This window comes from Streptomyces sp. NPDC014991 (assembly GCF_043080665.1).
Classification (GTDB): Bacteria; Actinomycetota; Actinomycetes; order Streptomycetales; family Streptomycetaceae; genus Streptomyces.
In genome coordinates this window covers 1-57,069 of the sequence record NZ_JBIBVY010000015.1, presented here as the reverse complement: position 1 = coordinate 57,069, position 57,069 = coordinate 1, and the positions used below count along the sequence as shown (strand labels likewise).

The window sequence follows — 57,069 nt, the reverse complement described above, 5'->3', positions numbered from 1 at the left end:
CGGTGCCGTTCCGCCAGGACACCGCCTACCTGGCCATCGGCGAGCGCACCAACGCCAACGGCTCCAAGAAGTTCCGCGAGGCCATGCTGGAGGCCCGCTGGGACGACTGCGTGGAGATCGCCCGCGAGCAGATCCGCGAGGGCGCGCACATGCTCGACCTGTGCGTGGACTACGTCGGCCGTGACGGCGTCGCCGACATGGAGGAACTGGCCGGCCGCTTCGCCACCGCCTCCACCCTGCCGATCGTCCTGGACTCCACCGAGGTCGAGGTCATCAGGGCGGGCCTGGAGAAGCTCGGCGGGCGCGCGGTGATCAACTCCGTGAACTACGAGGACGGCGACGGCCCCGACTCGCGGTTCGTCAAGGTCACGCGGCTGGCACGGGAGCACGGCGCCGCCCTGATCGCGCTCACGATCGACGAGGAGGGCCAGGCCCGCACCCCCGAGAAGAAGGTCGAGATCGCCGAACGGCTGATCGCGGACCTCACCGGGAACTGGGGCATCCACGAGGAGGACATCCTCATCGACACCCTGACCTTCACCATCTGCACCGGTCAGGAGGAGTCCCGCAAGGACGGCGTCGCCACCATCGAGGCGATCCGCGAGCTGAAGAGGCGCCACCCCGCCGTGCAGACCACGCTGGGCCTGTCGAACATCTCCTTCGGCCTCAACCCGGCCGCCCGCATCCTGCTGAACTCCGTCTTCCTGGACGAGTGCGTCAAGGCCGGACTCGACTCGGCGATCGTGCACGCCAGCAAGATCCTGCCGATCGCCCGCTTCAGCGAGGAAGAGGTCCGCACGGCCCTCGACCTCATCCACGACCGGCGCGCCGAGGGCTACGACCCCCTGCAGAAGCTCATGCAGCTCTTCGAGGGCGCCACCGCGAAGTCCCTGAAGGCCGGCCGCGCCGAGGAACTGGCCGCGCTGCCGCTGGAGGAGCGCCTCAAGCGCCGCATCATCGACGGCGAGCGCAACGGCCTGGAGGCGGACCTCGACGAGGCACTCCAGGACCGGCCCGCGCTCGACATCGTCAACGACACCCTGCTGGACGGCATGAAGGTCGTCGGCGAGCTGTTCGGTTCCGGCCAGATGCAGCTGCCCTTCGTCCTCCAGTCCGCCGAGGTCATGAAGGCGGCCGTCGCCCACCTCGAACCGCACATGGAGAAGGTGGCCGACGGCGAGGAAGAGGTGGGCAAGGGCACCATCGTCCTCGCGACCGTGCGCGGCGACGTGCACGACATCGGCAAGAACCTGGTCGACATCATCCTCTCCAACAACGGCTACAACGTCGTCAACCTGGGCATCAAGCAGCCCGTCTCCGCGATCCTGGAGGCGGCCGAGGAGCACCGGGCGGACGTCATCGGCATGTCGGGGCTGCTGGTCAAGTCCACGGTGATCATGAAAGAGAACCTGGAGGAGCTGAACCAGCGCGGCCTCGCCGCCCGCTTCCCGGTGATCCTCGGCGGCGCCGCCCTGACCCGGGCCTACGTCGAGCAGGACCTGCACGAGGTCTACGAGGGTGAGGTGCGCTACGCCCGCGACGCGTTCGAGGGACTGCGCCTGATGGACGCGCTGATCGGCGTCAAGCGGGGTGTGCCCGGCGCGAAGCTGCCCGAGCTGAGGCAGCGCCGGGTGCGGACCGCGGCCGTCGTCGAGGAGGCCGAGGAGCGCCCGGAGGAGGGCCACGTCCGCTCCGACGTCGCCACCGACAACCCCGTGCCGGCCCCACCGTTCTGGGACACCCGCGTCGTCAAGGGCATCCAGCTCAAGGAGTACGCGAGCTGGCTGGACGAGGGCGCCCTGTTCAAGGGCCAGTGGGGGCTCAAGCAGGCCCGCACCGGGGAGGGTCCGTCGTACGAGGAACTGGTCGAGACCGAGGGCCGCCCGCGCCTGCGCGGCCTGCTCGACCGGCTCCAGACGGAGAACCTGCTGGAGGCGGCCGTGGTCTACGGCTACTTCCCGTGCGTCTCCAAGGACGACGACCTGATCATCCTGGACGAGCAGGGCAACGAACGCACCCGGTTCACCTTCCCGCGCCAGCGCCGCGGCCGGCGCCTGTGCCTGGCCGACTTCTTCCGCCCGGAGGAATCGGGGGAGACGGACGTGGTGGGTCTGCAGGTCGTCACCGTCGGCTCCCGCATCGGCGCGGAGACGGCCCGGCTCTTCGAGGCCAACGCCTACCGCGACTACCTCGAACTGCACGGCCTGTCCGTGCAGTTGGCCGAGGCCCTCGCCGAGTACTGGCACGCCCGCGTCCGCTCCGAACTCGGCTTCGCCGGCGAGGACCCGGCCGCCATCGAGGACATGTTCGCCCTCGGGTACCGCGGCGCCCGTTTCTCCCTCGGCTACGGCGCCTGCCCCAACCTGGAGGACCGGGCCAAGATCGCCGGCCTCCTCCGGCCGGAGCGGATCGGGGTGCAGCTGTCGGAGGAGTTCCAGCTCCACCCCGAGCAGTCCACCGACGCGATCGTGATCCACCACCCGGAGGCGAAGTACTTCAACGCCAGGTGACCCCCCGCCACGGGCACACCAACGGGCCCCTGGGCCGTTCAGGGGGTGTCTGACGGGCTGCCCCCGGGCCCGCGAGTGGTGAACGAGGCGTTTCGCTCCGCGGAGTCGTACACTGGTCGGTCCACCGCAGGCCGGTTCCCCGCACGGGAACCGGCCTGACCGTCCCTCAAGGAGGTGCGCCCGGATGACCAGCACGGTCCCCGCGCCCGGAACCCTTTCTCCCGCCCCCTCCGGCACCGGAGAAGGCAGGACCGCGCCGGCCGAGGGCTCCGCCCTCCAGGCGGTGCTTCTCGACATGGACGGCACCCTGGTGGACACCGAGGGCTTCTGGTGGGACGTCGAGGTGGAGGTCTTCGCCCGTCTCGGCCACACCCTGGACGACTCCTGGCGGCACGTCGTGGTCGGCGGCCCCATGACCCGCAGCGCCGGTTTCCTGATCGAGGCCACCGGCGCCGACATCACCCTCGCCGAGCTGTCGGTGCTGCTCAACGACGGGTTCGAGGAGCGCATCGGCCGTGCCCTGCCGCTGATGCCGGGCGCTGCCCGCCTGCTCGGCGAGCTGCACCGGCACGGCGTGCCCACGGCCCTGGTCTCCGCCTCCCACCGGCGCATCATCGACCGGGTGCTGTCCGTGCTGGGCCCGCACCACTTCGCCCTCTCCGTCGCGGGCGACGAGGTCTCCCGCACCAAGCCCTTCCCGGACCCGTACCTGCTCGCCGCCGCGGGGCTCGGCGCGCACCCGGCCGGATGTGCCGTGGTGGAGGACACCGCGACCGGGGTCGCCGCCGCGGAGGCCGCGGGCTGCCGTGTGATCGCCGTACCCTCCGTGGCGCCCATCGGTCCGGCCGCCGGGCGGACCGTCGTCTCCTCTCTGGAAGAGGTGGACCTGCCATTTCTGCACGGCCTGATGACGGAAATGCGCTAGCCGTTCACCCAGCGTGCGAGGGCCATTGGGTGTGCCGGACAAAATTCCGGGAAAGTACACCCCAGGGGAATTCCGGGTCCACTGTCCGGCCGAATTGTGCTGACCGGTCACACAGTTGGGGGTGTGACGTTTCCCACGCCGACGGGCCTCGACAGCGTCCGCCGGCTGTGCTGAACGGCCTGGACCGGGTGGTGTGGGCGGGGCTTTGTGTCCCGATTGATGGGATGCTGCACTAATCCTGCCGCTGTCGGGTTTTCGGTGTGTCCTCGACCGGTTCCACTGCGTGATGGGCGGTCAACTCACGCGGCCGTGAAGCGTGCTGCGAGCGCGGACTAATCTCGTCGCGAGAACATCACCGCGAACCCCCGTGATCCGTCGCACCACCCATGCATGCCGGATACACGGACCCGAACAGCTCTGGAGAAACTCCCGCATGAACCGCAAGACTTTGGTGCTGCCGGCGGTGGCCGGCCTGCTCACCCCGGTTCTCGCCGCGTGCGGCGGATCCGACAGCGGGAGCAAGAGCGGTGACGCCATCGTCGTCGGTACCACGGACCAGTTCACGGCCACCAAGGCGGCTCCGGCGCCCCTCGACCCCGCCTACGCCTACGACGTCGGCACCTGGAACATCCTGCGCCAGTCCGTGCAGACCCTGATGGCCCAGCCCAAGGGCGAGGGCGACCCCGTGCCCGAGGCCGCCGAGAGCTGCTCCTTCACCGACAGCGGCAGCGAGCGCTACGTCTGCAAACTCCGCAAGGGACTGACGTTCGCGAACGGCGACCCCGTGACCGCCCATGACGTCAAGTACTCCATCGAGCGTGCGCTGCGCATCAAGGCCGACAGCGGTGTCTCCGCCCTGCTGAACACCGTCGACACCATCGAGACGCAGGGCGACCGCGAGGTCGTCTTCCACCTGAAGACGGCCGACGCCACCTTCCCGTACAAGCTGTCCACTCCGGTCGCGGGCGTCATCAACCCGAAGGACTACGACAAGGACAAGCTGCGCGACGGCTTCGAGGTCGACGGCTCCGGCCCCTACACCCTCCAGGCCGACGTCAAGAACAACGCGATCACCAGCATCACCTTCACCAAGAACCCCTCGTACAAGGGCAACGTGACGGTGAACAACGACGCGGTCGAACTGCGCTCCTTCGGCGACGCCGACGCCATGGGCACCGCGCTCGACAAGGGTGACATCGACGTCATGACGCGCACCATGTCGCCCGCGCAGATCCAGAAGCTGGACGCCGGCAGCGACGACAAGGCCGACCTGGTCGACATGCCGGGCCTGGAGATCCGCTACCTGGCCTTCGACACCGACGCCACGAGCGTGAAGTCCAAGGCGGTACGCCAGGCGATGGCGCAGGTCATCGACCGCGGCGAGCTGGTCTCCAAGGTCTACGGCACCCAGGCCGAGCCGCTGTACTCGCTGGTCCCCGCCACCGTCACCGGCCACTCCAACTCGTTCTTCAACAAGTACGGCAACCCCAGCGTCGACAAGGCCAAGAACCTGCTCGCCAAGGCGGGCATCACCACGCCGGTGAAGCTGACCCTGCACTACACGACCGACCACTACGGCTCGGCCACCAAGCAGGAGTTCCAGATCCTCCAGCAGCAGCTCAACGACAGCGGTCTGTTCGACGTCTCCGTCCAGGGCCACCTCTGGCAGACCTTCCGGCCCGCCGAGCAGAAGGGCGCGTACGACGTCTACGGCATGGGCTGGTTCCCCGACTTCCCCGACGCCGACAACTTCCTCGCCCCCTTCCTCGACAAGGACAACTTCCTCGGCTCGCCGTACGCCAACAGCACCATCCAGCGCTCGCTGATCCCGCAGTCGCGCCGTGAGGCCGACCGGCTCGGCGCCGCCAAGAGCCTGACCGAGATCCAGGACATCGTCGCCGACGACGTGCCGGTCCTGCCGCTGTGGCAGGGCAAGCAGTACGTCGCCGCGCGGGACAACGTCACGGGCGTTTCCTACGCCCTCAACTCGTCCTCTACGCTCCAGCTGTGGGAGCTCGGCCGTGGTGTGAGCGGCTGACGGCTCTCCTCATCCGGGGGCCAGGGACGGCTGCCCCGGGTCCCGGGACCAGGACGGTGGCCCCGGAGTGACGAACCGACGACAAGGCACAAGTCAAGTGAACAAGCGCAACCCGTGGCCAGTCCTGCCCCTCGTGGCGGGGCTGGCCTCCGGCCTGTTGACCGGCTGCGGCTCGGAGACCGGCGATTCCGGGGGAACCGGCTCCGCCGTGGTGATGGGGATGTCCGACGACGTCCTCGCCACGGACCCGGCGTCCGGCTACGACCCCGGCTCCTGGCTGTTGTTCAACAACGTCTTCCAGTCGCTGCTCAGCTTTCCCAAGGGCGCGACCGAACCCGAACCCGAACTGGCGAAGCAGTGCGGCTTCACCGACACCCGGGCCATGGTCTACCGGTGCGAACTGAAGGACGGCCTGAAGTTCAGCAACGGTGACCCCCTCACCTCCGCCGACGTGAAGTTCTCCTTCGAGCGCATCCTGAAGATCAACGACCCCGCCGGTCCCGCGATCATGTTCCCGATGCTCGGCACGATCGGGACACCGGACGCGAAGACGGTCGTCTTCCACCTGAAGGTGCCCGACGCCACCTTCCCCAGCAAGGTCGCCTCCGGCGCCGGTTCCGTCGTGGACCACCGCCAGTACGACGCGAACGGCCTGCGCACCGACCACAAGGCAGTCGGCTCCGGCCCCTACAAGCTGGACTCCTTCGACAAGGACCAGGCGGTCTTCTCGGTCAACGGCAACTACAAGGGGACCGGCCAGGTCAAGAACTCCGGCGTCACACTGAAGTTCTTCCACGGCGACCGGACCGCCCTGAAGCAGTCCCTCCTCGACGGCGGCATCGACATCGCCTACCGCGGTCTGGCCGCCTCCGACATCGCCGGCCTCGACCAGCAGAAGGACGACAAGGGCGTCGACGTCATCGAGGGCACCAGCGCCGAGGTCCAGCACCTGGTCTTCAACATGAAGGACCCGGTGGCCGGCAAGCTCGGCGTCCGCAAGGCCCTGGCCTACCTCATCGACCGCGACGCCCTGATCGAGAACGTGTACCAGGGCACCGCCACCCCGCTGTACTCGATCATCCCGGCCGGCATCGGGGGCCACAACACCGCCTTCTTCGACACGTACGGCGCCCGCCCCTCCCGCGCCAAGGCCGCCGCCGCCCTGCGCGCCGACGGCATCACCGGCAAGGTGAAGCTCACCCTGTGGTCCACGCCGTCCCGTTACGGCCCCGCCACCGACGAGGAACTGAAGGCCATCGCCGGCCAGCTCAACGCCAGCGGCCTGTTCGACGCCGACGTGCGGTCCGTCCCCTTCGACCAGTACGAGAAGGAGATAGCCCAGGGCAGGTACGGCGTGTACGTGAAGGGCTGGGTGCCGGACTACCCCGACGCCGACAACTTCACGGCCCCCTTCTTCGGCAAGGGCAACGTGCTGGAGAACAACTACGGCAACCGCACCATCACCGGCTCGCTCCTCCCCGCCACCGCCGCCCAGAGCGACCGGGCCGCGACCGACAAGGAGTTCGGCAGGTTGCAGGACATCGTCGCCGACGAACTGCCCGTCCTGCCGGTCTGGCAGGCCAAGCAGTACGCGGTCGTCCGCGACGGCGTCTACGGCCTGGAGTACTGCCTGGACGCCTCGACGGTGTTCCGGTTCTGGGAACTCAGCAAGAGCTGACGCCGGTCACGGCAGGGGCGCCCCCGCACCACGCGGAAGGGGCGCCCTTCGCCGTACCGGTGGGCAGCCCGCCCGCCGCTACTGCGCGCCGGGGCGCACCAGCCCGCTCTCGTACGCGTACACCGCGGCCTGCACCCGGTCACGCAGGCCCAGCTTGGTCAGCACATGGCCCACATGCGTCTTCACGGTCGTCTCGCTGACGAACAGGTCGGCCGCGATCTCCGCGTTGGACAGCCCGCGCGCCACCAGCTTCAGCACCTCGACCTCACGGTCCGTCAGCGTGTGCAGGGCGTCCGGCACCGGGTCCTCGCCGGAGGGCAGATGCGTGGCGTACTTGTCCAGCAGCCGCCGCGTGATGCTCGGCGCGAGCAGGGCCTCGCCGGCCGCCACCACCCGGATGGCCTGCACCAGTTCGTTGGCGGGCGCGTCCTTGAGCAGGAAGCCGCTCGCCCCCGCGCGCAGCGCCTCCACCACGTACTCGTCCAGGTCGAACGTGGTCAGCACCAGCACCTTGGCCGGGCCGTCCCGCCCGGGGCCGGTGATCTGCCGGGTGGCCTCCACGCCGTCCATCCGCGGCATCCGGATATCCATGAGCACGACATCCGGCTGCAACGCTCGCACCTGGTCGAGTGCCTGGAGACCGTCGCCGGCCTCGCCGACCACGGCGAGGTCCTGCTCGGCCTCCAGGATCATCCGGAAGCCGGTACGCAGCAGTGGCTGGTCGTCGACCAGTAGGACGCGGATGGCCACGTGACACTCCTTCGCTAGTCCGCGCCCATTGTGCCCTGCGCCACCGCCCCGGACCCGGCCGCCCTCACCGGCAGCGGGTAGGGCGGGGGGGTGCCCCCGAACTCCGGGCAGTGCGCCTGGTGGTCGCACCAGCCGCACAGCCGGGTCGGCCGGGGCCGCCAGTCCCCCGTCTCCGTGGCCTGGCTGATGGCCTCCCACAGCGCGTGCAGCTTGCGCTCGACCCGCTCCAGGTCGGCGAGGACGGGGTCGTACGTCAGCACGTCGCCGCTGCCGAGATAGACCAGTTGCAGCCGGCGCGGGATCACCCGCTTCAGCCGCCACACCACGAGGGCGTAGAACTTCATCTGGAACAGCGCGCCCTCCGTGTACTCGGGGCGGGGCGCCTTGCCCGTCTTGTAGTCGACGATCCGCACCTCGCCGGTCGGTGCCACGTCGACGCGGTCGATGATCCCGCGCAGCCGCAGTCCCGAGTCCAGCTCGGCCTCCACGAACAGCTCCCGCTCGGCCGGCTCCAGCCGCGTCGGGTCCTCCAGCGTGAACCAGCGCTCCACGAGCCGCTCCGCCTCGGTGAGCCACCGGTTCAGCCGCTCGCCCTCCGGATCGTCGGTGAACAGCTCGGTCACCTCCGGGCGGCTCTCCCGCAGCCGGTCCCACTGTCCCGGGATCAGCGCCTTGGCCCGCGGCGCGGTCCGCTCACCGGCGGGCGCGTCGAACAGGCGCTCCAGCACGGCGTGGACCAGCGTGCCCCGCGTCGCCGCCTCACTCGGCTTCTCCGGAAGCCGGTCGATCACCCGGAACCGGTACAGCAGCGGGCACTGCATGAAATCACTCGCCCGGGACGGCGACAGCGAGGCGGGCGCCACGGCCACCCGCTCCCCGCCGGTCTCCGTGGGCGCGGGCACCGGGGAACTCTCCGCCGACGCGGCCTCCGCCGGGGGCGCGGGCGGCGGGGCGTCCGGTGGCGTGTGCTCGGCGCCGGCCGGCGGGGCCGCTGCCTCCTCGATGCTGCTGTCCATGTCCACAGACCTTACGGCCCCGCACCGACAGTGACCGGCTCGCCGGCCGCGTCGGCCGTGCGAGCGCGGGGAAACACAAGGGGTGCCGGGGCGGAACGTGCCGCCACGGCCGCATACCATCGAGCAGAGACCCTTCCGCCCGGCAGGCGCGGGAGACGCTTCGAACGAGGGGACACCGTGGACGTGAGCGGCGGGAGCGGGCAGCCGCGGTCCGGCAACGACGGGCCGCCCGACAACTCCCTCGACCCTGCGGCCGAACCCACCGACCACCCCGCGGACCAGGCCCACGACACCCCCCGTCCCACGACACCGGAAGCCGCCGCCCGACGGACCACCCCCCGCGACGCTCCCGCCGAGCCCCACCCGACCGACGAACCCACCCGGGCCCACCCGGCCGACGAGGACGACGCGGCGGCCGGCGGTCGGACCGCGGGCACGGAGGCCGGGCCCGTCCCGGATCAGGACGCCGACGGAGCCGGTGGAGCCGACGGGGCTGCCGGGGACGGCACCGCCGGCGCGGCGGGTGCCGACGGCACGGCCGGCGGGGCCGGCGACCAGGGCGGCGAGGGCACCGCCCGCACACCGCGTAAGCCCGGCACGGCCGACGCCGACCAGCCGGTCCGTCCGGCGGGGGAGGACGGCGGGGACGCGTCCGTGACACACGTCGGTGACTCCTCCGAGCACCGCTCTCTCGCGCACTCCGGTATCGCCAAGGGCGAGCCGCCGCAGCCGCGGCCCAAGGAGCCCGGCGGGGGCATCCTGATGGGGCGGCCCTTCGGCGTGCCCGTGTACGTCGCGCCGAGCTGGTTCCTCGTCGCCGCGCTGATCACCTGGGTCTTCGGCGGCCAGCTCGACCGCGTACTGCCCGAACTGGGCGTCGCCCGCTACCTGGTCTCCCTCTTCTTCGCGGTCGCCTTCTACGCCTCCGTCCTGGTCCACGAGCTGGCCCACACGGTCGCCGCGATCCGCTTCGAGCTGCCGGTCCGCCGCATCCAGCTCCAGTTCTTCGGCGGCGTCTCGGAGATCGAGAAGGAGGCCGAGACCCCCGGCCGGGAATTCGTGCTGGCGTTCGTCGGCCCGCTGCTCTCCCTCGCCCTGGCCGGGCTGTTCTACCTCGCCATGAAGCCCGTCGAGCCCGCCACCGTCCCCGGCGTGCTGCTGGCCGGGCTGATGGTCTCCAACCTCATCGTCGCGATCTTCAACCTCCTGCCCGGCCTGCCCCTCGACGGCGGCCGCATGCTCCGCGCCGTCGTCTGGAAGCTCACCGGCAGGCCGATGAGCGGTACCGTCGCCGCGGCCTGGGTGGGCCGCGCCCTCGCCGTCTCCGTCCTGATCGGCCTGCCGCTGCTCAACCACTCCGGCGCCGTCGGCGGCGGTGAGGAGACGAGCGGCATGGACACCGTCACCGACGCCCTGCTCGCCGCCATCCTCGCCGCGATCATCTGGACCGGCGCCGGCAACAGCCTGCGCATGGCCCGGCTGCGGGAACACCTCCCCGAGCTGCGCGCCCGCGCCCTCACCCGGCGGGCCGTACCGGTCGAGAACGACACCCCGCTCTCCGAGGCGCTGCGCCGGGCCAACGCCGCCGGTGCCCGCGCCCTGGTCGTCGTCGACGCCGACGGCAGCCCCCTCGCGCTCGTCCGCGAGGCCGCCATCGTCGGCGTCCCCGAGCACCGCCGCCCCTGGGTGGCCGTGAGCGGCCTGGCCCAGGAGCTGACCGACGGCATGCGGGTCTCCGCGGAGCTGGCCGGGGAGGACCTGCTGGACGCCCTCCGGGCCGCCCCGGCCACCGAGTACCTCGTGGTCGAGCAGACCGGCGAGATCTACGGCGTCCTGTCCGCCGCCGATGTCGAACGCGCTTTCGTGAAGGCCATGGCCCGGCCCACCCCGTAGCCGTGGTCGGCGGCCTCCGGAAACGCCGGTAGGCTGGTCACATGTCCGAACCGACCGGTGCCGCCCGCAGGCGCGGGCCCTTCAAGGTCGGGGACCAGGTACAGCTGACCGACCCCAAGGGCCGCCACTACACGTTCACGCTCGAAGCCGGGAAGAACTTCCACACCCACAAGGGCTCCTTCCCGCACGACGAACTGATCGGCGCTCCCGAGGGCAGCGTTGTCCGGACCACCGGCAACGTGGCCTACCTCGCGCTGCGCCCCCTGCTCCCCGACTACGTCCTGTCCATGCCCCGTGGGGCAGCCGTCGTCTACCCCAAGGACGCGGGGCAGATCCTCTCCTTCGCCGACATCTTCCCCGGCGCGCGCGTCGTGGAGGCCGGCGTCGGCTCCGGCTCGCTCAGCAGCTTCCTGCTGCGGGCCATCGGCGACCAGGGCATGCTGCACTCCTACGAGCGCCGCGAGGACTTCGCCGAGATCGCGAAGCAGAACGTGGAGCGCTACTTCGGCGGCCCGCACCCCGCCTGGCAGCTGACCGTCGGCGACCTCCAGGACAATCTGTCCGACACCGACGTCGACCGCGTCATCCTGGACATGCTCGCCCCCTGGGAGTGCCTGGAGGCCGTCTCCAAGGCGCTCGTCCCGGGCGGCATCCTGTGCTGCTACGTGGCCACCACCACCCAGCTCGCCCGGACCGTGGAGTCCATCCGGGAGATCGGCTGCTTCAACGAGCCGACCGCCTGGGAGACCATGATCCGCAACTGGCACATCGAGGGCCTGGCCGTCCGCCCCGACCACCGGATGATCGGCCACACCGGTTTCCTGCTCACCGCCCGCCGCCTCGCGGACGGCGTCGAGCCGCCCATGCGCCGCCGCCGCCCCGCGAAGGGCGCGTACGGCGAGGACTACGCCGGACCCAACGCCGACGGCGGCGCCGGCCGCTGACCGGCCCCGCACGCGTACAACGCAAGGGCGCCGTGCCCGAGTTCCCCACCGCATCCGGGAACCCGGGCACGGCGCCCTTGCGTTGACGCGGTACCGGCATCGGCGCCTCCCGCGCGCGGGTCTGCCGCCCGGGGGAATCCCGGTCCCCGCCGTTCCCCCGCACAGCGGCGTGTGGCAGCATGCAGGCCATCCCACCGGCACAGCCCTCACAGGAGACGCTCCTAGTGCAGCAATCCGCCGTTCCGGAGCTCGCCCACACCCAGACCCGGCCCATCCACTGGCTGCTCACCGCCACCGCCGTCGCCGGTGTGGTGGCCCTGTCCACCGTCGCCCGGCCCGGATCGGCCACGGCCGCCCAGTCCGCCGCCGGCACGGAGACGAAGACCGCGCCCGCGGCCGTCGCGCCGGGCACGGCCGGTGTGAAGTTCCCGCTGGACTGCGGGCCGGTGAAGGCCCTGGTCGTCAAGAAGGCCGGCGCGGACCTGGACGGTGACGGCCGGCCGGAGACCGTCGCGGTGGTCCACTGCGACGCCCCCATGGGCACCCCGCCGGACGGCGTCTACGTCCTCACCCGCTCCGCGGACGGCAAGCGGCCACGCGTGGTGGCCACGCTCGTCAGGCCAGAGGACCGGCTCACGGTCACCGACTTCGCCGTACGCGCGCGTACCGTGTCCGCCACGCTGCTCGGCTACTCGTCGGACGCCGTGCCCAGTTGCTGCCCCGACCTGAGGACCCCGGCCGCCTGGCGGTGGAACGGCGGTGCCTTCGTCCGCTCCACGGGGGCCGCGGCCCACAGCGTCTGAACCGGGCTCACTCCGCCTCGGGGCCGTACACCTCGACCCGGTCCTGCACGCGCCGCACGTGAATGCACTCGCCGGGACACTCCTTGGCCGAGTCCACCACGTCCGCCAGCAGCGGCAGCGGTACCGGCGTGGCCGCGCCCGGGGCCTGGAGCAGCTCGTCGTCCGTGCCCTTCACATAGGCCAGCCCGTCGATGTCCAGCTCGAACACCTCCGGGGCGTACTGGGCGCAGATGCCGTCGCCGGTACACAGGTCCTGGTCGATCCAGACCTCCAGCGCCTCGCCGCCCGGGGCCTCCTGCTGCACGGTCATCTCTCCTGCCGTCGGTTCGCCGGGCGGTCCGGGCGCCGCGAGGGCCGGCCGGGTCCGCTCCAGCGGCTGTTGGACTCCCTCGACCCTACCTCCGCCCCGTTCGCGTCCGGGCCGGGCCGGTCCGGGGTTTCCGGACCCGCCCGCTCGGGTACCAGCGCCGGACCGGGACAGGGGTGTCCCGGTGGCCGTATCGATCACTTCAGGCCGTCCCAGTGGTGACAGTCGCCGCCGGTTGCGTCGCTCTGCGTGATGACCGTGCGAGCGGCCTGTGGGCTGCCCGCATCCGGGCCGATCGGCCCGGAACGGACAACTCCGGCCAGCCGCGAAGGGTTTCGACCACGCCATGCACGGAACCGGCTGCTTTCCCCTCACGTTCAGTGGGTATCCCCTCCGTGCGAGGGAGTGCGCGCCGGGTGACCGACGACACACCTTGACAGTCTTTGTGATCTAGGGGTTTCAATCGACACCCACCCAGGTAGGGTCTGGAAGCGTCCAGCTCCCCTTGGAGGAGGTGAGGACCGTGGCAGCCCACGACGACGACATGAACCGCGGCATCCGCCCGGGTCGCGGGTCCGACGACCCGGCCGGGCAGATCGCCTACCTTGAGCAGGAGATCGCCGTCCTGCGACGCAAGCTCGCCGACTCTCCGCGGCACACGAGGATTCTCGAAGAGCGGATCGTCGAGCTACAGACGAACCTGGCCGGCGTGTCCGCCCAGAACGAACGACTGGCCAACACCCTCCGCGAGGCCCGCGACCAGATCGTGGCCCTCAAGGAGGAGGTCGACCGGCTCGCCCAGCCGCCGGCCGGCTTCGGTGTCTTCCTCCAGGCGAACGAGGACGGCACCGCGGACATCTTCACCGGTGGCCGCAAGCTCCGGGTCAACGTCAGCCCGAGCGTCGAACTCGACGACCTGCGCCGCGGCCAGGAGGTCATGCTCAACGAGGCGCTCAACGTGGTCGACGCCATGGAGTACGAGCGCGTCGGCGACATCGTCACCCTCAAGGAGATCCTGGAGGACGGCGAACGCGCCCTCGTGCTGGGGCACACCGACGAGGAACGGGTGGTGCGGCTCGCCGAGCCGCTGCTGGACGTCACCATCCGCCCCGGCGACGCCCTCCTGCTCGAACCCCGCTCCGGATACGTCTACGAGGTCGTGCCCAAGAGCGAGGTCGAGGAGCTGGTCCTCGAAGAGGTCCCCGACATCGGCTACGAGCAGATCGGCGGTCTCGGCAACCAGATCGAGGCCATCCGCGACGCGGTCGAGCTGCCGTACCTCTACCCGGACCTGTTCAAGGAGCACGAGCTGCGCCCGCCCAAGGGCGTCCTGCTCTACGGGCCGCCCGGCTGCGGCAAGACGCTCATCGCCAAGGCCGTCGCGAACTCGCTGGCCAAGAAGGTCGCCGAGGTCACCGGCCAGGCCGCCGGCAAGAGCTTCTTCCTGAACATCAAGGGTCCCGAGCTGCTCAACAAGTACGTCGGCGAGACCGAGCGGCAGATCCGCCTCGTCTTCCAGCGTGCGCGTGAGAAGGCCAGCGAGGGCACCCCCGTGATCGTCTTCTTCGACGAGATGGAGTCCCTCTTCCGCACCCGTGGCTCCGGCGTCAGCTCGGACGTGGAGAACACCATCGTCCCGCAGCTGCTCGCCGAGATCGACGGTGTGGAAGGCCTCCAGAACGTGGTCGTGATCGGTGCCTCCAACCGCGAGGACATGATCGACCCCGCCATCCTGCGCCCCGGCCGGCTCGACGTGAAGATCAAGATCGAGCGTCCGGACGCCGAGGCGGCGAAGGACATCTTCGGCAAGTACCTCACCGAGCGTCTGCCGCTCCACACCGACGACGTCGGCGAGCACGGCGGCGACAAGACCACCACCGTCCAGAGCATGATCCAGACGGCGGTCGAGCACATGTACGCCGAGTCGGAGGAGAACCGCTTCCTGGAGGTCACCTACGCCAACGGTGACAAGGAAGTCCTCTACTTCAAGGACTTCAACTCCGGCGCCATGATCGAGAACATCGTGGGCCGGGCCAAGAAGATGGCGATCAAGGACTTCCTGGAGAAGAGCCAGAAGGGTCTTCGCGTCTCCCACCTGCTCCAGGCCTGCGTGGACGAGTTCAAGGAGAACGAGGACCTGCCCAACACCACGAACCCGGACGACTGGGCCCGGATCTCCGGGAAGAAGGGCGAGCGGATCGTGTACATCCGTACGCTCATCACCGGCAAGCAGGGCGCGGACACCGGACGCTCGATCGACACGGTGGCGAACACCGGTCAGTACCTGTAAGGGCAGGGCGGCTGCGGGTGCCCTCGGCGGGTACCCGCAGCCGACTGTTTTCAGGGCCACGACCGGAGCAGCCAATGACGCAAATGATCTCCCCACCAGTGCAAAGGCGTTCTAGGCTCGTTCCTGCCGCCGAGTCGCGCCGTGCGGGAACGGGCACCGCACACGCACCGGAGCGCCAGCGGTACATGAGCGGCGCCCACGACCGAGGGTGCCGCCGGGCAAGGAGGGCCGCATGACCGTACGGCGAGTAATGGGAATCGAGACGGAGTACGGGATCTCCGTCCCCGGCCACCCGAACGCCAATGCCATGCTCACCTCGTCCCAGATCGTCAACGCCTACGCGGCCGCGATGCACCGGGCCCGCCGGGCCCGCTGGGACTTCGAGGAGGAGAACCCGCTGCGGGACGCGCGAGGCTTCGACCTCGCCCGGGAGACCGCCGACTCCAGCCAGCTCACCGACGAGGACATCGGCCTCGCCAACGTGATCCTCACCAACGGTGCGCGCCTCTACGTCGACCACGCCCACCCCGAGTACAGCGCCCCCGAGGTCACCAACCCCCGCGACGCCGTCCTCTGGGACAAGGCGGGGGAGCGGATCATGGCCGAGGCCGCGGAGCGGGCCGCGCAGCTGCCGGGAGCCCAGCAGATCCACCTCTACAAGAACAACACCGACAACAAGGGCGCCTCCTACGGCACGCACGAGAACTACCTGATGAAGCGGGAGACCCCCTTCTCGGACATCGTGCGCCACCTCACGCCCTTCTTCGTCTCCCGCCAGGTCTTCGCCGGAGCGGGCCGCGTGGGCGTCGGCCAGGACGGCCACGAGCACGGCTTCCAGCTCAGCCAGCGCGCGGACTACTTCGAGGTCGAGGTCGGCCTGGAGACCACGCTCAAGCGCCCGATCATCAACACCCGCGACGAGCCGCACGCGGACGCGGAGAAGTACCGCCGGCTGCACGTGATCATCGGTGACGCCAACCTCTCGGAGATCTCCACCTACCTGAAGCTGGGTACGACCGCCCTGGTCCTGTCCATGATCGAGGACGGCTTCATCGCCGTGGACCTGGCCGTCGACCAGCCCGTGCGCACCCTGCACCAGGTCTCGCACGACCCGTCCCTGAAGCGCCTGGTCACCCTGCGCAGCGGTCGCACGCTCACCGCGGTCCAGCTGCAGATGGAGTACTTCGAACTGGCCCGCAAGTACGTCGAGGAACGCTTCGGCGCCGACGCCGACGACCAGACCAAGGACGTCCTCGGTCGCTGGGAGGACACCCTGACCCGGCTGGAGCGCGACCCGATGAGCCTGGCCGGCGAGCTGGACTGGGTGGCCAAGCGGGAGGTGATGGAGGGCTACCGCCGCCGGGACGACCTGGACTGGGACGCCGCACGGCTGCACCTGGTCGACCTCCAGTACGCCGACGTCCGCGCCGAGAAGGGCATCTACAACCGCCTGGTGGCCCGTGGGCGCATGAAGCGGCTGCTGGACGAGGCCGAGGTCGAGCGGGCCCGTACGAAGCCGCCGGAGGACACGCGCGCGTACTTCCGCGGCCGGTGTCTGGAGCAGTACGCGGACGACGTGGCCGCGGCGAGCTGGGACTCGGTCATCTTCGATCTTCCCGGCCGCGACTCGCTCCAGCGCGTTCCAACCCTGGAACCGCTACGCGGAACGCGAAATCACGTCAAGGAGCTGCTGGACCGCTGCCGGACCGCGGAAGACCTGGTCAGGGTCCTGTCCGGCGGGTGAGGAGTGTCGAGGGGGTACTCGGTGCGCTCCGGGCGGACAGGGTGGAAAGCCCACCGCCCGGGAATCATCGGGATGGCCCCCGTTCGTTGCAGAAACTGCGGGGCCGATGTCGGACCCGGCTTGTAGGGTCTGATCATCACCGATCGGCAGGCGAACTGAGCGGGGTGAGGGTTATGGCGACCAAGGACACGGGCGGCGGCCAGCAGAAGGCCACGCGCTCCACCGAGGAGGTCGAGGAGCAGGCGCAGGACGCGCAGGCTTCGGAGGACCTGAAGGAACGGCACGAGAAGCTGTCCGACGACGTGGACTCCGTCCTGGACGAGATCGACGACGTACTCGAGGAAAACGCTGAGGATTTCGTGCGGTCCTTCGTGCAGAAAGGTGGGGAGTAGGGGCGAGGAAGTCGCTTGACCTTCGACGTGAGGGTCGTGGGGGAGTCGGGCGGGTGAGCAGCCGAACGCGAGGGGATGCGGGAAGCGCGGGCGCGATCTGCCCCCTGCGTCCTTCGCGCGGGACGGCAACCGGCGCGACGGCCTCCCACCGCACTGCCGGGAGTGCGTGGCGGAGTACGGCGCCGCGCACTCCCGGCGCCGCCGGGAGGCCGAGCCGCACGGCGCACCGGAGCCGAACGCGACGAGCTGACGGCCCCTCAGGGCGGCGCCCGCCGTGTGTGTCCGCCGGCTCCGCCGGCACATGTGGATCATTGCCATGAGACGGGTAGGGTCCGTGGCGTACTGTGCTTCAGCTGCAACGCCGCACTGGGGCAGTTCAAGGATCAGCCCGAGGTCACAAGGCGGGCTGCTGCTTACGTGGAAGGAATCGCGTGGAAGCCAACACTCGTAGCACCGGGCGTCTACCAGCTGCCTTCCTGACGCCAGGATCCTCCTCCTTCATGGACTTCCTCTCCGAGCACCAGCCCGCGCTGCTGCCCGGCAACCGGCAGCTGCCGCCCACGCAGGGCGTCATCGAGGCGCCGCACGGCACGACGATCGTCGCCGTCACCTTCCCCGGAGGTGTCGTGCTCGCCGGTGACCGCCGGGCGACCATGGGCAACGTCATCGCGCAGCGGGACATCGAGAAGGTCTTCCCGGCCGACGAGTACTCGGCCGTCGGTATCGCCGGCACCGCCGGTCTGGCCGTCGAGATGGTCAAGCTCTTCCAGCTCGAACTGGAGCACTTCGAGAAGGTCGAGGGCGCTCAGCTGTCCCTGGAGGGCAAGGCCAACCGGCTGTCGACCATGATCCGTTCCAACCTCGGCATGGCCATGCAGGGCCTGGCCGTGGTGCCCCTCTTCGCCGGGTACGACCTGGACCGCGAGCGGGGACGCATCTTCTCCTACGACGTCACGGGCGGCCGTTCCGAGGAGCACAACTTCGCCGCGACGGGCTCGGGCTCGGTCTTCGCCCGCGGTGCGATGAAGAAGCTCTTCCGCAACGACCTGACCGAGGAGCAGGCCACCACGCTCGTGGTCCAGGCCCTCTACGACGCGGCTGACGACGACTCGGCGACCGGTGGTCCCGATGTCGCCCGCCGGATCTATCCGATCATCACCGTGATCACCGAGGACGGCTTCCGCCGGCTCACCGAGGAGGAGTCGTCCGGGCTCGCCCGCGCGGTGCTCCAGAAGCGCCTGGAGGAGCCCGACGGCCCCAAGGCCGCACTGCTCTGAGCGCGGCCCCGTTCTTATCGAGGTGATCCAGTGACCATGACAGAAAGGGACGGATAACCGGTGTCGACGCCGTTCTATGTCTCACCCCAGCAGGCCATGGCCGACCGGGCGGAGTACGCCCGCAAGGGCATCGCCCGCGGCCGCAGCCTGGTCGTGCTCCAGTACGCCGACGGCATCGTGTTCGTCGGTGAGAACCCGTCCCGCGCGCTGCACAAGTTCAGCGAGATCTACGACCGGATCGGCTTCGCCGCGGCCGGCAAGTACAACGAGTACGAGAACCTGCGCATCGGCGGCGTGCGGTACGCCGACCTGCGCGGCTACACCTACGACCGTGACGACGTCACGGCCCGCGGCCTGGCCAACGTCTACGCCCAGACGCTGGGCACGATCTTCTCCTCGGCGGCCGAGAAGCCGTACGAGGTGGAGCTGGTGGTGGCCGAGGTGGGGGAGACCCCCGAGGGCGACCAGATCTACCGGCTGCCGCACGACGGTTCCATCGTGGACGAGCACGGCTCCGTCGCGGTGGGTGGCAACACCGAGCAGATCAGCAGCTTCCTGGACCAGCGTCACCGCGACGGCATGAGCCTCGCGGAGGCCCTGAAGCTGGCCGTGCAGGCCCTGTCCCGGGACACCAACGGCAGCGAGCGGGACATCCCCGCCGAGCGGCTGGAGGTCGCCGTGCTGGACCGCACGCGCCCGCAGAAGCGCAAGTTCAAGCGCATCGTCGGCCGTCAGCTCGGCCGCCTGCTGGAGACGGGCGGCGCGACCACGGAGGCGGAGAGCGCCGACGAGGAGTGACCCCCTCGGCCCAGGTGTGCCCCGGCCGGTCCTCCGGCCGGGGCACCCGCCGTTCCGGCAGCGGTGATCGGTAACCGGCCTACACCTCGCGGGGCGGTGCCGTGGAGCCTCGGACGACCAGTTCGACGGGGATGTCCCCGCTCTGCGGCGCACGGCCCTCCAGCACCGCCAGCAGGGCCCGCATCCCGTGCTCGCCGAACAGCTCGGCGTCCAGCCGTACGGTCGTCAGCTCGGGGTCGAGCGCGGTGGCCAGGGCCAGGTCGTCCAGACCGGTGACCGAGACGTCGTCCGGCACGCGCAGGCCGAGGCGGCGCAGCGCCTTGTACGCGCCCGCGGCGAGCTTGTCGTCGTCGCACACCACGGCCGTGGGCCGGGGGCCGGGCGCGGTGAGCGCGGCCTCGGTGGCGGCCAGCGCGCCCTCGATGGAGATCGGGGCCCGGGCCGTACGCACGTGCGTGCCCGGGACGGCCGCCAGGCGCGCCGCCAGTTCGCGCGCGCGGATCTCGAACGTCCAGGAGGGCACGTCCGCGGCCAGGTGCAGCACCCGTCGGTGGCCGAGGCCCAGCAGGTGCTCGGCGACCTGGCGGACGCCGTCGGTGATGTCCAGGTTCACGGTCGCGGCACCGAGACTGCCGGCGGGGTCGCTGTCCAGCATGACCAGGGGGAGCTGGTCGCCGCGGATCGCGGTGAGGGCGTCGGCGGCCATCGAGGAGGCGATGACGCCGTCCAGGGCGGCCTGCGCGGAGGCGAACGGGTCGCGGGCCGGGCCGATGCCCTCGGGTGAGGGGTAGAGCACGACACCGAAGCCGTGCTCGGCCGCCACGCGCGCGGCGCCGGTGTAGACCCCGGCGAAGAACTCCGTCGTCAGGGCGGGCACCACGAGCAGGACGGTACGGGTGTGGCCGAGGCGGAGGTTGCGGGCGGCGAGGTTGGGCCGGTAGCCCAGCTCCCGCGCGGCCTCCCGGACCCGTTCGGCGGTGGCCTCGGACACCCGGCCGCGCCACTTGTCGCCCAGCACGAGGGATACGGCAGCCTGCGATACGCCGGCCGCCCGGGCGACGTCACGGCTGGTCGGGCGGGTGCTGCTGGGTGCCACCGCGGGCCTGCTCCTCTGCTTGGGTCGGCCGCCCGGGGCGCTCGGCGCGCCCTGCGGGTCACTGCCGGCCGTCTGGACGTGTGAACAGCGCACATGGTACGTATGGACGGGGACGTTATACGTAACACTTCGGGCCGTCGAGGCGTCCCGCGAGCCAGAGGGGCAGGACATGGCCACGGGATACCTGGAGATCCTCCGGGCGAGGCACGCGTGCCGGCTGCTCACCGGCACCCTGGTGGGCCGGCTGCCCAACGCCACCGCCGCCATCGCCCTGGTGCTCTTCGTCCGCGCCGAGGGCGGCACCTACAGCCTCGCCGGCGCCCTCGCCGCGGTCTACGGCATCGCCAATGCCGTCGGCCAGCCGGTCCTCGGCCGGCTCGTGGACCTGTACGGCCAGCCGCGCGTGCAGCTGCCCGCGGCAATCCTCGCGGCCCTCTCGATGACCACCTTCGCCTTCCTGGGCACCGGCTCGCTCCCGCTCGCCCACGCGACCGTGGCGGCGGCCGGCCTGTTCGCCCCGCCCCTGGAGGGCGGGCTGCGCGCCCTGTGGCCGTCCGTGCTGCGCCGCGAGGAGCAGGTGCACACCGCGTACGCCATGGACGCGATCGCGCAGGAGATCATGTTCACCGCCGGCCCGCTGCTGGTGACCCTGTGCGCGTCCCTGTGGGACGAGCGCGCCGCCCTGCTCGTGCTGAACCTCCTCGGCGTGCTGGGCGCGCTCTCCGTGGTCCTCTCGCCGCCCTCGCGCGCGTGGCGCTCCGCCCCGCGCGAGGCGCACTGGCTGGGCGCCCTGCGCTCACCCGGCCTGCTCGCGCTGCTCGCGGCCTTCCTGTTCGTCGGCATCGCGCTGGGCTCCATCACGGTCGCCTCGGTGTCGTACGCGGACGGGCACGGCGGCGACGCGGTCTACGGCTGGCTCATGGCCGGGCTCGGGCTCGGCGCGCTCGCCGGCGGCAGCGTCTACGGCGCCCGCCGGTGGGCCGGCGCGCCCGAGCGGCGGCTGACGGTGCTGGTGGCCCTGCTGGCGGTCTGCTACCTGCCGCTCACGCTGACGCCGGGCCCGGTCGCGATGGTGCTGCTCAGCGTGGTCTCCGGAGTCTTCCTGGCACCCTGCATCGCCTGCGCGTTCATCATCGTCGACCGGCACGCGCCGGCCGGGACCGTCACCGAGGCGTTCTCCTGGCTGGTGACCACGTTCACCGTGGGCGCCTCTGCCGGAACGGGCCTGGCGGGACCGGTCGTCCAGGCCGGTGGCGCCCTGTGGGGTTTCGCCCTGCCGGGCGCGGCCGGGGCCGTGTCCCTGCTGGTCCTGCTCGCCACCGGACGGGCTCTGGCGGCTCCCGCGCGGGGCGGAGTCGTTGCGGCTTCATCGGAAAATGATCCGAACCGTGCCGTCGAACCCCGTTTCAGCTCGGGGGATCGGGCGTAATGTTCCCTCATGGACCGCCGCATTTTCGGGCTGGAGAACGAGTACGGCGTCACGTGCACGTTCAGGGGACAGCGCCGCCTGTCTCCTGACGAGGTGGCGCGGTACCTCTTCCGCCGTGTCGTGTCATGGGGCCGCAGCAGCAATGTCTTCCTGCGAAACGGCGCCCGGCTCTATCTCGACGTGGGCTCACATCCGGAATACGCGACCCCCGAGTGTGACAACGTGACCGAACTGGTCACCCACGACAAGGCCGGCGAGCGCATTCTCGAAGGACTCCTGGTGGACGCGGAACGACGCCTGCACGAGGAGGGCATCGCAGGCGACGTCTACCTCTTCAAGAACAACACCGACTCGGCGGGCAACTCCTACGGCTGCCACGAGAACTACCTGGTGGCCCGGCACGGGGAGTTCTCCCGGCTCGCGGACATCCTCATCCCCTTCCTCGTGACCCGGCAGCTGCTGTGCGGCGCCGGCAAGGTGCTCCAGACCCCACGCGGCGCCGTCTACTGCGTCAGCCAGCGCGCGGAGCACATCTGGGAGGGCGTCTCCTCGGCGACGACCCGCTCCCGGCCCATCATCAACACCCGCGACGAACCGCACGCGGACGCCGAGCGCTACCGCCGGCTGCACGTCATCGTCGGCGACTCGAACATGTCCGAGACGACCATGCTGCTCAAGGTCGGCGCCACCGACCTGGTGCTGCGCATGATCGAGGCGGGCACCGTGATGCGCGACCTCACCCTGGAGAACCCGATCCGGGCGATCCGTGAGGTCAGCCACGACATCACCGGCCGGCGCAAGGTGCGTCTGGCCAGCGGCCGGGAGGCCTCCGCGCTGGAGGTGCAGCGCGAGTACTTCGACAAGGCCGTGGACTTCTGCGAGCGCCGGGGCATCCGCACCGGCACGGTCGCCGAGGTCCTGGACCTGTGGGGCCGCACGCTCGACGCGATCGAGGCCGAGGACCTCGACCGGATCGCCACCGAGATCGACTGGGTCATGAAGTACAAGCTCATCGAGCGGTACCGGGCCAAGCACAACATGACCATGTCGCACCCGAGGGTCGCGCAGATAGACCTCGCCTACCACGACATCCACCGCCGTCGTGGCCTGTACTACCTGCTGGAGAAGAAGGGCCAGGCCGCCCGGATCTGCAACGACCTGAAGATCTTCGAGGGCAAGTCCGTCCCTCCGCAGACCACTCGGGCCCGGCTGCGCGGCGACTTCATCCGGCGGGCGCAGGAACAGCGCAGGGACTTCACGGTCGACTGGGTGCACCTGAAGCTCAACGACCAGGCGCAGCGCACCGTGTTGTGCAAGGACCCGTTCCGTTCGGTGGACGACCGGGTGGAGAAGCTGATCGCCGGAATGTAGCGAGGGACGGAGCCAAGCGTTCCGGCCGCGGTTCCCCGGAACGCCACAAGGGCGCCGTACGTTTCCCGTACGGTGCCCTTCTCACGCCGTAGAGTTGCGCGCACGCCATCCGCAAGATCGACCGATTACGAGGCTCTCCGTGCGCCGACGCTCACTTCTCCTCGCCGCTGTCCCCGCAGGACTGGTCACGCTCGCCGCCTGCGGCGACGACTCGTCCGACTCCGGCAAGACCAGTGCCTCGCCGTCGGCGTCCGCCGCGCCCCCGCCCAAGATCGTGGACGGACCGCTGCCGGCGGTCACGGCGGGCACGAAGTTCGGCGAGAAGCCGGTCATCGCCAAGGGGCCGGCCGACCCGTCGAAGAACCTCGCGGTCAGGACGCTGATCCCGGGCAACGGCCGCACGGTCGCGGAGAACGACTTCGTCCAGGCGAACTACCTCGGCCAGATCTGGGACACGGCCAAGGTCTTCGACAACTCCTACGACCGCAAACGCCCGCTGGTCATGCAGCTCGCCAAGGGCAGCATCATCGACGGCTGGCGGTACGCCCTGGCCGGCAAGAAGGCCGGCAGCCGGGTCCAGATCGCCGTCCCGCCCGCCCTGGGCTACGGCAAGTCGGGCCAGCCGGACGCCGGCATCAAGGGCACCGACACCCTGGTGTTCGTCATCGACCTCATCGACTCCTTCAACTCCAGGAGTTCCGCCAAGGGCAAGCCGGTCGCGCAGGACGATCCGGCGCTGCCGAAGGTGGCCACCAACACCGACGGCCAGGTGCCCAAGGTCACCGTCCCCAAGTCGGATCCGCCGAAGAAGCTCGTCTCGGAGTACGTCCTGGAGGGCGACGGCGCCGAAGTGAAGGCGGACCAGACGGTCCTGTGCCAGTTCCAGGGCCTGGTCTGGGAGGGCGGCAAGACCTTCCAGCGGACGTACGGCTCCGGCCGGCTCAGTCAGTTCGCCCTGGAGCAGATGCGGCAGGCGGTCAAGGGCCTGGCGCAGGGACTGACCGGCAAGAAGGTGGGCAGCCGGGTCCTGATCGTCGTCCCGCCGGAGCTGGGCTACGGCGACAACCCGCCGAGCGGTGGGGCCATCAAGAAGGGCGCCACCCTGGTCTTCACGGTGGACATCCTCGCGGCGATGTAGCCCGCGTGACGCCCGAGGCGGGCACGGGGCCCGCGATGATGAAAGACTGTCCGTGTTCCGTGTCGTACACAAGCAGGAGCTTTTGACGTGAGCATCGACAAGCCCGAGATCGACTTCCCGGGCGGCGAGCCCCCGGCCGACCTCGAGATCAAGGACATCTGGGAGGGCGACGGCCCGGTCGCCGAGGCGGGCCAGAACGTCACCGTCCACTACGTGGGCGTCGCCTTCAGCACCGGCGAGGAGTTCGACGCCAGCTGGAACCGCAACACCCCGTTCCGCTTCCCGCTGGGCCAGGGCCGGGTCATCAAGGGCTGGGACCAGGGCGTGCAGGGCATGAAGGTCGGTGGCCGCCGCCAGCTGACCATCCCCGCCCACCTCGCCTACGGAAACCAGAGCCCGACCCCGGCGATCAAGCCCGGCGAGACGCTCATCTTCGTGGTCGACCTGCTCGGCGTCTGATTCACGGCCCGGATCCGACCGGATCCGATCACCTGGGGCCCATGCCTGTCCGGGCGTGGGCCCTCGGCTTTTGTCACCGCCCCGCGGAGCGGTACGGTCATCGGTCAGAAGCACCATAGGGAAGGTGAAGGGCGTCGATGGCCATTGCCAAGGCCGAGCGGCTGATGAACCTCGCGCTGTGTCTGCTCGGGACGCGGCGGCCGCTCAGCAAGCGCGAGCTGCGGGCGTCCATCGAGGCCTACCTCGAAGCGGGGAGCGACGACTCCTTCAACCGCATGTTCGAGCGGGACAAGGACGACCTGCGCGAGCTGGGCCTCGTCATCGAGACCGTCGAGAACATCGAGGGCGAGGTCGGTTACCTCGCCCGCCGCGACAGCAACCGCCTGCCCCCCATCACCCTGGACGCCGAGGAGGCCGCCGCCCTCGGCCTCGCCGCCAAGGTCTGGCAGCAGGCCCGGCTGGCCGGCGCGGCCAGCGGCGCCCTCCAGAAACTGCGGGCCGCGGGCCTGCCCGAGGACGTCGACCCGTACGAGGCGCACAGCGCCCTGGAACCGCGCATCCCCGTGCACGAGGCCGCCTTCGAGCCGCTGATGCTGGCCCTGCGCGACCGCCGCCCGGTCCTCTTCGAGTACCGCAAGGCCTCCGCCGCCCACCCCGAGCCACGGCATGTCGAGCCGTGGGCGCTGGAGTGCTGGCGCGGCCACTGGTACCTGGCCGGCTGGGACCGCGACCGGGGTGCCGAGCGCGTCTTCCGGCTCTCCCGGATCACCGGCAGGGTCCGCTCACGGGGCACGGGTTTCACCACGCCCGTGCCGGACGTCGTCACCGTGCGCGAGACCGTCGCGAGCTGGGCCGGTGAGATCGCCGACCGCTCGGCGCTGATCCGGCTGCGCTCCGGCGCCGGTTACCCCCTTCGGGCGAAGGCCACCGCGGTCCGGGAACTCGACGACAGCTGGGACGAGTTGGAGATTCCGTACGGGCACGGCCTGGACGCCTGGCTGGTGGAGTTCGGACCGGACGTGGTGGTGCTGGAGCCGGCCGAGCTGCGCGCGGACGTGGTGGACCGGCTGCGCGCCGTGGCCAAGGGCTGAGGGGGAGCAGGACTGTGGCAGGCAAACCGGTCAGGCCCGTGAACGCCATCGACCAGACCCGGCGGATGCTCTCGCTGGTGACCTACCTCCGCGAGCGCCCCGGCGCCCGCATCGCCGACGTGGCGCGCGCCTTCGGCATCACCGAGGACGAGCTGGTCGCCGACCTCGACCTGCTGCCCATGTGCGGCACCAGCTTCCGCGGCGGCGATCTGCTGGACATCGACACCGACGGCGAGCGCATCTGGTGGCACAACCCGGCCGCGCTCGGCGAGGAGGCCGCCGAGCCGCTGCGGCTCGCCGCCGACGAGGCCACGGCCCTGCTGGTCGCCGCCCGCGCGGTGTCGACGCTGCCCGGCCTCAGGGAGGGGGACCGCCAGGCCCTGCTGCGGGCCACGGCCAAGGTCGAGACCGCGGCCGGCGAGGCCGCCGGGGCCAGCTCCCGCCTGTCGGTGACCTTCGAGTCCGAGGGCGGTGTCTTCGCCGACGTCGACCGGGCGATCTCCGAGCGCCGCCGGCTGTGGATCCGCTACTACTCCCCGGCGCGCGACGAGATCACCGAGCGCGAGATCGACCCCATCCGGCTGGTCAGCGTCGGCCACACCTATGTGGAGGCCTGGTGCCGCCGCTCCGAGGCCCGGCGCACCTTCCGGCTCGACCGGGTCGCCGAGATCAGGATCCTCGACGAGCCCTCCGCGCCGCCCGAGGTGGAGCTGCGCGATCTCTCCGAGGCCCTGGTGCAGCCGGCCGCCGAGGACCCGGAGGTCGTGGTCGAGGTCGGTCCCGGCGGTCGGTGGGTCGCCGAGTACTACCCGCACGACAGCGCCGATGAGCTTCCCGACGGCGGACTGCGTATCACTCTGCGTACCCCCGATCCGGCCTCCCTGCGCCGGCTGGCCCTGCGGCTCGGCCGCGACGGCCGGATCGTCTCCCCGTCCGAGCTGGCCGAGAGTGCCCGCCGTGCGGCCCGCGAGGCCCTGGCGGCGTACGACGGCCCGGCGGGCGCGGTGCGGAGTGCCGGTGACGGCCGGGACCTGAGCCCCGCGTGAGCCGAGGCCGTGCGCCCCGGAGGCGGACGACCCAGAGCGACCAGAGGAAGAGGAGCGAGGGCTGTGAGCGAGTCCCCGGTGTCCGGTGCGGGTGAGATGACGGCGGCGACGGCCTTCGCCGGGATGCGCAGAGCGGTCCCGGTGGTCTTCCGGGCCGGCTGCCCCGACTGCCGGGGCCGCTTCGAACTCGCCGCGAGCGCGCTGCGCCTCGCCATCGGCGCCAGCAGCCGGACGACGTTCTACTCCTTCACCTGCCCCGGCTGCGGCACCCCGGTCCGCAAGCCCGCGGGGGAGCGGATCGTCGAGCTGCTCACCGGCGGCGGCGTGCGCACCCTGCGGCTGCACTCCACGGTGTAGCCGGCTGGGATCCGCCCCGGCGGACGGTCTAGTCTCGACCTCATGTTCTGGCCGATGTTCGCGGTAGCCATGGGGTTTCTCGGTCTCGCCGTCCTGGGGGTGTTCGCCGTCCGGGTGTTCCTGGAGGCGCGGCGCCTCGGGCAGCAGGTCGCCGATTCCGGGCGCCGCATCACCAGGGCCGCGGAGGATCTGGAGCGGGCGGCCGTGAGCGCCGCCCGTGCCGCGGACGCGCTGTGAGCCGCGCCGGGCGGTGCCGGCGAGTACCGGCCCGCGGGTGCGGTGTCGGTCACTCGGCTCTGTCACCCCGCCCACCCGGCCAGGTACGCTGCTGGTGCTGGTCGCGGCCCGGTGACGAGGCGCGGTCCGCAGAGCAGGAGTACGCCGGGGGATTGTCCCGCGTTCGTCCCCAGGCGTTACGATCGCAGCCAGCATGACGTCCGGACAAGTGTCCGACCTGTCGGACGTGCCCGCCTCGGTGAGAAGGTGAAGATTTATGTTCCGCAACGGACTTGAGCCGTGGCACCTGCTGCTCCTCGTTCTGGTGATCGTCCTGGTGTTCGGCTCCAAGAAGCTCCCGGACATGGCGCGCTCGCTCGGCAAGTCCGCGCGCATCCTCAAGAGCGAGGCCAAGGCGATGAAGGACGACGGCAAGCAGCCCGAGGGCACCGCCCAGTCCACCGCCGACGAGCCCGCTTCGCCTCCGCGCACCATCCAGGCCGCCCCCGGTGACGTGACCAGCTCCCGCCCGGTCACCGAGCCGACGGACACGACCCAGCGCTGACGCGAGGACCGGGGCATCCGGTCCGCTGCACGAGATGAGGATGTGGGTTGCTCAAGCCTGCCCGCAAGAAGGACAGGGATCCCGAGGGGCGGATGCCACTCGCGGATCACTTGCGTGAACTTCGCAACCGGCTCGCGAAGGGTGTCCTGGCGATCGTGGTCGTCACGATCGTCTCGGCCTTCTTCTATCGGGACATCATCGAAGTCATCACCCGGCCGATGCTGGACGAGATCGGCTGCCACCAGTCCTTCGGGGAACTGGCCGCCGCCAAGGACGTCCGCTGCGCGCACATCACCGTCAGTGGCCTGCTGGGCGCGTTCAACCTGGCCCTGAAGGTCTCCCTCATGGCCGGCATCGTGCTCGCGTCGCCGGTCTGGCTCTACCAGCTGTGGGCGTTCGTCGCACCGGGCCTGCACCGCGGCGAGAAGAAGTACGCCTACGCGTTCGTCGGCTTCGGTTTCCCGCTCTTCCTCGGCGGCGGCTACCTCGCGTTCCACATGCTGCCCACCACGGCGAAGTTCATGATCGAGCTCACGCCCGAGGGCGCTGAGAACCTGCTGCCGCTGGACGACCTGCTGGACCTCATCACCCGCATGATCGTCGTCTTCGGCCTCGCCTTCGAGATGCCGTTGCTGCTCGTCATGCTCAACCTCACCGGCGTCCTCTCCGGCCGGCGCATGCGGGGCTGGTGGCGGGGCATGGTCGTCGGCATCACCGCCTTCGCGGCCGTGGCCACGCCCAGCCCCGACCCGATGACGATGCTGGCGCTGGCGGCGCCGATCTGGGCGCTCTACTTCATCGCCGTGGCCATCGCGCTGCTCAACGACCGGCGCCGGGCCCGCCGCGAGGCCGCCGGCCCCGGGGACGACGAGGCCTCCGAGCTGGACCTCACGCCCGAGGACATCGGCGCGGTCGAGCCCGTACCGGCCGCCCGGGCGCTGCCCGAGCAGGCGAGCACCGACCGGGTCAACGGCTACGACGACGTGACCTGATCCCTCACGCCACCACGCGCGACGCCCCCGCCCCCGGACCCCTCCGGGGGCGGGGGCGGCCGTCTTTGCCGATCAACCCACGTTCGGGATAATGATCGTCCTGTTGTCAGTGGGGCCCGGTACGCTCGAAAGCACGATGACAGAGGACCTCTCACCGGCCGAGCGGTACGCGGCAGCCCGCAGGCGGGCTGCCGAGCAGGCCACCGCGCTCGCATCCTTCCGCGAGATGTACGACTTCGGCCTCGACCCCTTCCAGATCGAGGCCTGCCAGGCGCTCGAGGCCGGGAAGGGCGTGCTGGTGGCCGCCCCCACCGGCTCGGGCAAGACGATCGTGGGCGAGTTCGCCGTGCACCTCGCCCTCCAGCAGGGCAAGAAGTGCTTCTACACGACGCCCATCAAGGCCCTGTCGAACCAGAAGTACGCCGACCTGTGCCGGCGGTACGGCGCCGCGAAGGTGGGCCTGCTCACCGGCGACAACAGCGTGAACTCCGACGCCCCGGTGGTCGTGATGACCACCGAGGTGCTGCGGAACATGCTCTACGCGGGCTCGCAGACCCTCCTCGGTCTCGGCCACGTGGTCATGGACGAGGTGCACTACCTCTCCGACCGCTTCCGGGGCGCCGTCTGGGAGGAAGTGATCATCCACCTCCCCGAGTCGGTGACCCTGGTCTCGCTCTCCGCGACCGTGTCCAACGCCGAGGAGTTCGGTGACTGGCTGGACACCGTCCGCGGCGACACCGAGGTGATCGTCTCCGAGCACCGGCCCGTGCCCCTGTTCCAGCACGTGCTCGCCGGACGCCGGATGTACGACCTGTTCGAGGAGGGCGAGGGCCACAAGAAGGCCGTCAACCCCGACCTCGTCCGCCTCGCCCGGATGGAGGCGACGCGGCCGTCGTTCCAGGACCGCAGGCGCGGCCGGTCGATGCGCGAGGCCGATCGTGAGCGGGAGCGCCGACAGCGTACGCGGGTGTGGACGCCGAGCCGCCCCGAGGTCATCGAGCGACTGGACTCCGAGGGCCTGCTCCCGGCCATCACCTTCATCTTCAGCCGTGCCGCCTGCGAGGCCGCCGTCCAGCAGTGCCTGCACGCCGGCCTCCGGCTCAACGACGAGGACGCGCGGGAGCAGGTCCGTGCCCTGGTCGCGGAGCGCACCGCCTCGATCCCGCCGGAGGACCTGCACGTCCTCGGCTACTACGAGTGGCTGGAGGGCCTGGAGCGGGGCATCGCCGCCCACCACGCGGGCATGCTGCCGACCTTCAAGGAGGTCGTGGAGGAGCTGTTCGTGCGCGGCCTGGTCAAGGCGGTGTTCGCCACCGAGACCCTCGCGCTCGGCATCAACATGCCCGCCCGCTCGGTCGTGCTGGAGAAGCTCGTCAAGTGGAACGGCGAGCAGCACGCCGACATCACGCCCGGCGAGTACACGCAGCTGACGGGCCGGGCCGGCCGCCGCGGCATCGACGTGGAGGGCCACGCGGTCGTCCTGTGGCAGCGCGGCGGCAGCCCCGAGCACCTCGCCGGTCTCGCGGGCACCCGCACGTACCCGCTGCGCTCCAGCTTCAAGCCGTCGTACAACATGGCGGTCAACCTGGTCGAGCAGTTCGGCCGGCACCGCTCGCGGGAGCTGCTGGAGACCTCCTTCGCGCAGTTCCAGGCCGACAAGTCGGTCGTCGGCATCTCCCGGCAGGTGCAGCGCAACGAGGAGGGCCTGGAGGGTTACAAGGCCTCCATGACCTGCCACCTCGGCGACTTCGAGGAATACGCGCGGCTGCGCCGCGAACTGAAGGACCGTGAGACGGAGCTGGTCCGGCAGGGCGCCAACCAGCGGCGTGCCGAGGCCGCCGTCGCCCTGGAGAGGCTGAAGGCCGGCGACGTCATCCACGTGCCGACGGGCAAGTACGCCGGTCTGGCGCTGGTGCTGGACCCCGGCCTGCCCGCCGGCCGTTCCAACGGCCACCGCGGTTTCGAGCACCAGGACGGTCCGCGCCCGTTGGTGCTGACCGCGGAGCGGCAGGTCAAGCGACTGGCCTCGATGGACTTCCCGGTACCGGTCGAGCCGCTGGACCGGATGCGGATCCCGAAGTCGTTCAACCCCCGTTCGCCGCAGTCCCGTCGGGACCTCGCGTCCGCGTTGCGCACCAAGGCCGGGCACATCCCGCCGGAGCGGGCGCGCAAGCAGCGGTCGCAGGCCGCCGACGACCGCGAGATCGCCCGGCTGCGCACGGCGATCCGCGCCCACCCCTGCCACGGCTGCAGCGACCGTGAGGACCACGCCCGGTGGGCCGAGCGCTACCACCGGCTGCTGCGCGACACCTCGCAGCTGGAGCGGCGGATCGAGGGCCGTACGAACACGATCGCGCGGACCTTCGACCGGATCGTGGCGCTGCTGACCGAGCTGGACTACCTGCGCGGCGACGAGGTCACCGAGCACGGCAAGCGGCTGGCCCGGCTCTACGGCGAACTGGACCTGCTGGCCAGCGAGTGTCTGCGCGAGCGCGTCTGGGAGGGCCTCGGCCCCGCCGAACTCGCCGCCTGCGTGTCGGCGTTGGTGTACGAGTCCCGGTCGGGCGACGACGCGCTGGCGCCGAAGCTGCCGTCGGGCGGGGCGAAGGCCGCGCTCGGTGACATGGTCCGGATCTGGGGTCGGCTCGACGCTCTCGAGGAGGAGTTCCGGATCAGCCAGACCGAGGGGGTCGGCCAGCGGGAGCCGGATCTCGGGTTCGCCTGGGCGGCGTACATGTGGGCGACGGGCAACGGGCTCGACGAGGTGCTGCGCGAGGCGGACATGCCCGCCGGTGACTTCGTGCGGTGGTGCAAGCAGGTCATCGACGTGCTGGGGCAGATCTCGGCGGCGGCGCACGCGGAGGGGTCGACCGTGGCGAAGAACGCGCGCAAGGCGGTGGACCAGCTGCTGCGCGGTGTGGTGGCCTACTCGTCGGTGGGGTGACCGGCAGTCCGGTGGGTGTGGGAGACCGTGCGCCGCGGCTGAGCGCGCGGTCTCCCACACCCGTCCAGGGCCGGTAGGGCACCGGCCGGGGCGCGGCTCCGGGGGAGCGGTGCACTCTTCACGGTGACCGGCATTCGTATGCCTGTTCGCCATTACGAAGGGTGTTCGAACAACTGCACAGTGTGTAAATGGCTTCGAGCGTACTCCTGTCGCGGGGGCATTTTCAGATGCTTGCCGAAGAGGGCACGGCGATGATCCGGTCGGACTAAGCTCGCCCGAGGCGCACCGGGTTGAGGTGATTCGTGCGCTTGTTCCCCTTGTGTGAATCAGATCCCGATCGTCCGTGAACCTTCCCCTCGCAAGTCCCCCCGACACCCAGCCGACTCATCTCAGAAGGCATCCATGGTGAGTGTTCAAAAGCCTCCCGGCGGCCGTGAACGTCCCTGTGCGCGCGTCCTGTTGGCGCCGGCCATAGCGATGGCCGCAGCTGCCGGGGCCGCCGTCGCCCTGGTACCGCCCGCGGCCCGGCTCGCCGTCGGCGTGTGCGGAACGCTGGCCGTGCTGCTGGTCCTCGGCGCGGCCGGGGAGGCCGTCCGCCGTGGCCGCCGCCTCCGCGACACGCAGGCCGAACACGCCCGTCACACGGCGTACCTGGAACAGCGGATCGCCGCCCACAACGCGCTGATCGACCGCATCACCACCGACATCCTGCCCACCGGCTTCTACCGGCTGCGCCGCGGCGAGGCACTCCGGGACACCGTGAGCAACGTCTACGACGCGGACCCCGACCTGCGCGGCCTGCCCGAGAGCTACCGCGAGCTGGTGCGCGTCGCCTGGCGCGGCGCCGACCACGAGATCTCGATGCGTGACGCCACGGAGCGCTCCTTCGTGAGCATCGCCCGCCGCGTCCAGGCCATCGTCCACCAGCAGGCCAAGGAACTGCGCGAGATGGAGGAGGACCACGGCCGCAACCCCGAGGTCTTCGACGACCTGCTGCGCATCGACCACGGCACCTCGCTGATCGGCCGCCTCGCCGACACCATCTCGGTGCTCGGCGGCGGCCGGCCCGGCCGTCAGTGGCCCCTGCCGGTCTCCCTCTACAGCGTGCTGCGCGGCGCCATGTCCCGCATCCTGGAGTACCGCCGGATCGAACTCAGCTCCATCGTCAACATCAACATCAAGGGCACCGCGGTCGAACCGGTCCTCCACGCCGCCGCCGAACTCCTCGACAACGCCACCCGCTACTCCCCGCCGTCGACCAAGGTGCACGTCACCGCCGCCGAGGTGCAGTCCGGTGTCGTCATCGAGATCGAGGACGCGGGCGTCAGCCTCAGCGAGGAGTCCCGCGCCCGTATCGAGCAGGCGATCGAGGACGCCAAGAACAACGACGACGCCGACAACCTCGGCGAGAACCCGCGCCTCGGCCTCGCCGTCGTCGGCCGCCTCTGCAAGCAGTTCGACATGGACGTCTCGCTGCGCTCCTCCGCCTACGGCGGCGTCCGCGCGATCCTCATCGTGCCGCGGGTGATGACGACCACCGAGCCCGGCGTCGGCGCCGCGCACGGTATCGGCGCCACCGGCATCCCGAAGCCCGAACTCGGCGCCGTCGAGGGCCCGAAGCGCCCGCCCAAGAAGCGCCGCCCCACCAGTCCCAAGATTCCCGCGGGCATCTCCATGGAGGACGACGTCCCGGAGGTCACGGAGTGGACCGCGGGCGGTCTGCCGCAACGCCGCAGCCGGGTGAAGACCCCGATCGGCCAGCGGATCGCGGAACAGGCCGCCATCGAGCGCGCCGAACGCGAGGGCAGGCCGACCATCTGGTCCCAGAGCAGGCAGGAACCCGAGCCCGAGATCGATCCCGAGCGCAAGAAGCTCATGGACCGGCCGCCGGGCATGTGGATGGAAGCGTTCTGGGACGGCCTGCGCAAGGGCATGCCCGCGGACGCCACCGCCTCGGAACTGACCGACTTCACGCTCAACCCGACCAAGTACCTGCATCTGCTCAACGATCCGGCCGATCCCGGTGAGGGCGCCACCGAGGCCGACGACGAGGGGGACCTCAAGTGATCCAGCAGCGAGCGAACCTGGACTGGATGCTCAAGCAGCTGAACGACGGCGTGCCGGGTATCGAGATGATCGTGGTCCTCTCCGCCGACGGACTGCGCATCGCCCGCTACGGCGGCGACCCCGACGCCGCCGACCGGGTGGCCGCCGCGTGCGCGGGCGTGCAGAGCCTGGCCGGTGCCATCATCCAGGAGATCCCCGGCGCCGGTGACATGAAGGTCGTCGTCTTCGAGATCGACGGCGGCTACTTCTACCTCATGAACGCGGGCGCCAACGCCTACCTCGCCGTGCTCGCCGACGTGACCTGCGAACCGGGGCGGATGAGCGGCATGATGCGCGACCTCGTCGTCCGGATCGGGGCCCACCTGACCAGCCCGCCCCGGCGCAACGGGCAGGCCGTATGACGCCTTCACGACGCAAACGGCGCCAGCCGCAGCCGGTGGCGCCCCCGCCGTCCCCGCCCCCGTCCTCTCAGCCGGCCGACGGCCAGGAGACGCCCAGGAACCCCGAACGGCTGTACACCATCGCGGGATCGGCCGACGGCGCCCGGGCCGAACTCGACCTGGTGACCCTGGTCGTGGCGCGCTCCTTGCCGCAGCCGTCCGCCTCGCCGGAAGAGGCGGCCGTGCTCCGCCTCTGCGCCTCCCCGCTGTCCGTGGCCGAACTCTCGGCCTACCTCCAGCTGCCGTTCAGCGCGATGACCGTACTGATCACCGAACTGATCGGGGCGGACCTGGTGCAGGCGCGCGCCCCCATCGTCCGCCGGTCGGTCCCCGACCGTTCACTCCTCGAAGCGGTGATGCATGGACTTCAACGGCTCTGACACGATCCCCGGCCCGCGCACCGAGGACCAGCTGCCGCACACGGCCCAGGCCGCGGTGAAGATCGTGATCGTGGGTGGCTTCGGTGTCGGCAAGACCACCATGGTCGGTTCCGTCAGCGAGATCAGGCCGCTGACCACCGAGGAGACCATGACCCAGGCCGGCATCGGCGTGGACGACAACTACGGCTCCGACTCCAAGACGGCCACCACCGTCGCCATGGACTTCGGCCGTATCAGCATCACCGACAAGCTGGTGCTCTACCTCTTCGGCACCCCCGGCCAGGAGCGCTTCTGGTTCCTGTGGAACGGCCTGTTCGAAGGCGCCCTCGGCGCGGTCGTCCTGGTCGACACCCGGCGCCTGGAGGTCAGCTTCGACGTGATGGGCCGGCTGGAGGAGCGCGGCGTGCCCTTCGTCGTCGCCGTCAACACCTTCCCCGACGCGCCCCGTTACCCGGTCGAGGACCTGCGTACCGCGCTGGACCTCGGACCGGATGTCCCGATCATCGACTGCGACGTGCGCCGGCGGGCGTCCAGCAAAGACGTGCTGATGACCCTCATGCGCCTCCTGCACTCCATTGCCCTGTCGGGCGCCCGCACCTGACCCGCCGCCCGACCGATCCCCCCCCACCATCCGTTCCGGAGCGACACCGTGACGTCTGAATCCCCATCCCTGACCGGCACAGACCCCGCGTCCGGCCCGCCGCCGGGCTGTCCGGCGCACGGCCTCGGCCCCGGGGGACTGCACCGGCTCTACGGCCCCGACGCCGAGGACCTCAACAGCCTCTACGAACGCCTGCGCGAGCAGCACGGCCCCGTGGCGCCCGTGCTGCTCCCCGACGACGTACCGATGTGGGTGGTGCTCGGGCATGCCGAGAACCTGCAACTGGTGCGCAGCCCCTCGCAGTACACCCGGGACAGCCGCATCTGGAGCCCGCTGCTGGAGGGCACGGTCAAGCCCGACCACCCGCTCATGCCGCACATCGCCTGGCAGCCCATCTGCTCCCACGCCGAGGGGGACGAGCACCAGCGGCTGCGCGCGGCGGTCACCGCGGCCATGGCCACCATCGACCACCGCAGCGTCCGCCGCCACATCGGCCGCCACACCCAGGCCCTGGTCAACGGCTTCTGCGAGCGGGGCCGGGCCGACCTGGTCTCCCAGTTCGCCGAGCACCTGCCGATGGCCGTCATGTGCGAGATCCTCGGCATGCCCGAGGAGTACGACGACCGGATGGTGCAGGCCGCGCGGGACGCCCTCAAGGGCTCCGAGACCGCCATCCAGAGCCACGGGTACGTCATGAACGCGCTCGGCCGGCTCACCACCCGGCGCCGTGCCCTGCCCGAGGACGACTTCACCAGCCACCTCATCGCCCACCCGGCCGGACTCACCGACGACGAGGTCCGCGAACACCTGCGGCTCGTTCTCTTCGCGGCCTACGAGGCCACGGCGAACCTCCTCGCCAACGCGCTGCGCATGGTCCTGACCGAGCCGGGCTTCCGCGCCCAGCTCAACGGCGGCCAGATGACCGTGCCGGAGGCGATCGAGCAGTCACTGTGGGACGAGCCGCCGTTCAGCACCGTCTTCGGTTACTACGCCAAGCAGGACACCGAGCTGGGCGGCCGGCGCATCCGCAAGGGCGACGGCCTGTTGTTCGCTCCCGCGCCGGGCAACCTCGACCCGCGCATCCGCCCGGACCTGTCCGCCGGCATGCAGGGCAACCGGTCCCACCTCGCCTTCGGCGGCGGACCGCACGAGTGCCCGGGACAGGACATCGGGCGCGCCATCGCCGACGTCGGCGTCGACGCGCTGCTGACGCGGCTGTCCGACATCCAGCTGGACTGCGCGGAGGAGGAGCTGCGCTGGCGGTCGTCCATCGCCTCGCGGCACCTGGTGGCCCTGCCGGTGCGGTTCGAGCCGAAGCCGCAGCAGGACGTGGAGATGCCGCCCCGGCCGGTGGCCGTACCGCCGCAGCGCTCCGCCTGGCAGATCGGCACCCTGGGCAGCGACCCGGCCCCGGCCGCCGCGCCCCGGCCGGCGTCCCCCCGCCCGCCCCGGACCCCGGCCCCGCTGCCTCCGCCCGTGGAACCGTCCCGCCCCCCTGGCGTCTGGCGCCGCCTGCTGGCCTGGTGGCGCGGCGAGTGACGCACCGGCGTCTCCCGTGAGGGGCGGCCCCCCGCCGGGGCCCGGTCCGGCGGGGGGCCGCCTTCCCCGGCCCGCGGACTCAGTCCCCGGCGGCCCACTCGTCGTACGACGTCCAGGCCCGCAGTGCGCGTCCGCTGACGAACGTGTGCTCCGCGCCGGTGACCGGGTCGGTGAACGCCAGTCGGCGGGCGAGCAGTTGGAGGGGGCGGCGGAAGTCGCCGGCCGGCACCGGGCCGGTCACCTCGGGGTAGAGCGGATCGCCGAGGACGGGCACGCCGAGGGCGCTCAGATGCACCCGCAGCTGGTGCGTCTGCCCGGTCGCCGGGAGCAGCCGGTAGCGGGCCAGTCCGTCCCGGTGGCCGGCGAGCTCCACGCGCGTCTCGGCGTTCGGTTCGCCCGCCACCTCCCGGGCGGCCGGCACACCGCGCTCCTTCACGATCCTGCTGCGTACGGTGCGGGGCAGGACGAGCGCGGGATCGTAGGGCGCGACCGCCTCGTACTCCTTGCGCACCAGCCGGTCCCGGAACAGCGTCTGGTAGGCGCCCCGCTCGCCGGGCCGCACGGTGAACAGCACCAGCCCCGCGGTGAGCCGGTCCAGGCGGTGCGCCGCCGTCAGCGCCGGGAGGTCCAGCTCGCGCCGGAGCCGGGCCAGCGCGGTCTCGGCGACATGCGAGCCGCGCGGGGTCGTGGCCAGGAAGTGCGGCTTGTCGGCCACCACGATGTGCTCGTCCCGGTGGACCACCTCCACCGGGAACGGCACCGGCACCTCCGCGGGCAGCTCGCGGTGGAACCACACGAACATCCCCGGCCGGTACGGCGCCTCGGGGGCGACGGGCCGCCCGTCGGCGCCGACCACCAGCCCCGTGTCGAACATCGACGCGACGACCCCGGGCCCGGCGCCGGTGAGCCGTTCCACCAGATGCTCCCGCACGGTCGCCCACGTCCCGTCCACGGGCAGCCGGACCCGTACGGGGTCGACACCGTCGCGCTGGGGGAGCGGGGCGGGCGGGGGCGGCGTACGGCGTCTCACCGGTCCAAGGGTACGGGGAGCGGTCACCCGGAGCGCGGCCGTGAACGGGTGGGCCGCGGGCCACGGGATCGGCAGGATGGGGATCATGCCGTATCTCGGCAGCCCGGTCCTGGTCCCCGGGGCTCTCGCCCGCATCCCCCAGCCCGCCCTCACGGCCGGTGACGGCCTGGTCCTGCGCCCGTGGCGGGCCGACGACGCGCCCGCCGTGCACGCGGCCTTCCAGGATCCGGTGATGCACCAGTGGCACATCAGGTCATCCGACTCGGCCGAGGAGGCCGCCGACTGGATCACGCGGTGGCGCAAGGGATGGGAGGCCGAGCGGGACGCCCAGTGGGCGGTCGCGGACGAGACCACGGACGAGCTGCTGGGCCGGGTCAGGCTGCGCCAGATCCTGCTCGAGGTCGGCGCCGCCGAGGTCGCGTACTGGACGGTGGCGCGGGCCCGCGGCCGGGGCGTCGCCGCACGTGCCACGTCCGCGCTGGCCCACTGGGCCTTCGAGGGGATCGGCTTCCACCGCCTGGAGCTGACCCACGCCCTCGCCGACGAGGCGTCCTGCCGGGTCGCGGTCAAGGCCGGTTTCCCTGGAGGGCACCAAGCGCAGTGCCCTGCTGCACCCGGACGGCTGGCACGACATGCACCTGCACGCGCGCGTGCGAGGCGACGGCCACTGACGGGACCGGCGGCCCCGCCGCGCCCGCCGGCCCGGCTCAGGCCGCCGTCGCCGTGCCCTCCTGCTCGGCCTCGATCCGGGCGTTCCACTCCCGCTTGGAGGCCTGCCAGCCGTCCTCGTTGTGGCCGAGGCGCCAGTAACCGGAGATCGACAGATCCTCGCGCGGGAGCTGCCGTTCGACGCGCAGCAGCCGGCGCAGTTCCTTGACGAACCCCGCCTCCCCGTGCACGAACGCCTGCGGCCGGCCCTCGGGGAACGTCAGTGCCCGTACGGCCTCCAGCAGGGCCTCGCCGACCGGCCGGTCCCCGCGGTGCAGCCAGACGACCGGCACCTCGGTGTCGATCTTCTGCTCCTCCTCGGGCCCGGACACCTCGACGAAGGCGTGCGCACGGGTGCCGGCGGGCAGTGTCTCCAGGGCGCGGGCGATCGCGGGCAGGGCGCTCTCGTCACCGGCGAACAGATGCCAGCCGGCCTCCGGGTCGGGCGCGTAGGCGCCGCCGGGGCCCATGAAGCGCACGGTCTCGCCGGGCTGCACGCGGGCGGCCCACGGCCCGGCCAGGCCCTCGTCGCCGTGGATCACGAAGTCGAGGGTCAGCTCCCGCTGTCCGGGGTCCCAGGCGCGCACGGTGTACGTCCGGGTCACCGGCCACTGCTCGCGCGGGAACTCGGCGCGGATCCGTTCCACGTCGAAGGGCTCGGGGTAGGTGACGCCGGGGACGCCGAACAGCAGCTTCACATAGTGGTCGGTGCAGGTGTCCGCGGGGAGTCCGGCGAGGCCCTCGCCGCCGAGCACCACACGCTGCATGTGCGGGGTCAGCCGTTCGGTCCGCACCACCTGGGCGGTACGGGGCTTGCGCGGCCTTCGTCCGGGACGTTCTGCCATCACGGCCTCCTGCATACTGGTTAGGTTAACCTAAGTTAGCACTCGCTTTCCGTGAACACCCCGCCCCCGAGGGGTTGATGAGATCCCTTTGCCGGAATATTCCGGTCAGGTTCCCGTCAAGGCCGCTCCGCCAGCGTGGCCAGCAGTCGCTGGAGGGAGCCGCCGAGACCCCACCGCCGCGCCAGGTCCTCCAGGGCCGCCGGGTCACGCGGGGTGCGCGGCAGAGCGGGGTCGACATCCGGCAGCGGCACGTCGGCGGCCACCCGCACCACCTTCGGCGCGACCGCGACATACGGCCGGGCCTCGGTGAGCCGCCTGCGCTGCGACGGCGTGAGCCTGGCCCGGGGGTCGTCGACCGCCGCCATGATCCCGGCGAGGTCACCGAACTCGGCGAGCAGCTTGGCGGCCGTCTTCTCGCCGATGCCGGCCACGCCCGGCAGGCCGTCGCTCGGGTCACCGCGCAGCAGCGCCAGATCCACGTACCCCCGGCCGTCGACGCCGTACTTCTCCCGCAGCACCGCCTCGTCGGTCAGCTGGAGCGTGCCGACGCCCTTCAGCGGATACAGCACCCTGATCCCGCGCCCGTCGTCCACCAGCTGGTACAGGTCGCGGTCACCCGTGACGATGTCCACCGGCTCCCCGGCACGCGCGGTGAACGTGCCGATCACGTCGTCGGCCTCGTACCCGGCGACCCCCACACGCGCGATCCCGATCGCGTCCAGCACGTCCTCGATGACCGGCACCTGCGGGGCGAGCGTGTCCGGCACCTCCTCCTCGTCCGGTGCGTCCGCGCGCTCCCCGGCGACCCGGTGCGCCTTGTAGGTGGGGATGAGTTCCACCCGCCACTGCGGCCGCCAGTCGGCGTCCATGCAGGCCACCAGCCGCTCCGGCCGGTGGTCCCGGACCAGTCGGTCGATGAAGTCCAGCAGTCCGCGCACGGCGTTGACGGGCGTGCCGTCCGGGGCCCTCACCGAATCCGGGACGCCGAAATAGGCGCGGAAGTACAGCGAGGCGGTGTCGAGGAGCATGAGTCGTCCGGTCACGCTCGCATCATGCCGCACGGCAGTGACAGAGACCCGGCTCCGGCAGGGCGGCCGTCTACGGTAAGGATCAGGACAATCACCGGGCGTGACGGGTGGCGGGCCGTACGGGGGTGCCCGGCCCAGCTGGTCGGCGTGTTCCTTCGCTGACGGGGCCGGATCCCGGGCCGGTTCCGGTGCCTGCGATGCTGGCGCGAAAGGTGAGGGTGGGGGGTCACGGGCATGTCAGGGATGTGACAGCACGTGAAACGGTTTGCCGAACATGCGTAGGGTGCAGAGAAGTCATCGGGAGAGGTGCGCCCCCGGGCGGGCACCCGGACAGCGGCACGACGAGTGAGTGAGGGAGGGAGCCGGAGCGATGGGCGACCACAAAGAGCAGCAGCCCGTGCGGGTGGGCGCGGCCGTCCGGCGGCGCCGCCGCGCGCTGGAACTGACCCTCGCCGTCGTGGCCGAGCGCAGCGGCCTGTCGGTGCCCTTCCTCAGCCAGGTCGAGAACGACCGGGCCCGTCCGAGCCGTACCTCCCTGGAGAAGCTGGCCGACGCGCTGCGCACCACGGCCGTCGAACTCCTCGCCGCCGCCGACCCGGCGGCCAGCGTGGACGTGGTCCGGGCCGAGCCGGTCGCCGAGGGCGACTTCGACCCGAGGACCCGCTCCCTGGTGCGCGGCCACCACCAGCTGCACGCCTCCGAGTTCACCGGCGACCACGACGCCGGCCGCGAGTTCCAGCACCGCAACGACGAGCTGATGTACGTCGCCGACGGTGCGGTCGAGATCGAGGCCGAGGGCCGGGCCTACCGCCTGGGCCGCGGCGACACCCTGTACCTGACCGGCGGGGTCCGCCACCGCTGGCGGGCCACGGTCCCGGACACCCGGGTCGTCGTGGTGGCGGTCGCCGAGCACATCGAGGCCTTCCAGGACCGGTCCCGCTGAGGTGCGGGTCGTCTCCCTCGTCCCGTCGCTGACCGAGGCGGTCGCCCTCACCGTCCCCGGAGCACTGGCCGGTGCCACGGACTGGTGCGACCGTCCGGCGGACCTGGACGTCGTCCGGATCGGCGGTACGAAGAACCCGGACGTGGACCGGATCGTCGCCCTGGCCCCCGACCTGGTGATCGCCAACGAGGAGGAGAACCGCGCCCCCGACCTGGCCGCCCTGCGCGCGGCGGGCCTGGAGGTGCTGGTCACCGAGGTGCGGACCGTGCCGCAGGCCCTCACCGAGCTGGACCGGGTGCTCACCGCGTGCGGCGCGCCCGGACGGCCGGACTGGCTGGCCCGGGCGGAGGCGGCCTGGGCGGGGCTGCCGGAGCCGGTGGAGCGCAGGACGGCGGTCGTACCGGTCTGGCGCCGCCCCTGGACGGTCCTCGGCCGGGACACCTTCGCCGGTGACGTCCTCGCCCGCCTGGGCGTGGACCACGCGTACGCCGCCCACCCCGAGCGCTACCCCCGCGTCCCGCTGCACGAGTTGCGGGCGACGGACCCGGACCTCGTCGTCCTTCCCGACGAGCCCTACCGCTTCACCGCCGACGACGGCCCGGAGGCCTTCCCCGGGCTGCCCTGCGCCCTGGTCAGCGGACGGCACCTGACCTGGTACGGGCCGTCGCTGGCGCGGGCGCCGCGGGTGCTGGCCGCGGCCCTGGGAGCAGCTCGCCGCTGAGCACGCCGCGCACGGTGCCGCAGGCCGCCACGAGCCAGGCCGCCACCAGGGCGGCGTACAGACCGGCGGCCAGGACGGCGTACACGGCGAGACCGGTGTGCCGGGCGAGGGCCGCGGCACCCGTCACGCAGGTACCCACCGGGAAGGTGAACGCCCACCACGTCAGCGTGAAGCCCATGCCGTGGCGGCGGGCCCGCACCACGAGCGCGGTGGACAGCCCCAGCCACAGCAGCGCGAACCCCATGACCGGCACCCCGTACAGCACGGCGAAGACCGCGAGACCACGGTCGTACGGGTCCGGTACGACCCCCGGAGCGGCGTCCGCGACCAGTGCCACGGCGGTGGTGGACTGCCCGAGCGGGCCGAGGACCAGGAACAGGGCCGGGGTGAGCGCGGGCGGCAGCGGCCCGGTGGTGATCAGCCGGGCGAAGACCAGCGGCAGCATCAGCAGCACGGCCAGCAGGCTCAGCCCGAACAGCGCGAAGCAGCCCAGCAGCAGGGTCGCGCGCGGCTGGCCCGGCGGCAGGTGGGGCACGAGCAGCGGGCCGGCCGCGGCCGACACCATGGGCGCGACGAGCGGCAGCAGCCACACCGGTGTGGCCTCGGCGGCTCCGGCGCGGTGCCGTACGGCCATCAGGTACGGGACGGCCACGGCGGCCCCGAGCCCGGTCGCCGTACCGGCGGTGAACAGCACCGTGTCCAGGGCGACCGCCGCGCGCGTGCCGATCAGCTCCCGCCCCGCCGTCAGGGCGCCACCGCCCACCGCCAGCAGGGCCATCGCCAGACAGCCGTAGAAGGGGGCCGTCGCGGGGTCGAGGAGGTGGGTGCGGGCCTGGTCGGGATGGCGGGTCCAGTGCAGGGCCCGGGCGGCCAGCAGGGCCACCAGCAGGAGCAGGGACAGCGCCCAGACAGCCGCGAAGGCACCGCGCGGGCCGTGCGCGGACCCGGGCAGCGCGACACCGGCCGAGCCGACGACCGCGGTACCCATGACGGAGGCGTACCAGTTCGGGCCGAGGTGCCGTACCCGGGCGGCGCGGGACAGGGGCAGGGGCTGGGCTGCGGTGACCATGCGTCCACGGTGTCGGCACCGGCCGCCCCTGACCAGGGAGTTCCGTCCTATGAGGGCATAAGCTGGTCTTATGAGTGAGGTGGAGGGGCGGCAGACACGCACCGAATCGCTGGCGCACCGGGTGCCGGACCTGGGCGCGCTGGAGCTGCTGCTCGCCGTGGCGCGGCTGGGCAGCCTGGGAGCGGCGGCGCGCGAGGTCGGCATCACGCAGCCCGCCGCCAGCAGCCGGATCCGCTCCATGGAACGGCAGCTGGGAGTGGCCCTGGTCGACCGCTCGCCGCGCGGCTCCCGGCTCACCGACGCGGGCGCCCTGGTGACGGACTGGGCCCGTCGGGTGGTGGAGGCCGCGGCGGCCTTCGACGCGGGGGCACGGGCGCTGCGGGACCGCCGGGACTCACGGCTCAGGGTCGCGGCGAGCATGACCATCGCCGAGTACCTGCTGCCCGGCTGGCTCCTCGCCCTGCACGCCCAGCGGCCGGACACGGCCGTCTCGCTGCTCGCCGGGAACTCGGCCAAGGTCGCGGAACTGCTGCTGGCCGGCGAGGCCGACCTGGGTTTCGTGGAGGGTTTGACGATGCCGGCGGGTCTGGACTCGGCGGTGATCGCGCACGACCGGCTGATCGTCGTCACCGCCCCCGGCCACCCGTGGGCCCGCCGCCGGCGCCCGCTCACCGCGGAGGAACTGGCCGCGACCCCGCTCATCCTCCGCGAGCGCGGCTCCGGTACCCGCCAGGTCCTGGACACGGCCCTCGGCGGCCTGGCCCGTCCGCTGATCGAACTGTCGTCGACCACGGCGGTGAAGGCGTCCGCGGTCAGTGGCGCGGGCCCCTCGGTCCTGAGCGAGCTGGCGGTGGGGGAGGAGCTGGCGACACGACGCCTGGTCGGCATCCCGGTCCAGGACGTCTCCCTGCGCCGAGCCCTACGAGCGGTATGGCCCACCGGCCACCGCCCCACAGGGCCGGCCCGAGACCTCCTGTCCCTGACAAAAACCTGACCCCGCACTCACGCCCCGCCCCGGCAGCCCTCGCAAGGAGCGCGGGGAGCTGCGCGCCCGCCCACGACGAACTCGCACCGGCGAACCGCCCGCCCGCACGCCCCCGCACCTCACCGGCCGACGGCCCGGCAGCCCCGCAAGGGGCGCGGGGAGCTGCGCGCCCGCCCACGACGAACCCGCACCGGCGAACCGCCCGCCCGCACGCCCCCGCACCTCACCGGCCGACGGCCCGGCAGCCCCGCAAGGGGCGCGGGGAACTGCGCGCCCGCCCACGACGAACCCGCACCCGCACACCGCCCGCACTCACGACGCCGCCCCCACCAGCCCCCGCATCACCCGCAGGTCCTCACCCATCTCCGGATGCCACTGCACCCCCAGCACCCAGCAGCCGTGTTCCACCGGCAGCTCGACGGCCTCCACCGTCCCGTCCGCCGCGTAGGCCGACGGCACGAGCCCCGCCCCGAGCCGCTCCACCGCCTGATGGTGGTACGTCGGCACGATCAGCTCCTCCGGGACGATCCCGGCGTACAGCGTCCCCGGCACCGGCTTGACCGGGTGCCCGCCGAACACGCCGACCTGTTCCGCGTGCCCGTCCAGATGCTGCACGAGCGTGCCGCCGAGGGCCACGTTCAGCAGTTGCATGCCCCGGCAGATGCCGAGCACCGGCACCCCCGCCGCCAGCGCCGCGTCGATCAGGGCCAGCTCCCAGGCGTCCCGCTCCGGAGCGGGCGGCCCCGTACGGGCCGAGCGCTCCGCGCCGTACCGCGACGGGTCGACGTCCGGCCCGCCCGCGATCACCAGCCCGTCGAGGCGGGCGACCGCGGCCCGTGCCCGCCCGGGTGTGTCCGGCGGCAGCAGCACCGCCAGCCCCCCGGCCCGCTGCACCAGCCGGGGATAGGCGGCCGGCAGCAACGCCGCCTCCAGCTCCCAGGCACCCCAGCGGGCCCCGGCCTCCAGATACGTGCTCACACCGATCAGCGGTCGTACGGTCATGCCGCCCTCCCCGGAGTCCACGGCCCACCCGTCAAAGGCCGGTCTTCGTACCAATGCGGGAACGGCTCACGCCAGGAACCCCCGCAGCAGCGCCGCCGTCCCCGCGCAGTGCTCCCGCGTCATCTCCCGCGCCCCGTCGGCGTCCCCGTCCAGCACCGCCTCCACCAGCGCGGTGTGCTGCCGCTGGGAGTGCTCCAGGTTGCGCACCAGCAGCGGGATGCAGTCCAGCAGGTCGTTCACCGTGGCCCGGACCGCGGCGTACTGCGCGGTCAGCGACGGCGAGCCGCACAGCTCGGCCAGCGTCAGGTGCAGCAGCGTGTCGGCCCGGCGGTAGTCCGTCAACGGCGCGTCACGGGTGCGGTCCAGCGCCTCCCGCAACCGGCCCGCCTGCTCACCGGTCAGCCCGTGCGCCGCGCACAGCCCGACGGCCCCCACCTCCAGCACCTCGCGGAACCGCAGCACGTCCTCGATGTCGGTCCCGGCGACACGCCGCCGCAGCTCGTCCTCGCCGCCCGCGTCCGTGCGCGGCAGCACGAACGTTCCGCCGTACCGCCCGCGCCGCGCCTCCACCAGCCCCTGGTCCTGGAGCACCTTCAGCACCTCGCGCAGCGTCACCCGGCTGATGCCCAGCCGCCCGGCCAGCTCCCGTTCGGCCGGCAGCCGCCCGCCGTCCGGCACCAGGCCGAGGCGGACCACCTGGAGGATCTGCTCCAGCGCCTCCTCGAAGCCGTTGCCCGCCCGCACCGGCCGCAGCACCGGAGCGAGCCGGTCACCGGCGCCGGGCGCACGCGCCCCCTGCCACTCCGTCTCCCGCGACACCCGCCGTGCCCCCTTCCCAAGCAATGGTTCACGGCAATACCTTATGGTTCCCGGCCCGGCCCAGAAAGCGCGATGGCGCCGAAGGAGGCTCTCCCGTGGCAGACCGCACACCCCCGCTCGGCGTCGAGGAACTGCACGCCCTCGTCGCGGGCGGTGAGATCGACACTGTCGTCCTGGCCTTCCCCGACATGCAAGGGCGCCTCCAGGGCAAGCGGTTCGCCGCCCGTTTCTTCCTCGACGAGGTCCTGCACCACGGCACCGAGGGCTGCAACTACCTGCTCGCCGTCGACACCGAGATGAACACCGTCGACGGCTACGCGATGTCCTCCTGGGAGCGCGGCTACGGCGACTTCGCCCTGCGCCCCGACCCGGCCACCCTGCGCCGCATCCCCTGGCACCCGGGCACCGCCCTGCTCATCGCCGACCTCGCCTGGGAGGACGGCTCCCCGGTCGCCGCGGCCCCGCGGCAGATCCTGCGCCGCCAGCTGGAGCGGCTCGCGGAACGCGGCTACACCGCCCAGGCCGGCACCGAGCTGGAGTTCATCGTCTTCAGGGACAGCTACGAGCAGGCCTGGGACGCCGGCTACCGCGGCCTGACCCCGGCCAACCAGTACAACGTCGACTACTCCATCCTCGGCACCGGCCGCATCGAGCCCCTGCTGCGCCGCCTGCGCAACGACATGGCCGGCGCCGGCCTCACCGTCGAGTCCGCCAAGGGGGAGTGCAACCCGGGCCAGCACGAGATCGTCTTCCGCTACGACGAGGCCCTCGTCACCTGCGACCAGCACGCCCTGTACAAGACGGGCGCCAAGGAGATCGCCGCCCAGGAGGGTGTGTCGATCACGTTCATGGCCAAGTACAACGAGCGCGAGGGCAACTCCTGCCACATCCACCTCTCGCTCGCGGACGCCGACGGGAACAACGCCATGGCCGGGCCGGACGGGATGTCCGAGGTGATGCGGTGCTTCCTCGCCGGACAACTCGCCGCCCTGCGCGACTTCTCGCTCCTCTACGCCCCCAACATCAACTCCTACAAGCGGTTCCAGCCGGGCTCCTTCGCCCCCACCGCCGTCGCGTGGGGGCACGACAACCGCACCTGTGCCCTGCGCGTGGTCGGCCACGGCCGTTCCCTGCGTTTCGAGAACCGTCTGCCCGGCGGCGACGTCAACCCTCACCTCGCCGTCGCGGGCCTGGTCGCGGCGGGTCTGTACGGCATCGAGCAGAAGCTGGAACTCCCCGAACCCTGCGCCGGCAACGCCTACGCGGCCGGCTTCGCGCACGTCCCCACCACCCTCCGCGAGGCCGCCGAACTCTGGGAGAACAGCCCGATCGCCCGGGCCGCCTTCGGTGACGAGGTCGTCGCCCACTACCGCAACATGGCGCACGTGGAGCTGGCGGCCTTCGACGCCGCGGTCACCGACTGGGAGCTGCGCCGCTCCTTCGAACGCCTGTGAGCCGCCGCCGGGACGCCGGTGAGGCGTCGCCCGTGAAAGGTCCTCACATGTCCGGTCCCCACGAGTCGTCCGACGCGCACGACCCGCACGAGCTGGAGATCGTCAACCCCGCCACCGAGGAGGTCGTCGCCACCGTCCCCGCCGCCACCGCCGAGGACGTGGACGCCGCCGTCGTACGGGCCGGCCGCGCCCAGGCCGGGTGGGCCGCCCTCGCCCCCGCCGACCGGGCCCGCCTGCTCCGCCGCTTCGCCGACGTCGTCGACACCCACACCGAGGAGCTCGCCCAGCTGGAGGTCCGGGAGGCCGGCCACACCGTCGGCAACGCCCGCTGGGAGGCCGGCAACGCCCGCGACCTGCTCCTCTACGCGGCCGGCGGCGCCGAACGCCTGCTCGGCCGGCAGATCCCGGTTCCCGGCGGCTGGAACATCACCTTCCAGGAACCCCTGGGCGTGATCGGCGTGATCGCCCCCTGGAACTTCCCCATGCCGATCGCCGCCTGGGGTTCCTTCCCCGCCCTGGCCGCCGGCAACACGGTCGTCCTCAAGCCCGCCGAGACCACCCCACTCACCGCGCTGCGGCTCGCCGCGCTCGCCCTGGAGGCGGGCCTGCCCGAGCACGTCTTCCAGGTGCTGCCGGGCCACGGCCACACCGCCGGCCGCGCCCTGGTGGACCACCCCGGCGTCGCCAAGATCGTGTTCACCGGCTCCACCCGCACCGGGCGCGAGGTCATGGAGCGCTGCGCCCGCCTGGTCAAACCGGTCACCCTGGAACTCGGCGGCAAGAGCCCCAACGTCGTCTTCGCCGACGCCGACCTCGAAGCCGCTCTCGACCCGTCCTCCTTCCTGGACAACTCCGGCCAGGACTGCTGCGCCCGCACCCGCATCCTCGTCCAGGAGACGGTGTACGAGGAGGCCCGCGACCTGCTCGCCGGCGCGCTGGCCGCCGTCGTCGTGGGCGACCCGGCCGACGAGAGGACCCAGATGGGCCCGCTGATCTCCCGGCGGCAACTCGACCGCGTACGCTCCTACGTCCCCGAGGACGCCCCCGCGCTGCGCGGCAGTGCGCCCGGCGGCCCCGGCTTCTGGTTCCCGCCGACCGTCCTCACCGGCGAGCGGCCGGGCGGCCGGGCCGCCCGCGAGGAGATCTTCGGCCCCGTCGCCGTGCTGCTGCCCTTCACCGACGAGGAGGACGCCGTCCGCCTCGCCAACGACACCCCGTACGGCCTCTCCGGGTCCCTGTGGACCCGGGACCTCGGCCGCGCCCTGCGCCTGTCCCGGGCCGTCCGGGCGGGCAACCTGTCCGTCAACTCCCACTCCAGCGTCCGCTACTGGACCCCGTTCGGCGGCTTCAAGCAGTCCGGCCTCGGCCGCGAACTCGGCCCCGACGCCCTGACCGCCTTCACCGAGACCAAGAACGTCTTCCTCAGCACGGAGGGCCCCGCACAGTGACCTCTCAGCGCACCGACACCGTCTGCCGCCGCCTGGCCGGCCGTACCGCCGTCGTCACCGGAGCCGGCAGCGGCATCGGACTCGCCGCCGCCCGCCGGCTCGCCTCCGAGGGCGCCCACGTCGTCTGCGCCGACGTGGACGAGGCCCGGGGCGGGGCCGCCGCCGACGAGACCGGCGGGCTCTTCGTGAGGACCGACGTCACCGACCCCGGGCAGGTCGAGACGCTGTTCCGGACGGCGTACGACACGTACGGCAGCGTCGACATCGCCTTCAACAACGCCGGCATCTCCCCGCCCGACGACGACTCCATCCTGGAGACCGGCCTGGAGGCCTGGAAACGCGTCCAGGAGGTCAACCTCACCTCCGTCTACCTGTGCTGCAAGGCGGTCCTGCCCTACATGCGCCGCCAGGGCAGGGGCTCCATCATCAACACGGCGTCCTTCGTGGCGCGGATGGGAGCGGCCACCTCGCAGATCTCCTACACGGCCTCCAAGGGCGGCGTCCTCGCCATGTCCCGCGAACTGGGCGTGCAGTTCGCCCGCGAGGGGATCCGGGTGAACGCCCTGTGCCCGGGCCCGGTGAACACCCCGCTGCTCCGGGATTTGTTCGCCAAGGACCCCGAGCGGGCCGCGCGCCGCCTGGTGCACATCCCGGCCGGCCGGTTCGCCGAGGCCGAGGAGATCGCCGCCGCCGTCGCCTTCCTGGCCAGCGACGACTCCTCCTTCGTCAACGCCACCGACTTCCTGGTGGACGGCGGCATCTCGGGCGCGTACGTCACCCCCCTGTAGGGACGAAGGTGTACGGTCCGCCGCCACGACCGCCTGCCGCGCCCGGCACGCTGGAAGGACACCAGCGCCTGGCTGACGGACGCCGCCGACCGGGCCCTCACGGCCGCCTGCGGCACCGGCGCCGGCACGTCCCTGCCGACCTCGGCCCGGCCCCGCTGCACGGACGAGATCGTGGAGATCCGCGAGAACGGCACCACCATGAGCGGCGCCCCCGCCTTCGCCGGCCACTGGAACCACCGCCGTACCGTTCCGCAGTACGCCTGGGTGTCCCCGCTCCTCGCCGGCCGCGCCCCCGCCGAACTCGCCTCCTACGCCCGCGCCGCCCGCCGCGAGGCCCTGGCCGCCCCCGTCGGCGCCACCCGCGCCCTCGGCACCCACGCCCGGTCCTCGACCGCCGGGGCCGGATCACCGTGCGCACCGAGGGCTGCGGCGGCGTCCCGGGCGGCCGGGGTGCGGTCATCCCGTACATCGACGGCAAGCGCTGCTGGATCGACGAGCAGGTGTACGGCGTCCGGGGCGCGCGGGCCTGGCAGCCGCAGCCCCGCGAGCGGCGGCCCGCCCTCGCCGCCGGGGACGCCGACACCGACGTCACCTTCGTCGGGGACGCCACCGGCACCCACCTATAGGCCCTCTCGTCGACCCGCTGCCGCGCCGGGCAGCCCCCTACCCCTGCTCGACCACCGCATACACCGCGCCCGACGGCACGCGCGGACCGCTCCGCCGCACGGACGGCTCGGTGGTGCCGGACCAGCCGGACACGGTCCACTGACCTGCCCTCACAGGAAGGTCCGCCCCTCGCCCCGGTAGGTCGGCACGGTCGCCGTCACCGCGTCCCCCTCGACCAGGTGCAGCGCGTCGAACCGCTCGCACAGCTCACCCGCCTTGGCGTGCCGGAACCACACCTTGTCACCGACGAGCAGGTCGTCGGCGGGCGAGCCGAGCAGCGGGGTCTGCACCTCGCCGGGGCCCTCCTGCGGGTCGTAGGCCAGCCCCTCCGGCAGATACGGCACCGGCAGCCGGTCACGGCCGGCGGCGCCGGACGCCGGATAGCCGCCGCCCAGCACGGTGACGACACCCACGCCGGGCCGCCGTACGACCGGCTGGGCGAAGAGGGCGGCCGGACGGCCCCTGAACGACGTGTAGTTGTCGAACAGGCGCGGCACGTACAGCCCCGAGCCGGCCGCGATCTCCGTCACCGCCTCCTCGGCGGCCGTGTGCTGCACACTGCCGGTGCCGCCGCCGTTGACGAACTCCAGGTCCGGCACGACGGCCCGCACCGCCCGCACGACCGCGGCCCGCCGCTCGGCCAGCTCCCGGCGGGCGGCGGCCTGCATCAGCCGGATCGCCCGCGAGCGCAGCGGCCGCCCGGCCACCGCGTCCCCGACCCCGGCGACATGCCCCTCGTACGCCATGATCCCCACCAGCCGGAACCCCGGCCGCCGGGCCACCGAGCGTGCCAGCTCGGCGAGTTGGGCGGGGGAGCGCAGGGGTGAACGCCGGGCGCCCACCCGCACCCGGCCGCCGAGCAGCCGCAGCGAAGTGTCCAACTCCAGGCACACGCGCACCACTTCCCGCCCGCCGTCCCGGGCGGCGTCGATGAGGTCCAGTTGCGCCGGGTCGTCGACCATCACCGTGACGGCACCGGCCGGCTTCGGATCGGCGGCCAGCTCCGCGAACCCGGCCCGGTCGGCCGACGGATAGGCCAGCAGGATGTCCTCGAACCCCGACCGCGCCAGCCACAGCGACTCCGCCAGGGTGAACGACATGACGCCCTGGAAGCCGTCCCGGGCCAGGACCCGTTCCAGCAGGGCCCGGCAGCGTACCGACTTGCTGGCGACGCGGACGGGCTTGCCCCCGGCACGGCGGACCAGGTCGGCGGCGTTGGCGTCGAACGCGTCCAGGTCCACGATCGCGAGAGGGGCGTCGAGATGGGCGGTGGCCCGGTCGTAACGGGCCCGGTCAGCGGCGCGCGCAGTCATGGCGGAAGCCTGCCAGACAGGATTACCGCAGGGTAGGGGGACGTTCCGGGCAGATGCCGCGGGCCCGCGCACCGGTTCCGTCCCGGCCTGCGCCAACCCGTAGAGTGACGCGCACGTACGGCGCGACGCGCCCGGCAGACCCGTCTGAACCGGGATGCCGGTCCGGCCGTACGGGTATGCGTGCCCGGCAGGAGCTTCCGTACCGGGCGCGGCCGAGCAGCACAACGGCCCGCGTACGACAAACGGCCCGGGCACGAGGAAACGGGGAGTGCATGAGCACGGAAGCGCGGCACGCTCCCGTCCCGCGACGTCCGTCGACCCCACCCGGACAGCCCACCGGAACCGGCACCGGGCCGCTCCCGCCGGGCACGCCTTCGGGCCTCCCGCCCCAGCACCCGCCGACCCGCACCACCCCCACCCGCCCGAACGCCGGGCCACTCACCGGCGACCCCTGCGACCCCGACGACGAACCCTCGGTCTTCACCCCCCGCGCCCCCCGCCCACGGCCCGGCAGGGCCGTACCCGAGGTCGCCGACCCCGTGAGCCCGCCGCCGCCCCCCGCCTCGGCTCGCTTCCCCGACGCCCCGCCGAACACCGGACCCCACCGCGGCGGCCCCACCCCACCCCGTCCAGCCGGACACCCCGTCCGGCAGGCAGCGGCGCCGGGCACGCGCCCGACGGCCCCGGTGAGCCGGCCCGCTTCCAGGACCTCGGCAGACCGGGAAGCCCCGGCGGGCCAGGCGGCCTCGGCGGACCGGCCGGCGTGGCCGGACCCGATGACCCCGGCGGACGGGACGGCCCCGGCAGGCCCGACATCTCCTACGAGCCCTTCCGCCCCGGCAGGCCAAGGGCGCGCAGCGGCGCAGGCGGCTCCGGCCGCCGCCGGGGAGACGCCGTCGGACACGGCCTCCGCGGCGACCGCCCGGCTGCGCCCCGGCAGGGAGTCCGGGCGGCAGGGCGGCGCCCCGGCGGAGACCCCGTCGGAGACGACGGCCCGCCTCCGCCCGATCCGCTCGGCCGCCTCGGCGCCCTCGCCGTCGTCGCCCCCTTCCGCACCCCGCCCGGCGTCCTCCGCGTCCTCGGATCCCCGGCGTCCCACCTCCGCGCCCACCGTCCCACCGGTGCCGTCCGCACCCCCCGTACCCTCGGCGCCCCCGGTGCCGTCCGCGTCTTCCGCCTCGTCCAGGCCGGCCGCGTTCCCCGCGCCGGGGCGGCCCGCTGCCACGGCGTCCGCAGGGACCGCGCGGGGCCGTCGTGACGGTGCGGTGTCCGCGCCCGGCGGCGCCGGTGGGACGTCCGACGCCGGAGCCGAAAGAGCCCGGACCGGTTCCGCCGTGAACGCGGTGTCCGGCGCCGGCGCCTGGAGTCCGAGGTCACCCGCCCACCCCGCGGGCTCCCCGCCCGACGCGGCCCACTCCTGGAGTGCCGCGCCGGCCGCCCGCCCCGTCGTGACGTTCGCGGAGCCCGAGACGTCCGGCGAGCGGACACCCGGCCGCCTCGGGCCGCGCACCGCCGCTGCCGCCGCCTGCCTCGTGCTCGGTCTCGGTCTCATCGGCGGTGCCGTCACCGGGAGCTGGCTCACCGGGGACGGCGGGGACCATGCCTCCGTCAACGCGTACACGGCCGCCGGGACGCTCTGGCACAGCGTGCCCGTGGACGAACTGTTCCCGCCCACCGTCCAGGGCACCGGGGCCGGCCCCGGCGGAGCCGACCGTACCTGGACCCGGATCGCCGTCGCCCCGGACAGCGGCTGCGCCCACGCCTTCGACCCGCTGCTGGGCAAGGTCCTCGCCCCCGTCGGCTGCCGGCGGCTGCTCCGCGCCACCTACACCGACGCCACCCAGAGCCACGTCACCACCGTCGGCCTGCTGTTCACCGAGGCCGACCCCGCCGCCATGTCGGCGCTCGCCGCCCGCTTCCGCACCGAGCACCTGGACCGGCGCGCCGACCTGATGCCCCGGCCGTACGCCGCCCCGGGCACGGCCGCCGCCGCGTTCGGCGACCGCCAGCGCGCGTCCTGGACCGTCTCCGTGCTCACCGACGCCCCCGTCGTCGCCTACGCGGTCTCCGGCTGGGCCGACGGCCGTACCGTCGACACCCCCCAGCCCGCCGCGGACGCCGTCGGCTCCGGCGCGACCACGGCACCGGCCCAGGCCGGCCTCGGCAACGAGGCCCAGGGCCTGGCCGACCGCATCGAACGGCGCCTGCGCAAGACCGTCGGCACAGCCTCGGAGAAGCCCGCATGACGCACATCCGCGCAGCGGCGCTGAGCCTGCTGCTCGCCGGTTCCCTCGCCCTGCTGCCCGCCACCACCGCCCACGCCGACAGCATCCGCGACCGGCAGTGGGCCCTGTCCGCCCTCCACCTGGACCGCGCCTGGCAGACCACCAGGGGCCGGGGTGTCACCGTCGCCGTCCTGGACACCGGCGTCGAGCCGGACCACCCGGACCTCGCCGGCAACGTCCTGCCCGCCAAGGACATGATCGGTTTCGGTGCCGGGCCCGGAGACCGCACGTGGGCCCGGCACGGCACCGCCATGGCCGGCATCGTCGCCGGGCACGGCCACGGTCCCGGCAACGCCGACGGCGTCATGGGCGTGGCCCCCGAGGCGAGGATCCTGCCCGTGCGGGTGATCCTGGAGGACGGCGACTCCGCCCGCGCCAAGGCCCGTACCGAGCGTGGCAGCGCCCTCGCCGACGGCATCCGCTGGGCCGCCGACCACGGCGCCGACGTCATCAACCTCTCCCTCGGCGACGACTCGAACTCCGCGCACCCGGAGCCCGGCGAGGACGAGGCCGTGCAGTACGCCCTGAAGAAGGGCGTGGTCGTCGTGGCCTCCGCCGGCAACGGCGGCGACAAGGGCGACCACGTCTCCTACCCGGCCGCCTACCCGGGCGTCATCGCCGCCACCGCCGTCGACCGCTACGGCACCCGCGCCTCGTTCTCCACCCGCCGCTGGTACGCGGCGGTCAGCGCGCCCGGTGTCAACATCATCATCGCCGACCCCGACCACAAGTACTACGAGGGCTGGGGCACGAGCGCCGCGTCCGCGTTCGTCTCCGGCGCGGCCGCGCTCATCAGATCCGCCCACCCCGCCCTGGCCCCGGCCCAGATCAAGAAGCTCCTGGAGGACACCGCGAGGGACGCCCCGGTCGGCGGCCGGGACGACTCCCGGGGCTTCGGGACGATCGACCCGGCGGCGGCCCTGGAGTCGGCGGCCCGCCTGAAGCCGGAGGGTCTGCGCCCGGCGTCGTACGGCGAGCGGTACTTCGGTACCGGTCCCGACACCCCCGGAGCCGGCTCCTCGGCCTCCGGCTGGGCGGGCCCGCTGGCCGGCGGCGCCGGCGGCGTCCTGCTGGTCGCGGGCGTCGCCCTGTGGCGGACCCGCGGAAGGAGACGTCTCAGCCGGCGGTGATCACCGGTACCGCCGCCTTCGCCGCCGCCTCCACCAGCGCGATGCCCTCCGCCTGACTCCCGCTGCCGTCCGACAGCACGGCCACCAGGTGACCCGTACCGTCCGCCGTCACCCGGCCGACGCTGTCGACGTCCCACAGCCCCGTTGCCGCGCGCCGGCCAACCGTTCTTCAGGGCCCAGGAGCTGTCACGCGCGGCGGCCGACGCCCCTCACTGCCGGTCCGCCTCGACCGACTTCATCCGGCCCCCGCACGTGCGGGAGGCCGCGTCCAGCCGGAGGTGCTCCCGAGCACCTGCGGGAGCGGAACGAGCTGGTCCGCGGCCGTCGTCCGGGTCAGCCCCCCCAGCCTGCCCGCAGCGCCGGAGGTCGCGCTCAGGCCGAAGCGTGCGTCGGCCGCGTCCACGCCGGCCGACGCCCCTGATCGTGTGCCACAGCGCCGTCGCGGACGCGTTTGCCGCTGTTCTCGATCACCTTCGTGGCGGACGCCCCTTCGGCCGCCGTCAGCCCCCGCGCCGCGTCCTGGGCCCGGAGCGGCAGCGCGGCCGCGATGTCGACCTCGACCGCCGGCATGCGCGCCCCGGACGGCACGGTCACCCGCGCCATCGCCCCGGACAGCAGCGCGCCCCGGTCCACCGCGGGTTGCGTGACGGGTTCCACGGACGCCTCCACGCCCGCCCCGGCCGAGGGGGGAGGGCCGGGGCGACCGGCCGCCGACGATACGGCCGCGGTCCCGGAGCACGCCCGCTCCCGCAAGCAGACCGTGCCGCCGGCGGTGACCCCGCTCGCGGCCACCCTGGCGCCGGGACGGGCGCCACGTCAGGGAATGCCGGGGACTCCTGTGAGCGGGGTGTCACCGGCCCCGCGGCCGGCCGGCGCCCTCCCCCCGATAGGGTCGGTGACCGTGGCGAACAAGAACATCCCCGACCCCGGTTTCTCCGACGACGACGGCTCCGCCGACCCCCGGCTGAGCGCCGCCCTCGCCGCCTGGGCCGAGGACCGCAACGCCCTCGGGCCCGTCCTGGAAGCGCTCAAGGGCGCCCGCCTGCTCGTCCCCGTCGTCGCCGTGCTCGGCGAGGTGGAGGAGGACGAGAACGGGCTGCGCCGCGAGAAGACCAGCGACATGGCCGTACCCACCCTGAAGGCCGGCGACCGCACCGCGCTGCCCGCCTTCACCTCCACCGACTCCCTGGCCCGCTGGGACCCCGGGGCCCGCCCGGTCGCCGTCTCCCTGCACCAGGCGCTGGAGGCCGCCGCGCACGAGAAGGCCGACACGGTCGTGCTGGACCTCGCCGGCCCGGTGCCGTTCGAGCTGACCGGCCCGGCGCTGCTCGCCCTCGCCGAGGGCCGCACCAGCATCGACCCGCTGGCCGACCCGGCGGTCGTCGACGCCGTCCGTACGGCGGTGGCGGCGGAACCCGCCGTGCTCCGCGCCCACCTCGGGCCCGGGCGGGCCGACGGCACCCTCGCGCTCGTCCTGGACCCGGCGGCTCCGCCCGCGGAGGCCGCCCGGGCGGTCGCCGAGCGTCTGGCGGCCGACGAGACACTGCGGGCCCGCCTGGTACGCGGCCTCGACCTGGCACTGCTGCCGGCCGGGACCACGCCTCCGGGCGAGCCCTTGTACGTGCGCGGATGAGCGGAACGGAATAGGGTCTTTCGTTCGGATCGGGCCGGATCAGGGAGCGGGTCCTGGTGCCGTGCGTCGCACGGCGGAGGAGGGCGCCATGGCGGAGCCATGGCAA

Annotated in this window: 52 protein-coding genes and 2 pseudogenes (1 of these 54 only partly in view); 41 read left to right on the top strand and 13 right to left on the bottom strand. The window is 72.5% G+C overall.

Going from position 1 to position 57,069, the window contains the following annotated elements:
* The 4 genes from metH to ACF1BE_RS23045 all read left to right on the top strand — a co-directional run.
* Window positions 1-2,510: the 3' portion of a methionine synthase gene (gene metH, locus ACF1BE_RS23060; protein WP_392200895.1), read on the top strand. It extends 1,021 nt beyond the left edge of the window; only the last 2,510 of its 3,531 coding nucleotides appear in the window; its start codon lies beyond the left edge, outside the window; its stop codon occupies window positions 2,508-2,510.
* Between the two features lie 184 nt (window positions 2,511-2,694).
* Entirely contained in the window at window positions 2,695-3,435 is a 741-nt protein-coding gene (locus tag ACF1BE_RS23055) for an HAD family hydrolase (RefSeq protein ID WP_392200894.1), read from the top strand.
* Between the two features lie 433 nt (window positions 3,436-3,868).
* On the top strand, window positions 3,869-5,473 hold the full coding sequence (locus tag ACF1BE_RS23050; protein ID WP_392200893.1) for an ABC transporter substrate-binding protein: 1,605 nt from the start codon (window positions 3,869-3,871) through the stop codon (window positions 5,471-5,473).
* Between the two features lie 97 nt (window positions 5,474-5,570).
* A complete protein-coding gene (locus tag ACF1BE_RS23045; protein ID WP_392200892.1) occupies window positions 5,571-7,151 on the top strand; it encodes an ABC transporter substrate-binding protein in 1,581 nt (526 codons plus the stop codon).
* A 78-nt stretch (window positions 7,152-7,229) separates the two neighbouring features.
* On the opposite strand, the gene ACF1BE_RS23040 is transcribed toward ACF1BE_RS23045, so the two are convergent.
* Complete coding sequence (locus ACF1BE_RS23040; RefSeq protein WP_392200891.1) at window positions 7,230-7,901, bottom strand: response regulator; 672 nt, start codon at window positions 7,899-7,901, stop codon at window positions 7,230-7,232.
* Between the two features lie 14 nt (window positions 7,902-7,915).
* Window positions 7,916-8,917 carry a RecB family exonuclease gene (locus ACF1BE_RS23035; protein ID WP_392200890.1) on the bottom strand — a complete coding sequence of 334 codons (1,002 nt, stop codon included), beginning with the start codon at window positions 8,915-8,917 and terminating at the stop codon, window positions 7,916-7,918.
* A 177-nt stretch (window positions 8,918-9,094) separates the two neighbouring features.
* On the opposite strand from ACF1BE_RS23035, the gene ACF1BE_RS23030 reads away from it, so the two are divergent.
* The 3 genes from ACF1BE_RS23030 to ACF1BE_RS23020 all read left to right on the top strand — a co-directional run bounded on the left by ACF1BE_RS23030 (window position 9,095) and on the right by ACF1BE_RS23020 (window position 12,557).
* A complete protein-coding gene (locus ACF1BE_RS23030; protein ID WP_392200889.1) occupies window positions 9,095-10,810 on the top strand; it encodes a site-2 protease family protein in 1,716 nt (571 codons plus the stop codon).
* Window positions 10,811-10,851: 41 nt separating this feature from the next.
* On the top strand, window positions 10,852-11,754 hold the full coding sequence (locus tag ACF1BE_RS23025) for a tRNA (adenine-N1)-methyltransferase (RefSeq protein ID WP_392200888.1): 903 nt from the start codon (window positions 10,852-10,854) through the stop codon (window positions 11,752-11,754).
* A gap of 224 nt (window positions 11,755-11,978) precedes the next feature.
* Window positions 11,979-12,557, top strand: coding sequence for a hypothetical protein (locus ACF1BE_RS23020; protein WP_392200887.1), 579 nt, complete (start codon window positions 11,979-11,981; stop codon window positions 12,555-12,557).
* A 7-nt stretch (window positions 12,558-12,564) separates the two neighbouring features.
* Here ACF1BE_RS23020 and ACF1BE_RS23015 read toward each other — a convergent pair whose 3' ends face one another.
* Entirely contained in the window at window positions 12,565-12,867 is a 303-nt protein-coding gene (locus ACF1BE_RS23015; protein ID WP_392200886.1) for a ferredoxin, read from the bottom strand.
* A gap of 520 nt (window positions 12,868-13,387) precedes the next feature.
* Between ACF1BE_RS23015 and arc the strand changes: the two genes are divergently transcribed.
* The 6 genes from arc (at window position 13,388) to prcA (ending at window position 19,365) form a co-directional block, all read left to right on the top strand.
* Window positions 13,388-15,154, top strand: coding sequence for a proteasome ATPase (arc, locus tag ACF1BE_RS23010; RefSeq protein ID WP_392200885.1), 1,767 nt, complete (start codon window positions 13,388-13,390; stop codon window positions 15,152-15,154).
* Window positions 15,155-15,386: 232 nt separating this feature from the next.
* Window positions 15,387-16,898, top strand: coding sequence for a depupylase/deamidase Dop (gene dop / locus ACF1BE_RS23005; protein ID WP_392200884.1), 1,512 nt, complete (start codon window positions 15,387-15,389; stop codon window positions 16,896-16,898).
* Between the two features lie 173 nt (window positions 16,899-17,071).
* Entirely contained in the window at window positions 17,072-17,290 is a 219-nt protein-coding gene (locus ACF1BE_RS23000) for a ubiquitin-like protein Pup (RefSeq protein ID WP_020939002.1), read from the top strand.
* A gap of 75 nt (window positions 17,291-17,365) precedes the next feature.
* Complete coding sequence (locus ACF1BE_RS22995) at window positions 17,366-17,770, top strand: endonuclease VII domain-containing protein (RefSeq protein ID WP_392200883.1); 405 nt, start codon at window positions 17,366-17,368, stop codon at window positions 17,768-17,770.
* Window positions 17,722-18,567 (top strand): proteasome subunit beta, encoded by an 846-nt coding sequence (gene prcB, locus ACF1BE_RS22990; protein WP_392200882.1) that lies wholly within the window; start codon window positions 17,722-17,724, stop codon window positions 18,565-18,567. Before ACF1BE_RS22995 ends, prcB begins: the two co-directional genes overlap by 49 nt.
* Before the next feature lie 60 nt (window positions 18,568-18,627).
* Entirely contained in the window at window positions 18,628-19,365 is a 738-nt protein-coding gene (gene prcA / locus ACF1BE_RS22985) for a proteasome subunit alpha (protein ID WP_392200881.1), read from the top strand.
* 79 nt (window positions 19,366-19,444) lie between these two features.
* Here prcA and ACF1BE_RS22980 read toward each other — a convergent pair whose 3' ends face one another.
* Window positions 19,445-20,461: a LacI family DNA-binding transcriptional regulator gene (locus tag ACF1BE_RS22980; RefSeq protein ID WP_392200880.1), complete on the bottom strand. Its 1,017-nt coding sequence runs from the start codon at window positions 20,459-20,461 to the stop codon at window positions 19,445-19,447.
* Between the two features lie 169 nt (window positions 20,462-20,630).
* Here ACF1BE_RS22980 and ACF1BE_RS22975 point away from each other — a divergent pair, with 169 nt between their 5' ends.
* From ACF1BE_RS22975 to ACF1BE_RS22900, 16 genes are all read left to right on the top strand, one after another.
* The gene (locus ACF1BE_RS22975) at window positions 20,631-21,890 is read left to right on the top strand and encodes an MFS transporter (RefSeq protein ID WP_392200879.1); all 1,260 of its coding nucleotides are present in this window, start codon (window positions 20,631-20,633) and stop codon (window positions 21,888-21,890) included.
* Window positions 21,891-21,899: 9 nt separating this feature from the next.
* Window positions 21,900-23,261, top strand: coding sequence for a Pup--protein ligase (pafA, locus tag ACF1BE_RS22970; protein ID WP_356821690.1), 1,362 nt, complete (start codon window positions 21,900-21,902; stop codon window positions 23,259-23,261).
* 139 nt (window positions 23,262-23,400) lie between these two features.
* On the top strand, window positions 23,401-24,399 hold the full coding sequence (locus ACF1BE_RS22965) for an FKBP-type peptidyl-prolyl cis-trans isomerase (RefSeq protein WP_392200878.1): 999 nt from the start codon (window positions 23,401-23,403) through the stop codon (window positions 24,397-24,399).
* Between the two features lie 87 nt (window positions 24,400-24,486).
* Complete coding sequence (locus tag ACF1BE_RS22960; protein WP_392200877.1) at window positions 24,487-24,858, top strand: FKBP-type peptidyl-prolyl cis-trans isomerase; 372 nt, start codon at window positions 24,487-24,489, stop codon at window positions 24,856-24,858.
* Window positions 24,859-24,995: 137 nt separating this feature from the next.
* Window positions 24,996-25,949: a helix-turn-helix transcriptional regulator gene (locus ACF1BE_RS22955; RefSeq protein ID WP_392200876.1), complete on the top strand. Its 954-nt coding sequence runs from the start codon at window positions 24,996-24,998 to the stop codon at window positions 25,947-25,949.
* Between the two features lie 14 nt (window positions 25,950-25,963).
* Complete coding sequence (locus ACF1BE_RS22950) at window positions 25,964-26,995, top strand: helix-turn-helix transcriptional regulator (protein WP_392200875.1); 1,032 nt, start codon at window positions 25,964-25,966, stop codon at window positions 26,993-26,995.
* Between the two features lie 96 nt (window positions 26,996-27,091).
* Entirely contained in the window at window positions 27,092-27,352 is a 261-nt protein-coding gene (locus ACF1BE_RS22945; RefSeq protein WP_392201011.1) for a hypothetical protein, read from the top strand.
* 42 nt (window positions 27,353-27,394) lie between these two features.
* Entirely contained in the window at window positions 27,395-27,589 is a 195-nt protein-coding gene (locus tag ACF1BE_RS22940) for a hypothetical protein (protein WP_392200874.1), read from the top strand.
* A 256-nt stretch (window positions 27,590-27,845) separates the two neighbouring features.
* A complete protein-coding gene (gene tatA / locus ACF1BE_RS22935) occupies window positions 27,846-28,133 on the top strand; it encodes a Sec-independent protein translocase subunit TatA (protein ID WP_392200873.1) in 288 nt (95 codons plus the stop codon).
* A 47-nt stretch (window positions 28,134-28,180) separates the two neighbouring features.
* A complete protein-coding gene (gene tatC, locus ACF1BE_RS22930; RefSeq protein WP_392200872.1) occupies window positions 28,181-29,125 on the top strand; it encodes a twin-arginine translocase subunit TatC in 945 nt (314 codons plus the stop codon).
* Window positions 29,126-29,216: 91 nt separating this feature from the next.
* Entirely contained in the window at window positions 29,217-32,069 is a 2,853-nt protein-coding gene (locus ACF1BE_RS22925; RefSeq protein WP_392200871.1) for a DEAD/DEAH box helicase, read from the top strand.
* A gap of 402 nt (window positions 32,070-32,471) precedes the next feature.
* On the top strand, window positions 32,472-34,136 hold the full coding sequence (locus ACF1BE_RS22920; RefSeq protein ID WP_392200870.1) for a sensor histidine kinase: 1,665 nt from the start codon (window positions 32,472-32,474) through the stop codon (window positions 34,134-34,136).
* Complete coding sequence (locus tag ACF1BE_RS22915; RefSeq protein WP_356821672.1) at window positions 34,133-34,537, top strand: roadblock/LC7 domain-containing protein; 405 nt, start codon at window positions 34,133-34,135, stop codon at window positions 34,535-34,537. Before ACF1BE_RS22920 ends, ACF1BE_RS22915 begins: the two co-directional genes overlap by 4 nt.
* Complete coding sequence (locus tag ACF1BE_RS22910) at window positions 34,534-34,956, top strand: DUF742 domain-containing protein (protein WP_392200869.1); 423 nt, start codon at window positions 34,534-34,536, stop codon at window positions 34,954-34,956. The genes ACF1BE_RS22915 and ACF1BE_RS22910 overlap by 4 nt, the downstream gene beginning before the upstream one ends.
* Window positions 34,937-35,557, top strand: a complete 621-nt coding sequence (locus ACF1BE_RS22905) for an ATP/GTP-binding protein (protein ID WP_392200868.1) — start codon at window positions 34,937-34,939, stop codon at window positions 35,555-35,557. Before ACF1BE_RS22910 ends, ACF1BE_RS22905 begins: the two co-directional genes overlap by 20 nt.
* Before the next feature lie 48 nt (window positions 35,558-35,605).
* Window positions 35,606-37,096 (top strand): cytochrome P450, encoded by a 1,491-nt coding sequence (locus tag ACF1BE_RS22900; RefSeq protein ID WP_392200867.1) that lies wholly within the window; start codon window positions 35,606-35,608, stop codon window positions 37,094-37,096.
* 79 nt (window positions 37,097-37,175) lie between these two features.
* On the opposite strand, the gene ACF1BE_RS22895 is transcribed toward ACF1BE_RS22900, so the two are convergent.
* The gene (locus ACF1BE_RS22895) at window positions 37,176-38,126 is read right to left on the bottom strand and encodes a pseudouridine synthase (protein ID WP_392200866.1); all 951 of its coding nucleotides are present in this window, start codon (window positions 38,124-38,126) and stop codon (window positions 37,176-37,178) included.
* A gap of 85 nt (window positions 38,127-38,211) precedes the next feature.
* Here ACF1BE_RS22895 and ACF1BE_RS22890 point away from each other — a divergent pair.
* Window positions 38,212-38,797 (top strand): annotated as a pseudogene (locus ACF1BE_RS22890) (GNAT family N-acetyltransferase).
* A 36-nt stretch (window positions 38,798-38,833) separates the two neighbouring features.
* Here the strand turns inward: ACF1BE_RS22890 and ACF1BE_RS22885 are convergent.
* Together ACF1BE_RS22885 and ACF1BE_RS22880 are read right to left on the bottom strand one after the other, a co-directional pair.
* Window positions 38,834-39,679, bottom strand: coding sequence for a siderophore-interacting protein (locus ACF1BE_RS22885; RefSeq protein WP_392200865.1), 846 nt, complete (start codon window positions 39,677-39,679; stop codon window positions 38,834-38,836).
* 116 nt (window positions 39,680-39,795) lie between these two features.
* A complete protein-coding gene (locus tag ACF1BE_RS22880; RefSeq protein ID WP_392200864.1) occupies window positions 39,796-40,722 on the bottom strand; it encodes a 5'-3' exonuclease H3TH domain-containing protein in 927 nt (308 codons plus the stop codon).
* Window positions 40,723-41,077: 355 nt separating this feature from the next.
* Here ACF1BE_RS22880 and ACF1BE_RS22875 point away from each other — a divergent pair, with 355 nt between their 5' ends.
* Together ACF1BE_RS22875 and ACF1BE_RS22870 are read left to right on the top strand one after the other, a co-directional pair.
* On the top strand, window positions 41,078-41,650 hold the full coding sequence (locus tag ACF1BE_RS22875; protein ID WP_392200863.1) for a helix-turn-helix domain-containing protein: 573 nt from the start codon (window positions 41,078-41,080) through the stop codon (window positions 41,648-41,650).
* A 1-nt stretch (window position 41,651) separates the two neighbouring features.
* Complete coding sequence (locus ACF1BE_RS22870) at window positions 41,652-42,371, top strand: helical backbone metal receptor (RefSeq protein ID WP_392200862.1); 720 nt, start codon at window positions 41,652-41,654, stop codon at window positions 42,369-42,371.
* On the opposite strand, the gene ACF1BE_RS22865 is transcribed toward ACF1BE_RS22870, so the two are convergent.
* A complete protein-coding gene (locus tag ACF1BE_RS22865; RefSeq protein ID WP_392200861.1) occupies window positions 42,283-43,440 on the bottom strand; it encodes a TDT family transporter in 1,158 nt (385 codons plus the stop codon). The genes ACF1BE_RS22870 and ACF1BE_RS22865 overlap by 89 nt on opposite strands.
* A 70-nt stretch (window positions 43,441-43,510) precedes the next feature.
* On the opposite strand from ACF1BE_RS22865, the gene ACF1BE_RS22860 reads away from it, so the two are divergent.
* Window positions 43,511-44,434 (top strand): LysR family transcriptional regulator, encoded by a 924-nt coding sequence (locus tag ACF1BE_RS22860; protein WP_392200860.1) that lies wholly within the window; start codon window positions 43,511-43,513, stop codon window positions 44,432-44,434.
* 303 nt (window positions 44,435-44,737) lie between these two features.
* Here the strand turns inward: ACF1BE_RS22860 and ACF1BE_RS22855 are convergent, their stop codons facing one another.
* Window positions 44,738-45,427 (bottom strand): gamma-glutamyl-gamma-aminobutyrate hydrolase family protein, encoded by a 690-nt coding sequence (locus tag ACF1BE_RS22855; RefSeq protein ID WP_392200859.1) that lies wholly within the window; start codon window positions 45,425-45,427, stop codon window positions 44,738-44,740.
* 66 nt (window positions 45,428-45,493) lie between these two features.
* Window positions 45,494-46,246, bottom strand: a complete 753-nt coding sequence (locus tag ACF1BE_RS22850; RefSeq protein ID WP_392200858.1) for a FadR/GntR family transcriptional regulator — start codon at window positions 46,244-46,246, stop codon at window positions 45,494-45,496.
* Between the two features lie 95 nt (window positions 46,247-46,341).
* On the opposite strand from ACF1BE_RS22850, the gene ACF1BE_RS22845 reads away from it, so the two are divergent.
* The 4 genes and pseudogenes from ACF1BE_RS22845 to ACF1BE_RS22830 form a co-directional block, all read left to right on the top strand.
* A complete protein-coding gene (locus ACF1BE_RS22845; protein WP_392200857.1) occupies window positions 46,342-47,700 on the top strand; it encodes a glutamine synthetase family protein in 1,359 nt (452 codons plus the stop codon).
* 47 nt (window positions 47,701-47,747) lie between these two features.
* Window positions 47,748-49,148 carry an aldehyde dehydrogenase family protein gene (locus ACF1BE_RS22840; RefSeq protein WP_392200856.1) on the top strand — a complete coding sequence of 467 codons (1,401 nt, stop codon included), beginning with the start codon at window positions 47,748-47,750 and terminating at the stop codon, window positions 49,146-49,148.
* Window positions 49,145-49,936, top strand: a complete 792-nt coding sequence (locus ACF1BE_RS22835) for a 3-oxoacyl-ACP reductase (RefSeq protein WP_392200855.1) — start codon at window positions 49,145-49,147, stop codon at window positions 49,934-49,936. Before ACF1BE_RS22840 ends, ACF1BE_RS22835 begins: the two co-directional genes overlap by 4 nt.
* A 21-nt stretch (window positions 49,937-49,957) precedes the next feature.
* Window positions 49,958-50,705, top strand: a pseudogene (locus tag ACF1BE_RS22830) (haloacid dehalogenase-like hydrolase); the annotation flags it as partial.
* A 7-nt stretch (window positions 50,706-50,712) separates the two neighbouring features.
* Here the strand turns inward: ACF1BE_RS22830 and ACF1BE_RS22825 are convergent.
* Window positions 50,713-51,915: an amino acid deaminase/aldolase gene (locus tag ACF1BE_RS22825; RefSeq protein WP_392200854.1), complete on the bottom strand. Its 1,203-nt coding sequence runs from the start codon at window positions 51,913-51,915 to the stop codon at window positions 50,713-50,715.
* A 763-nt stretch (window positions 51,916-52,678) separates the two neighbouring features.
* On the opposite strand from ACF1BE_RS22825, the gene ACF1BE_RS22820 reads away from it, so the two are divergent.
* The 3 genes from ACF1BE_RS22820 (at window position 52,679) to mycP (ending at window position 55,330) form a co-directional block, all read left to right on the top strand.
* On the top strand, window positions 52,679-53,173 hold the full coding sequence (locus ACF1BE_RS22820; protein ID WP_392200853.1) for a hypothetical protein: 495 nt from the start codon (window positions 52,679-52,681) through the stop codon (window positions 53,171-53,173).
* 76 nt (window positions 53,174-53,249) lie between these two features.
* Window positions 53,250-54,161: a hypothetical protein gene (locus ACF1BE_RS22815; RefSeq protein WP_392200852.1), complete on the top strand. Its 912-nt coding sequence runs from the start codon at window positions 53,250-53,252 to the stop codon at window positions 54,159-54,161.
* A complete protein-coding gene (mycP, locus tag ACF1BE_RS22810; RefSeq protein WP_392200851.1) occupies window positions 54,158-55,330 on the top strand; it encodes a type VII secretion-associated serine protease mycosin in 1,173 nt (390 codons plus the stop codon). The genes ACF1BE_RS22815 and mycP overlap by 4 nt, the downstream gene beginning before the upstream one ends.
* Here the strand turns inward: mycP and ACF1BE_RS22805 are convergent.
* On the bottom strand, window positions 55,317-55,442 hold the full coding sequence (locus ACF1BE_RS22805) for a hypothetical protein (protein WP_392200850.1): 126 nt from the start codon (window positions 55,440-55,442) through the stop codon (window positions 55,317-55,319). The two genes, mycP and ACF1BE_RS22805, sit on opposite strands and share 14 nt — an antisense overlap.
* A 260-nt stretch (window positions 55,443-55,702) precedes the next feature.
* Window positions 55,703-55,987 (bottom strand): hypothetical protein, encoded by a 285-nt coding sequence (locus ACF1BE_RS22800; RefSeq protein WP_392200849.1) that lies wholly within the window; start codon window positions 55,985-55,987, stop codon window positions 55,703-55,705.
* 244 nt (window positions 55,988-56,231) lie between these two features.
* Here ACF1BE_RS22800 and ACF1BE_RS22795 point away from each other — a divergent pair, with 244 nt between their 5' ends.
* On the top strand, window positions 56,232-56,963 hold the full coding sequence (locus tag ACF1BE_RS22795) for an SseB family protein (RefSeq protein WP_392200848.1): 732 nt from the start codon (window positions 56,232-56,234) through the stop codon (window positions 56,961-56,963).
* The last annotated feature ends 106 nt before the right edge of the window (window positions 56,964-57,069 follow it).

What these genes read in the sequence shown, in the direction of transcription:
- ACF1BE_RS23055 (WP_392200894.1), top strand. Translation starts at nt 2,695, where the DNA reads ATGACCAGCACGGTCCCCGCGCCCGGAACCCTTTCTCCCGCCCCCTCC.
- ACF1BE_RS23050 (WP_392200893.1), top strand. Translation starts at nt 3,869, where the DNA reads ATGAACCGCAAGACTTTGGTGCTGCCGGCGGTGGCCGGCCTGCTCACC.
- ACF1BE_RS23035 (WP_392200890.1), bottom strand. Translation starts at nt 8,917, where the DNA reads ATGGACAGCAGCATCGAGGAGGCAGCGGCCCCGCCGGCCGGCGCCGAG.
- ACF1BE_RS23025 (WP_392200888.1), top strand. Translation starts at nt 10,852, where the DNA reads ATGTCCGAACCGACCGGTGCCGCCCGCAGGCGCGGGCCCTTCAAGGTC.
- ACF1BE_RS23015 (WP_392200886.1), bottom strand. Translation starts at nt 12,867, where the DNA reads ATGACCGTGCAGCAGGAGGCCCCGGGCGGCGAGGCGCTGGAGGTCTGG.
- dop (WP_392200884.1), top strand. Translation starts at nt 15,387, where the DNA reads ATGACCGTACGGCGAGTAATGGGAATCGAGACGGAGTACGGGATCTCC.
- ACF1BE_RS23000 (WP_020939002.1), top strand. Translation starts at nt 17,072, where the DNA reads ATGGCGACCAAGGACACGGGCGGCGGCCAGCAGAAGGCCACGCGCTCC.
- ACF1BE_RS22995 (WP_392200883.1), top strand. Translation starts at nt 17,366, where the DNA reads ATGCGGGAAGCGCGGGCGCGATCTGCCCCCTGCGTCCTTCGCGCGGGA.
- ACF1BE_RS22975 (WP_392200879.1), top strand. Translation starts at nt 20,631, where the DNA reads ATGGCCACGGGATACCTGGAGATCCTCCGGGCGAGGCACGCGTGCCGG.
- pafA (WP_356821690.1), top strand. Translation starts at nt 21,900, where the DNA reads ATGGACCGCCGCATTTTCGGGCTGGAGAACGAGTACGGCGTCACGTGC.
- ACF1BE_RS22955 (WP_392200876.1), top strand. Translation starts at nt 24,996, where the DNA reads ATGGCCATTGCCAAGGCCGAGCGGCTGATGAACCTCGCGCTGTGTCTG.
- ACF1BE_RS22945 (WP_392201011.1), top strand. Translation starts at nt 27,092, where the DNA reads ATGACGGCGGCGACGGCCTTCGCCGGGATGCGCAGAGCGGTCCCGGTG.
- ACF1BE_RS22940 (WP_392200874.1), top strand. Translation starts at nt 27,395, where the DNA reads ATGTTCTGGCCGATGTTCGCGGTAGCCATGGGGTTTCTCGGTCTCGCC.
- tatA (WP_392200873.1), top strand. Translation starts at nt 27,846, where the DNA reads ATGTTCCGCAACGGACTTGAGCCGTGGCACCTGCTGCTCCTCGTTCTG.
- ACF1BE_RS22925 (WP_392200871.1), top strand. Translation starts at nt 29,217, where the DNA reads ATGATCGTCCTGTTGTCAGTGGGGCCCGGTACGCTCGAAAGCACGATG.
- ACF1BE_RS22920 (WP_392200870.1), top strand. Translation starts at nt 32,472, where the DNA reads ATGGTGAGTGTTCAAAAGCCTCCCGGCGGCCGTGAACGTCCCTGTGCG.
- ACF1BE_RS22910 (WP_392200869.1), top strand. Translation starts at nt 34,534, where the DNA reads ATGACGCCTTCACGACGCAAACGGCGCCAGCCGCAGCCGGTGGCGCCC.
- ACF1BE_RS22905 (WP_392200868.1), top strand. Translation starts at nt 34,937, where the DNA reads ATGGACTTCAACGGCTCTGACACGATCCCCGGCCCGCGCACCGAGGAC.
- ACF1BE_RS22885 (WP_392200865.1), bottom strand. Translation starts at nt 39,679, where the DNA reads ATGGCAGAACGTCCCGGACGAAGGCCGCGCAAGCCCCGTACCGCCCAG.
- ACF1BE_RS22875 (WP_392200863.1), top strand. Translation starts at nt 41,078, where the DNA reads ATGGGCGACCACAAAGAGCAGCAGCCCGTGCGGGTGGGCGCGGCCGTC.
- ACF1BE_RS22865 (WP_392200861.1), bottom strand. Translation starts at nt 43,440, where the DNA reads ATGGTCACCGCAGCCCAGCCCCTGCCCCTGTCCCGCGCCGCCCGGGTA.
- ACF1BE_RS22860 (WP_392200860.1), top strand. Translation starts at nt 43,511, where the DNA reads ATGAGTGAGGTGGAGGGGCGGCAGACACGCACCGAATCGCTGGCGCAC.
- ACF1BE_RS22855 (WP_392200859.1), bottom strand. Translation starts at nt 45,427, where the DNA reads ATGACCGTACGACCGCTGATCGGTGTGAGCACGTATCTGGAGGCCGGG.
- ACF1BE_RS22840 (WP_392200856.1), top strand. Translation starts at nt 47,748, where the DNA reads ATGTCCGGTCCCCACGAGTCGTCCGACGCGCACGACCCGCACGAGCTG.
- ACF1BE_RS22825 (WP_392200854.1), bottom strand. Translation starts at nt 51,915, where the DNA reads ATGACTGCGCGCGCCGCTGACCGGGCCCGTTACGACCGGGCCACCGCC.
- mycP (WP_392200851.1), top strand. Translation starts at nt 54,158, where the DNA reads ATGACGCACATCCGCGCAGCGGCGCTGAGCCTGCTGCTCGCCGGTTCC.